The 57,671-nt window shown below is 46.9% G+C and carries 42 protein-coding genes, 2 tRNA genes and 1 pseudogene (2 of these 45 only partly in view); 15 read left to right on the forward strand and 30 right to left on the reverse strand.

The features are described from left to right. Together BMW79_RS12775 and BMW79_RS12780 are read right to left on the reverse strand one after the other, a co-directional pair. Positions 1–940, reverse strand: partial view of an ATP-grasp domain-containing protein gene (locus BMW79_RS12775; RefSeq protein ID WP_089895264.1) — the 5' portion only. 152 nt of this gene lie to the left of the window's left edge; the window shows 940 of its 1,092 coding nt (coding positions 1–940); it begins with the start codon at positions 938–940; the stop codon falls past the left edge of the window. A gap of 5 nt (positions 941–945) precedes the next feature. Beyond that, the gene (locus BMW79_RS12780) at positions 946–1,653 is read right to left on the reverse strand and encodes an esterase family protein (RefSeq protein ID WP_089895267.1); all 708 of its coding nucleotides are present in this window, start codon (positions 1,651–1,653) and stop codon (positions 946–948) included. Between the two features lie 57 nt (positions 1,654–1,710). On the opposite strand from BMW79_RS12780, the gene BMW79_RS12785 reads away from it, so the two are divergent. Beyond that, positions 1,711–2,454, forward strand: coding sequence for an alpha/beta hydrolase (locus BMW79_RS12785; RefSeq protein ID WP_245752478.1), 744 nt, complete (start codon positions 1,711–1,713; stop codon positions 2,452–2,454). A 50-nt stretch (positions 2,455–2,504) separates the two neighbouring features. Here the strand turns inward: BMW79_RS12785 and BMW79_RS12790 are convergent, their stop codons facing one another. Beyond that, positions 2,505–3,962 (reverse strand): OmpA family protein, encoded by a 1,458-nt coding sequence (locus BMW79_RS12790; RefSeq protein WP_089895269.1) that lies wholly within the window; start codon positions 3,960–3,962, stop codon positions 2,505–2,507. Positions 3,963–4,081: 119 nt separating this feature from the next. Next, positions 4,082–7,330: a TonB-dependent receptor gene (locus BMW79_RS12795; protein ID WP_089895271.1), complete on the reverse strand. Its 3,249-nt coding sequence runs from the start codon at positions 7,328–7,330 to the stop codon at positions 4,082–4,084. 427 nt (positions 7,331–7,757) lie between these two features. Here BMW79_RS12795 and BMW79_RS12800 point away from each other — a divergent pair, with 427 nt between their 5' ends. Next, the gene (locus BMW79_RS12800; protein ID WP_089895273.1) at positions 7,758–8,960 is read left to right on the forward strand and encodes a bifunctional 3,4-dihydroxy-2-butanone-4-phosphate synthase/GTP cyclohydrolase II; all 1,203 of its coding nucleotides are present in this window, start codon (positions 7,758–7,760) and stop codon (positions 8,958–8,960) included. Positions 8,961–9,071: 111 nt separating this feature from the next. On the opposite strand, the gene BMW79_RS12805 is transcribed toward BMW79_RS12800, so the two are convergent. After that, positions 9,072–13,862 (reverse strand): translocation/assembly module TamB domain-containing protein, encoded by a 4,791-nt coding sequence (locus BMW79_RS12805; RefSeq protein WP_143059144.1) that lies wholly within the window; start codon positions 13,860–13,862, stop codon positions 9,072–9,074. Between the two features lie 687 nt (positions 13,863–14,549). Between BMW79_RS12805 and BMW79_RS12810 the strand changes: the two genes are divergently transcribed. The 4 genes from BMW79_RS12810 to BMW79_RS12825 are packed head-to-tail and all read left to right on the forward strand — an operon-like array spanning position 14,550 to position 20,992. Further along, a complete protein-coding gene (locus tag BMW79_RS12810; RefSeq protein ID WP_089895277.1) occupies positions 14,550–17,705 on the forward strand; it encodes a SusC/RagA family TonB-linked outer membrane protein in 3,156 nt (1,051 codons plus the stop codon). A gap of 18 nt (positions 17,706–17,723) precedes the next feature. Further along, the gene (locus BMW79_RS12815) at positions 17,724–19,283 is read left to right on the forward strand and encodes a RagB/SusD family nutrient uptake outer membrane protein (protein ID WP_089895279.1); all 1,560 of its coding nucleotides are present in this window, start codon (positions 17,724–17,726) and stop codon (positions 19,281–19,283) included. A 28-nt stretch (positions 19,284–19,311) separates the two neighbouring features. Then, on the forward strand, positions 19,312–19,980 hold the full coding sequence (locus BMW79_RS12820; RefSeq protein WP_089895281.1) for a hypothetical protein: 669 nt from the start codon (positions 19,312–19,314) through the stop codon (positions 19,978–19,980). A gap of 22 nt (positions 19,981–20,002) precedes the next feature. Then, entirely contained in the window at positions 20,003–20,992 is a 990-nt protein-coding gene (locus BMW79_RS12825) for a DUF5007 domain-containing protein (RefSeq protein ID WP_177192148.1), read from the forward strand. A 50-nt stretch (positions 20,993–21,042) separates the two neighbouring features. Here the strand turns inward: BMW79_RS12825 and BMW79_RS12830 are convergent, their stop codons facing one another. The 4 genes from BMW79_RS12830 to ggt are packed head-to-tail and all read right to left on the reverse strand — an operon-like array spanning position 21,043 to position 24,771. Next, positions 21,043–22,089: an aminotransferase class I/II-fold pyridoxal phosphate-dependent enzyme gene (locus BMW79_RS12830; protein ID WP_089895286.1), complete on the reverse strand. Its 1,047-nt coding sequence runs from the start codon at positions 22,087–22,089 to the stop codon at positions 21,043–21,045. 4 nt (positions 22,090–22,093) lie between these two features. Beyond that, positions 22,094–22,516: a hypothetical protein gene (locus BMW79_RS12835; protein WP_089895291.1), complete on the reverse strand. Its 423-nt coding sequence runs from the start codon at positions 22,514–22,516 to the stop codon at positions 22,094–22,096. A gap of 5 nt (positions 22,517–22,521) precedes the next feature. Continuing rightward, complete coding sequence (locus BMW79_RS12840) at positions 22,522–23,049, reverse strand: DUF1572 family protein (protein WP_089895293.1); 528 nt, start codon at positions 23,047–23,049, stop codon at positions 22,522–22,524. A 15-nt stretch (positions 23,050–23,064) separates the two neighbouring features. Beyond that, positions 23,065–24,771 (reverse strand): gamma-glutamyltransferase, encoded by a 1,707-nt coding sequence (gene ggt / locus BMW79_RS12845; protein WP_089895295.1) that lies wholly within the window; start codon positions 24,769–24,771, stop codon positions 23,065–23,067. Positions 24,772–25,004: 233 nt separating this feature from the next. On the opposite strand from ggt, the gene BMW79_RS12850 reads away from it, so the two are divergent. Next, a complete protein-coding gene (locus BMW79_RS12850) occupies positions 25,005–27,533 on the forward strand; it encodes a M14 family metallopeptidase (RefSeq protein ID WP_089895297.1) in 2,529 nt (842 codons plus the stop codon). Between the two features lie 74 nt (positions 27,534–27,607). On the opposite strand, the gene BMW79_RS12855 is transcribed toward BMW79_RS12850, so the two are convergent. The 10 genes and pseudogenes from BMW79_RS12855 to BMW79_RS12900 form a co-directional block, all read right to left on the reverse strand. Beyond that, the gene (locus BMW79_RS12855) at positions 27,608–28,216 is read right to left on the reverse strand and encodes a redoxin domain-containing protein (protein ID WP_089895299.1); all 609 of its coding nucleotides are present in this window, start codon (positions 28,214–28,216) and stop codon (positions 27,608–27,610) included. 136 nt (positions 28,217–28,352) lie between these two features. Next, positions 28,353–29,312 carry a YihY/virulence factor BrkB family protein gene (locus BMW79_RS12860; protein WP_177192149.1) on the reverse strand — a complete coding sequence of 320 codons (960 nt, stop codon included), beginning with the start codon at positions 29,310–29,312 and terminating at the stop codon, positions 28,353–28,355. A 14-nt stretch (positions 29,313–29,326) separates the two neighbouring features. Continuing rightward, the gene (gene mltG, locus BMW79_RS12865) at positions 29,327–30,379 is read right to left on the reverse strand and encodes an endolytic transglycosylase MltG (RefSeq protein WP_089895303.1); all 1,053 of its coding nucleotides are present in this window, start codon (positions 30,377–30,379) and stop codon (positions 29,327–29,329) included. A gap of 133 nt (positions 30,380–30,512) precedes the next feature. Further along, entirely contained in the window at positions 30,513–30,866 is a 354-nt protein-coding gene (gene secG, locus BMW79_RS12870) for a preprotein translocase subunit SecG (protein WP_089895304.1), read from the reverse strand. Between the two features lie 5 nt (positions 30,867–30,871). After that, positions 30,872–32,149 carry a hypothetical protein gene (locus BMW79_RS12875; protein ID WP_143059145.1) on the reverse strand — a complete coding sequence of 426 codons (1,278 nt, stop codon included), beginning with the start codon at positions 32,147–32,149 and terminating at the stop codon, positions 30,872–30,874. A 63-nt stretch (positions 32,150–32,212) separates the two neighbouring features. Beyond that, positions 32,213–32,704: pseudogene (gene lptE / locus BMW79_RS12880) on the reverse strand (LPS assembly lipoprotein LptE); the annotation flags it as partial. Between the two features lie 23 nt (positions 32,705–32,727). Beyond that, positions 32,728–33,963 carry a sigma-54 interaction domain-containing protein gene (locus BMW79_RS12885; RefSeq protein WP_089895310.1) on the reverse strand — a complete coding sequence of 412 codons (1,236 nt, stop codon included), beginning with the start codon at positions 33,961–33,963 and terminating at the stop codon, positions 32,728–32,730. Between the two features lie 41 nt (positions 33,964–34,004). Then, complete coding sequence (gene miaB / locus BMW79_RS12890) at positions 34,005–35,417, reverse strand: tRNA (N6-isopentenyl adenosine(37)-C2)-methylthiotransferase MiaB (protein ID WP_089895312.1); 1,413 nt, start codon at positions 35,415–35,417, stop codon at positions 34,005–34,007. A 173-nt stretch (positions 35,418–35,590) separates the two neighbouring features. After that, on the reverse strand, positions 35,591–36,097 hold the full coding sequence (locus BMW79_RS12895) for a hypothetical protein (protein ID WP_089895314.1): 507 nt from the start codon (positions 36,095–36,097) through the stop codon (positions 35,591–35,593). Positions 36,098–36,120: 23 nt separating this feature from the next. Continuing rightward, entirely contained in the window at positions 36,121–36,900 is a 780-nt protein-coding gene (locus tag BMW79_RS12900) for a (Fe-S)-binding protein (RefSeq protein WP_089895316.1), read from the reverse strand. 362 nt (positions 36,901–37,262) lie between these two features. Here BMW79_RS12900 and BMW79_RS12905 point away from each other — a divergent pair, with 362 nt between their 5' ends. The 3 genes from BMW79_RS12905 (at position 37,263) to BMW79_RS12915 (ending at position 40,594) form a co-directional block, all read left to right on the forward strand. Beyond that, on the forward strand, positions 37,263–37,595 hold the full coding sequence (locus BMW79_RS12905; protein ID WP_089895317.1) for a hypothetical protein: 333 nt from the start codon (positions 37,263–37,265) through the stop codon (positions 37,593–37,595). 88 nt (positions 37,596–37,683) lie between these two features. Beyond that, positions 37,684–38,400 (forward strand): GlxA family transcriptional regulator, encoded by a 717-nt coding sequence (locus BMW79_RS12910; protein WP_089895319.1) that lies wholly within the window; start codon positions 37,684–37,686, stop codon positions 38,398–38,400. A gap of 16 nt (positions 38,401–38,416) precedes the next feature. Further along, a complete protein-coding gene (locus tag BMW79_RS12915; protein WP_089895321.1) occupies positions 38,417–40,594 on the forward strand; it encodes a TonB-dependent siderophore receptor in 2,178 nt (725 codons plus the stop codon). A 70-nt stretch (positions 40,595–40,664) separates the two neighbouring features. On the opposite strand, the gene BMW79_RS12920 is transcribed toward BMW79_RS12915, so the two are convergent. After that, positions 40,665–41,978 (reverse strand): (Fe-S)-binding protein, encoded by a 1,314-nt coding sequence (locus tag BMW79_RS12920; RefSeq protein WP_089895323.1) that lies wholly within the window; start codon positions 41,976–41,978, stop codon positions 40,665–40,667. A gap of 126 nt (positions 41,979–42,104) precedes the next feature. Here BMW79_RS12920 and BMW79_RS12925 point away from each other — a divergent pair, with 126 nt between their 5' ends. After that, on the forward strand, positions 42,105–42,602 hold the full coding sequence (locus BMW79_RS12925; RefSeq protein ID WP_089895325.1) for a phosphoribosyltransferase family protein: 498 nt from the start codon (positions 42,105–42,107) through the stop codon (positions 42,600–42,602). Positions 42,603–42,608: 6 nt separating this feature from the next. Here the strand turns inward: BMW79_RS12925 and BMW79_RS12930 are convergent, their stop codons facing one another. Then, positions 42,609–43,547 carry a DUF2279 domain-containing protein gene (locus BMW79_RS12930; RefSeq protein WP_089895327.1) on the reverse strand — a complete coding sequence of 313 codons (939 nt, stop codon included), beginning with the start codon at positions 43,545–43,547 and terminating at the stop codon, positions 42,609–42,611. Positions 43,548–43,641: 94 nt separating this feature from the next. Next, positions 43,642–45,366, reverse strand: coding sequence for a phospho-sugar mutase (locus BMW79_RS12935; RefSeq protein ID WP_089896881.1), 1,725 nt, complete (start codon positions 45,364–45,366; stop codon positions 43,642–43,644). A gap of 124 nt (positions 45,367–45,490) precedes the next feature. Between BMW79_RS12935 and BMW79_RS12940 the strand changes: the two genes are divergently transcribed. Beyond that, a complete protein-coding gene (locus BMW79_RS12940) occupies positions 45,491–46,144 on the forward strand; it encodes a protein-L-isoaspartate(D-aspartate) O-methyltransferase (RefSeq protein ID WP_089896882.1) in 654 nt (217 codons plus the stop codon). 30 nt (positions 46,145–46,174) lie between these two features. On the opposite strand, the gene BMW79_RS12945 is transcribed toward BMW79_RS12940, so the two are convergent. The 7 genes from BMW79_RS12945 to BMW79_RS12975 form a co-directional block, all read right to left on the reverse strand. Further along, positions 46,175–48,646, reverse strand: a complete 2,472-nt coding sequence (locus BMW79_RS12945; protein WP_089895329.1) for an outer membrane beta-barrel family protein — start codon at positions 48,644–48,646, stop codon at positions 46,175–46,177. Positions 48,647–48,814: 168 nt separating this feature from the next. Then, complete coding sequence (locus BMW79_RS12950) at positions 48,815–51,385, reverse strand: outer membrane beta-barrel family protein (protein WP_089895332.1); 2,571 nt, start codon at positions 51,383–51,385, stop codon at positions 48,815–48,817. Positions 51,386–51,544: 159 nt separating this feature from the next. Then, a complete protein-coding gene (locus BMW79_RS12955; RefSeq protein ID WP_089895334.1) occupies positions 51,545–52,138 on the reverse strand; it encodes a DUF445 domain-containing protein in 594 nt (197 codons plus the stop codon). A gap of 67 nt (positions 52,139–52,205) precedes the next feature. After that, the gene (locus BMW79_RS12960) at positions 52,206–52,847 is read right to left on the reverse strand and encodes a zeta toxin family protein (protein ID WP_177192150.1); all 642 of its coding nucleotides are present in this window, start codon (positions 52,845–52,847) and stop codon (positions 52,206–52,208) included. Positions 52,848–52,852: 5 nt separating this feature from the next. Continuing rightward, positions 52,853–53,104, reverse strand: a complete 252-nt coding sequence (locus BMW79_RS33875) for a hypothetical protein (protein ID WP_089895337.1) — start codon at positions 53,102–53,104, stop codon at positions 52,853–52,855. Between the two features lie 102 nt (positions 53,105–53,206). Next, a tRNA-His gene (locus BMW79_RS12970) sits at positions 53,207–53,280 on the reverse strand. Between the two features lie 179 nt (positions 53,281–53,459). Continuing rightward, positions 53,460–53,533, reverse strand: a tRNA-His gene (locus tag BMW79_RS12975). A gap of 442 nt (positions 53,534–53,975) precedes the next feature. Here BMW79_RS12975 and BMW79_RS12980 point away from each other — a divergent pair. Together BMW79_RS12980 and BMW79_RS12985 are read left to right on the forward strand one after the other, a co-directional pair. After that, positions 53,976–55,181: a hypothetical protein gene (locus BMW79_RS12980; protein WP_089895339.1), complete on the forward strand. Its 1,206-nt coding sequence runs from the start codon at positions 53,976–53,978 to the stop codon at positions 55,179–55,181. A gap of 99 nt (positions 55,182–55,280) precedes the next feature. Continuing rightward, the gene (locus BMW79_RS12985; protein ID WP_089895340.1) at positions 55,281–55,823 is read left to right on the forward strand and encodes a hypothetical protein; all 543 of its coding nucleotides are present in this window, start codon (positions 55,281–55,283) and stop codon (positions 55,821–55,823) included. Here the strand turns inward: BMW79_RS12985 and BMW79_RS12990 are convergent. After that, positions 55,820–56,920 (reverse strand): lipase family protein, encoded by a 1,101-nt coding sequence (locus BMW79_RS12990; RefSeq protein WP_089895342.1) that lies wholly within the window; start codon positions 56,918–56,920, stop codon positions 55,820–55,822. The genes BMW79_RS12985 and BMW79_RS12990 overlap by 4 nt on opposite strands. 136 nt (positions 56,921–57,056) lie before the next feature. On the opposite strand from BMW79_RS12990, the gene aspA reads away from it, so the two are divergent. Then, positions 57,057–57,671, forward strand: the beginning of a protein-coding gene (aspA, locus tag BMW79_RS12995; protein WP_089895345.1) for an aspartate ammonia-lyase. It continues 789 nt past the right edge of the window; only the first 615 of its 1,404 coding nucleotides appear in the window; its start codon is at positions 57,057–57,059; its stop codon lies off the right edge, out of view.

A 57,671-nucleotide genomic window follows, 5' to 3' on the forward strand; every position in this document is an offset into this window, starting at 1 on the left:
CTTTTGTACGACCTGGCTGCACAAATTTTCCCCAGGTGAGATTATCTTTTCCCGGTTTCTGCGCAATAGCCCTTTCAATGGCATAGCGGGCGCTGGTTTCCACCACCCATTCAAAATGTTCCGCACCAATAGAATGAATATCCGCATCAGGGGCGGGGTTGCAGAAGTCGATCGCATAAGGTACTTCGCTTCTTACCGCTATTTCTACGGTATTGAAATCATACCCGAGATGTTCATGCAGGGCCAGCACCTGTTCTGTGATCTGTGCGGCGAGCGCTTCGCTGGGCTCATAATCGGCCTGGTAACGGAGATGATGCGGATGCTTTGGATTGTAGGGCATAATGCGCACATGCTTACCACCAATACAGAAGCAGCGGTAGTATTGGCTGAAATCAATTTCCTCCTGCAGCATCATCACCAGCTGACCGGTTTCACTGTGTTTCTGGAAGAAATCCTCTTTATCCTCAACGCGGTATACATGCTTCCAGCCGCCACCGGCATAAGGTTTCATATAGGCCGGGAAGCTCACATATTCGAAGATACTGTTCCAGTCGAACGGATAAATGAGATTCCGGAACGATTTATCCGTGGTCTCATCCGGTAATTTATTGGAAGGCAGCAGTACAGTGCGCGGTACATTTACACCGATCTTTTCTGCCAGGGCATTATTGAAAAATTTATCATCAGCGCTCCACCAGAAAGGGTTGTTGATGACCGCTGCTCCTGCTGCTGCTGCATTTTTGAGATAGGAGCGGTAGAAGGGGACGTCCTGCGAAATGCGGTCTACAATAACGGCGTAGCCGGCGTCTTCTCCCTGCATCACTTTATCGATGGTGACAAATTCCGCGAAGATACCCGGAGGGTTGATACGGTTTACCCGGTCTACAAAAGCCTGCGGAAATGTGTTTTCCTGTCCGAAGAGAATTCCGATTTTTTTCATACTACTTACTTGATAAGTGAAACATAATGCGGCAGCATTTCCCGCCAAACGGGCCAGTCGTGCGTAGTTTGTGGCCTGATATCCAGCCAGTGTGTTATTTTTTTACCGGCAAGAATCCCCGACAGCTGTTCATTCTGCGGCCTGGTCACATCCCTGTCGGCTACGCCCAGCACAATGCCCATGCGCCAGAGGTCTGCATGCTGATTATCCGGTATAAAGTCGGCCGGGTTATTATAATATACGTTGTCGTCGTAGTGGCCATCCATGCGGAAGCGGATATCAAATACACCGCTTAAACTGAACAGGTAAGATACCCGTTCGGGATGGCGGAAGGCGAAGTTGGTGGCATGGTATCCGCCAAAACTGCATCCAGCGGCTACAATCCGCTCATGACCCGTTTCTTCGGTGATGCGGGGCAATATTTCTTCCATGAGCAGTTTGTCATAACAGGTATGATTATACGCTCTTTGATCCGGGGGAATATTTTTGTTATACCAGCTTACGGCATCAATGCTATCGGGACAATACACCTTGATTCTGCCTTCTTCAATAAACCAGCGGAGGGCCTCTATCAGGCCAAAGTCCTTGCTTTCATAATAGCGTCCCATGGAGGTGGGAAAGAGGAGTAAAGGATAGCCACTATCGCCGTAAACCAACATCTCAAATTCCTTTCCCAGGTTAGGAGAATGCCACTTCAAATAGTTTTCAGTCATGGGAAAGTGTTTAGTTAAATTTAAAAAAGATTATTGGTTTATTGGTAAATTGTTCCGGTGCAAACACATCAACATTATATCAATTCTGCATACCTGGGGCGGGAAGTGGTGCTGGACAGCTATTTTGCGGGTACGTCTCCTCATATACTTTTACTGGTAAATGACGGGCAGGAACTTTCCGGGTTATTACCTGCACTTCCTGATACGCTGATGGTAGCGGGTATTCATGCCGGTGCAGAACGGAAAGCGGAATATGGTACCGCCGGTGTACCGGATTATATGGGACAGGGACAGAAAGCGGGCGACTATACCCATTTTATTATAACGGAACTGTTGCCATTCCTGCAACAGCAGTATCCCGGTATTACGTTTACCAAACGGGCTTTTGCCGGTTTTTCGCTGGGCGGGCTGTCCGCATTGGACATTACCTGGCATCACCCCGCACTTTTCCAACTGGCTGGTGTTTTCTCCGGTGCTTTATGGTGGCGTAGTAAGCCGCTGGGCGCGGAATACCACGACGACCGCGACCGGATCATGCATCAGCTGATCCGTGCGGGCAGCTATCATCCGGGGCAGCAGTTTTTCTTTGAATGTGGTACAGCCGATGAAACGGCCGACCGGAACAACAACGGGGTGATCGATAGTATTGACGATACGCGGGATCTTATCCGGGAGTTGCTGCAAAAGGGGTACCGGCCCGACAAGGATATTTTTTCGCTGGAAATTCCCGGTGGCCGGCATGATGTAGCCACCTGGAAAAAAGCGATGGAGTTGTTCTTACAATTGCCTTTCTTTTATTGAAGATGATAAGGCAGGATTGTCATTTTTACCCGGACCATTAATCGTGTGCTTTATTGTATTGTCAGGTAATAAAGCACAATTTCCACCCTTCTGTTTTTTCTTCTGCCTGCGGGCGTATTGTTGTCTGCTATGGGCATGGTTTCTCCCATCCCCGTTTTATCGGTGATCTGGCTTCGCGGTTTTACCCGTTTGATGTAATCTGCTACGGTGAGCGCTCTGCGTAGTGATAATTCCTGGTTGTATTCACCGGTGCCGGTATTGTCCGTGTGCCCGGTAACGGTAATGGTTACACTATCGCTGTCCGGTATTTTACGGATCAGGCTGTCCATGGCTTGCAGCATGGTATTTTCAAGCCGGTGGCTGTTTACCTGGAAAAGAATATCCGGGATAAGCAGTGTATCAGTACGGGTAACCGATACCGTTAGTTCTTCCGCTGGTTGGCAGTTGATCACTTCCACTCTTTCGGTGGAGTCCTGAGAAGATGACCGCCGGCCTACGCCTGTGATGATAAAGTCGTCGAAACTGAATCCCCGTTGATAAACGAAGTAGCTGACAATGGCCTTAGCTTTGTCCTGTGCTACGATTTCATTGAATTTTGCATTGTCTTTTCTTAAAAACGAATACCCGGTTACCCTGATTTTATGAAGCGCGTAATTGTCGGTTTGTTTCAGCAGGTTTTCCATTTGTGCAATATAAGCGGGGTCAATATCCCTGCTTTTGGGCAGGTAGAAATCACCTTTCAGCAATAAGGTATCGCAGGATCCTTTGGTATAGAAAACGGTACGTACTACCGGGCGGAGGATATCATCCCTGGTATTGGCATGTTTCAGGGGGGAGAGATAGTCGTGCCGGTTGTGTATGGCGTACATGCCTGCAAGGCGTTCTGCGGCATCAGCGCAATTATTTCCGGAAAGTGGTGTCAGAGAAAGTTTGTCGAGCGACAGGTAGTAATTGATCTTTTCCGGGTAATGCGCCAGTGTGGAGTCGAAGTTGCCGATGATGATGTAATCGGCGTCCCTGCTGGCGGTGAATACTTTTTCGAGTGTGATCCATCCGTTGCGGCTATCGATGCTGTCGGCCGCAGAAAAGACCAGGCTGGCCGGCACTTCCAGTGCTTTTGCCTGCCAGGTGAAAGTCATGGCGGTATCAAAGTAGACACCGGGTGTGGGGAATTCATGTCCATTGGTGGCAACATTCATTTTCAGCCGGTATTGTTGTCCTTTTCTGATGGGGCAGATCAGTTGGGCCTGGCAATAGTTCCGCACAGCCGGATCAATTTCGCTGTACATCGTCAGCGAGAGATAGCGGTTATTTTTCTGGCTGGTATAAATAAAGCGTGCGGAGGAAGGCGCCACCGGGTGCCAGGCGCTGGGAGCGCAGGGGTAGTTGCGTTCGGTACAGATATTTACATCCGTAAAATCGGGATTGGGAATCAGGTTCTGGGCCTGTATACCGGAGAAAGCCAGCAGGCAGGCGATGAAAAAGGTGAGGTAACGAGTACAGGACAAGGGTAAAGGATTTGCCGTATAACGTGGAGGGGCAGTGGAATATTGCCAATAAGGAGATGTGTAAAAAAAAGCGGGGCCGACCCAAAGGTCAGCCCCGCTAAGTATAAGGTGTCTGCTTTTTAGAAGCTGTAACGAAGACCAAGTTGTCCTCTCCAGCGAGCAGTGAAGTTGTTGATGTAGTATGGTTTTTCATCACCGAAACCATTGATCTCTCTTCTTCTGTCGTATTGGAAAGTAGAAACGCCGGTAGTAGCGTTACGGCTGGAATACGTCAGCGGAGTAGAGGCGTTGTTGGAGATGAAGTAAGTTCTACCCCAGTCTTTGTTCAACAGGTTGCCCACGTTCAGGATATCGAAGGTGATTTCCACTTTGTGTGACTTGATGATAGGAATAACCTGTGCAATTTTGAAATCGAAGATGTTTTCAAACGGCGTACGGGAAGCATTCTTCTTGGCATTTTCGCCGCGGTGTTTGCTCAGGTAGCTGTCGTTGCTGATCAGGCGTTCCAGGTCAGCTCTCTGTTCTGCTTCAGAACGGGTGTAGGTGGAAGTAGCAGAAGCAGTGATTGGTCTGAATGTCATGTTCTGTACTTCAGAAGCAGTAGGGATGTAGATCAGGTCGTTGTTACCGCTGGAACCCAGGTCGTCACCGGTTGGATCAACAGAGTTGAAGTAAACCCATGAGTAAGGGATACCGGACTGACCGTTGTAGAACAGGGTCAGGGTAGTGCTGAATTTGTTGTCCTTACCATATCTGAACTGTTTTGAAACCAGTGCCAGTACGCGGTTGCCCATGCTATAGTTGGAACGTGCCATTTCCAGGTTGTTCAAACCATTGATGTTCGGGCCAAAGCGCCAGTTGGAGCTGGCAGTAGAAGAGGTACCGTCGTTCAGGGCGTAAGAATCGCCGTAAGAGTAACCTACTTTAAAGAAGAAACCGTTGTTGGTAGACTTGGACAATTCACCGGAGATGTTATAGGTATAACCGTCGCTGGTATTTTTCATCAGGAGCACCTGTGGACCGAAGTCGGTGGTAACTCTTTTCCAGGTTGGTCTTTTTACCGGACCGCCCATGGAGATGCTGTCGCCGGTTGGAGTAACGTTCAGGTTCGTCCAGTAAGCGTTGTTGAGCGTTTTCGCGAAGTTACCTTCTATGGATGCTCTCATTCCCCATGGTAATTGTCTTTCAACAGCGAGGTTGGTTTTGAATACCTGTGGGAATTTGAAGTTTTTGTCTGTCAGGTTGATGTTGGATGCAGCGGGGTTGAAGTTCGCACCAGCAGCAATTACACCAGCGGCAGAGTATTGACCGTAGAACGGATCATTCGGATCGTATTTCAGTGTCAGGCCGGCAGGTACGGGTGTGTTACCCGGAGCGGAGCTGAGGTTGATGTTGGTATAGATGTTACCGGTATTGTTATACTGGTTGGAGATCCATACAAATGGTACGCGACCGGTGAAGATACCTACACCACCACGGATGGTAGTTTTACCATCATTGGTAACATCCCAGCTGAAACCAACGCGTGGAGCGATCAGCAGTTTTTGTTTAGGGATGGTAGAGGTAGAATAACCTGCAAATGCCGGGTTCTTTTCGAAGTTCTCGTTGTTAGGAGGGGTAGTCGGGAAGAACGGCATGTCTACTCTAACACCATAAGTCAGGGTAAAGTTTCTGCGGATATTCCACTCATCCTGTGCGTAAACGCCTACCTGTGCTGCTTTGAAACCGATACCGTCTCTGTTCAGGGAGTCGGCAGTGGTGTAGTTGATAGAGTAAGCAGTTGGTTTACCACCGGCGATGAAGCTGGCGATAGAGTTATAGGTATAAGCACCGAATGCGTTCTGGATAAAGGTGTTCTTTATTTTATAGAACTCGGCGTTTGCACCTACTGTGATGGTATGTTTACCGTGGTACATGGTCAGGTTATCTGTGAATGTCCAGATGTTCTGATCCAGTGCGTTGGCACCTGAGGATGGTTCAGTACCTACATAAATGGTGTTACCATTATCGTTGATAGTGATAGCCGGGAACGGATCGCCCAGGTATTTTCTTCTGTCTTTCACCACGTTGTATCCAACCCTGAATTCGTTACTCAGTCTGTTGGAGAAGTTGGAGTTTAATTCCAGTACGGTGGAATTGCTCTTGGAAGGGAAAGTATAGTTCGCGTTACCAAAAGTAGCAGTAGCTGGTGCTCTGCTGGCGATCATGTCGCTGGCATCCAGGTAGTTGTTACGGATGGTGAGTTTATGTACGCTGTTGATGTTCCAGTCGATACGTGCAAACAGGGTAGTAGATGGCTTTTCGCGTTCCTGATCGGTAAAGCTGCCCGGGTTGTAGGTCGGGAAGGATTTTTTCAGGTAGTCGGCGATGCTCTGCATTTCCGCGAGGGAAACTTTGTTAGCGCCTGCAGCGGGGTTATAATCGATCGGGTTGTTTCTTTTGGATCTTTCAGCGTTTACATAGAAGAACAGTTTGTTCTTGATGATCGCACCGCCTAAGCTGGCGCCGAAGATCTTGTTGCTGAAAGAACCGTATTTGGAGCGGGTAGAATCCGGAGCTTTACCAACTAAACCCTGATCCTGGTAAAATACATATGCAGCACCGTGGAGTTCGTTAGTACCACTTTTGGTAATGGCGTTGATTCCACCACCGGTGAAACCACTTTGCTTCACGTCATAAGGGTTCAGAACGATCTGCAGCTGATCGATGGTTTCCATGGAGATAGGGTTTGCACCTGCCTGGCCACCATTGGTACCGGAAGCAGACAAACCGAATACGTCGTTGGTAACCGCACCATCTACCGCAAACTGGTTGTATTTGTTACTCATACCTCCAAAGGAGATACCCATTGGAGAACCGTCTTTACCATTGGTAGAAACAGCGGCCTGTGGGCTCAGTCGTACGAAGTCCTGTACACTTCTGTTTACAGTAGGGATGTTGTCCATCTGTGAACGGGAAATGTTCATGGCAGTACCACCGTTGCCTTTCGTGGTATTTTTAGTAGCAGTGATGCTGATTTCTTTCAGGCTGGTAGAGCCTTCAGACAGTTTTGCATTTAATTTCAACGGCTCACCCAGTTTCAGGAAGATGTCGTTGTAAGTTTCGGTACCGAAGCTGATGAAAGATACTTCAACTTTGTACGGTCCGCCAACACGCATGTTGGGGATGGTGAACTCTCCACCGTTGCGGGTGGTTGTTCCATAAATTGTTCCGGTAGGTGTGTGGGTGGCTTTTACAGTAGCCCCGATGAGGCCCTGGCCTTTTGAGTCAGTTACTACACCGGAGATGCTGGAGGTGGTCACCTGCGCATAGGTTACAAAAACCGAGAGTAGTAATGAAAATGTAAAGAGTAATTTTTTTAACCCCATAAAGCAAAGAAATTGTTGTTTCAGCCGCAAAGTTGGTTAATTTTCTTGTTATAACTTTAACTTGAAATTAACAAATTGTTAAGTACACTGTGAATATCTCAAGTGGACTATAAAATATTGGATGGGATCTAGGGGAAAGCCTTTAAACAGTAGGATTTTACAATAAAATGCCTAAAAATTATGATTCCTCAAATGTGCAATATTAATAATGGGAAAAATCCTTTACCAGACTGAACTTTATGGGGTTTTCCGTGTTGCAGGGATTTGGAATTGTTGATATTTTTTATATGTTAAAATCACACTGTGTAATTAACATTACTGCAACATTATTTTAACACAATTCCAGTTGTCATCCGTGATTACTTTTCACATGTATATGTCGTAACTTTGCGCAATTCAACATTACTGACCCGGAGGGAGTATATATATGTTAGATAAAATAGAAGCAGCAATAGAAGATATAAAAAACGGTAAACTGGTGATCGTAGTAGATGACGAGGACCGTGAAAATGAAGGTGATTTTATTACGGCAGCACGAAATGTAACACCGGAAATCATCAATTTTATGAGTACCCACGGCCGTGGGCTTATCTGTGCACCGCTGGTAGAAGAGCGTTGCGAAGAACTGGGACTGGAACTCATGGTGCGTGACAACACCGCCCTGCACCAAACCCCGTTCACCGTTTCTGTAGATCTGCTGGGACATGGTTGCACTACCGGTATCTCTGCACACGACAGAGCCAAAACCATACAGGCGCTTATTGATCCCAACACCAAACCGGAACATCTGGGTAAACCCGGTCACATATTTCCGCTGAAAGCTAAAACCGGCGGCGTATTACGTCGTTCCGGCCATACGGAAGCCACCATCGATCTGGCCCGTCTCGCAGGATTCGAACCTGCCGGCGTACTGGTAGAGATTATGAATGAAGACGGTTCCATGGCCCGTTTGCCGGAACTGCGCGAAATAGCCACGAAGTTCGACCTGAAACTGATCTCCATCAAAGACCTCATCGCTTATCTCCTCAGCACTGAAACGCTGATCGAGGAAGGGGTGAAAGTACAGATGCCTACCAAATATGGTAACTTCGAACTGATCGCCTTTAAACAGATCAATTCCGGTGAAATTCACATGGCATTGAAAAAAGGCCACTGGGAAAAGGATGAACCGGTACTGGTAAGGGTACATTCATCCTGCGTGACAGGAGACATTCTCCATTCTTTGCGTTGCGACTGTGGCGAACAACTGCATGCCGCCATGCAGATGGTAGAAAAAGAAGGAAAGGGACTCATATTATATATGAACCAGGAAGGAAGAGGTATCGGTCTCATGAACAAACTGAAAGCCTACAAGCTGCAGGAAGAAGGCATGGATACCGTAGAAGCCAACCTGGAACTGGGTTTTAAAATGGATGAACGTGATTATGGCGTTGGCGCCCAGATCCTCCGTCACCTCGGTATCTGCAAATTGCGGCTGATCACCAACAACCCGCGTAAACGCGCAGGTTTGAATGGATACGGCCTGGAAGTGGTGGAAAATGTGCCGATCGAGATTCACCCGAACCCGCACAACGAAAACTACTTAAGAACCAAGAGAGATAAATTGGGTCACGATATTTTGAAAGGATAATTCGGCGTCTATACAGAGCCCGCGTAAGGCAGGAATGGATAGAACTTCCTGTAAAATAAACCACACAAGGGAGTAAGTCTGCTTAACAGCAGATTTGCTCCCTTTGCTGTTTTAGTGAATGGCTGTTGTATCAGTTTTTACTTTGGTAGAATCTTCCTGCTCCTGTTTGAGTGCTGCTGCCCTGCGGAGAGAATCCATCAGCGGGGTACGCCTGCGGCGGCTGTCGTTGAACAATTCACTGAAACGGTTATATTCCCTGATATAAGAAATACCCACCCCTGATTTCGTACGGTTGTTGAGGTTATATACGTCGTAATCTGTTTTACTGAATGCATTGATACGGAAGCGTCCATCCGGCGTCAGGAGGTATTCAATGCGGAAGTCGCCCGCAAAACGGTTGGTATTGGCAGAGGTGGCTGTTTTACCCCAGTCGTAATCGCCTCCGGCATACAGGCGGAAACGGTTATTAAACAGGTTGCTGGTGATACCGGCACTTACCTGGTTACGGTCTACCGAAGAGTTGTCCTGTGGTCCGCCCACGTTATAGGCGCGGTAGTTCACATTCACACCGATCCCGCTTCCTTTCAGCAGTACACCGGTAATATTGTTCAGAATGGCCTGGGCCTGGGCGGATAACGCTTGTCCCACACTGTTTTTACCGGTGATACCTACATTGGCGGCTGCTGTGGTGGTAGCATCATCCGGCAGGAACTGGTTGGAGAACAGCAGTCCCCATACCTGAAACAGTGCCTTGTTCTGGTCGTTGTTGATTTCTTTCAGGTGAGCGGCTACACCACTTTCATATGCGAGGCTGCCCACTTCGGGCAACTGGATCGAGTAGGTAATATCCGGTTTCAGCAGGGCGCCACGGAGATTGATCTCTACATCCACTTTTTCGGTACGGGTGGCGAGTTTATCCGTGCTGATATTGGTACCCTGGCCTACCAGGTTATATAAACTCACCTTTGGCAGGGAGTATTTGGCCATAATATTTACCCGGGCTTCCGACGGATCGCCGTTCCAGGTAATGGTACTGTTCTTTTCTATATCGAATTTCCAGCTGGTAAGCCGCTGGAAAGTGAAATTATAGGATCCGTTGTTGATTTCATAGTTACCAAACATGGTAAAGTCGCCTTCCGTATTCACGGTTATCTGGAGGTTACCGGTACCATTGGCGGAAATAATATCGCCGGTGGTGGCATCCAGGATCACATCGATCTGCGCATCCGGGTTGGCGGCGATATCCAGCTTTACGGTCAGTTTGGTATTATCCTTTTTCTTCTTCTTCTCAGCGATTTCAGTACCATATGTTTTGAAAGTGATGTAATCGTATTTACCGATATCCTTACTGTCGGACATGGGCAGGTAGAAGTGGGTGCCTTTGATGGGGCGGGCCAGGATATGCATCTGCATATCATTGATGGGGCCGGAGAAGTACACTTTACCATCGGCGAGCACGTCGCCATAGAAGAGATCATTGTCGGTGGCGGCGGTATTGAGGAAAAGGAACCCACGGCCGGTAACGTCGAAGTCGAAGTTCATTTTATCGAAGTGATCGTGGCTGATATAGCCGCTGGCAGTGCCTTTGGTGTTGTATTTATCTATCAGCACAAAGTTGCCGAATTCGATCAGGTTGTCATCTACATTGATGTTCAGTTTGGGAATCCGGTAGTGGGTACCCAGGTAATCGACGGTAACGCCCACCGTATCGAGTGATAGCGTACCCTTCACAGAAGGTTGCTGCGTGCTGCCTACTACATTTAAAGTACCGGTAACGGTACCGGTTAGATTGGATACATAACCGGCCAGGTATTTATTCAGCAGGCTGATAGAGGTGCCATTCAGTTTCACGCTGGCATCAATGCCGTTATCGGCTGCTGAAAACCCGATTCTGCCCTGTGCAAGGAATGCTTTCCCTTCGTTGTCGGATTGCACATTGAAGGTAGCGATACCGGTGCGGTGGTGATAGGTGCCATCTACATTTAAGATGCCGATAGAGTCATTGTCGATACGCAGCTGTCTTGTTCTCAGGGCGGTATTGATATCCAGGTTCTGGGTAGGATCTGCAATATTGATGGTGCCGTCTGTAATCCCTTCAATGCGTGTGGTAATGAGCTGGGAAGGAATAACATCCGCCAGGTTGAGGTTCTTGAGTGTAACAATGAACTTCGATTCGTCCGGATTATATTCATTGGTTTCTACGGTAATGCTCTGGTCGTTGCGGGTAACCCTGAAATTTTTTACCGTGAGAAAGTGTTTGCTCCAGTAGATTTCATTGCCGGGAGTTACATTCCATTGCCGTTCGTTTACCGTGAAGGCGCTGTTGAGGAAGTTGATCTTCAAACCATCTGCCACCGTGATGATGCGGGCATAAAAGCCATCCAGGGAAGAGGTGTCTTCTGCTGCGAGGTCTACTTTTACGAACGAGGTATCATGTCCGGAACTGGCCAGTATCAGTGGATTTTCGAGCATTACATTTTTGCCGGACAGGACTTTGCCGATGCTCGTACTGATATTGACTTTATTGAAGTTACCATCTCCCTTAATCTGTAAATCCTGTACATGGTATTGCTGATAGCCGGCTTCGGGTACCTGGATGTTCAGGGCCAGGTTGCCGCCATTCATCGTATTCAGGGCGCCGGTTACTTTACTTTCATCGAAGCCGGAGAACTGGTTGGTAAAGCCTTTCAGCAGTTTATCCACTTCACCGAGATTGAAGGCAAAGGTAAAGTCCTGGTTAATGACGCTGTTCTGTGGCGCCGGGAAAAAGCTCGGATAATATTTATTCAGGAGCAGTTGAAATGCATCCGGCAGTTGCAGGAAGCTGTACTGACCTTTTACAAAACCGGCGATTTCACTGCCGGTAAATTCCAGTAGTTTCTGGTTATCCACCATGTGTGACGATACATAGAGGGAGTCGAATTCCAGGCGGCGGTTGTCTTTGAAAACAGACACTTCATACATCCTGGCGGTACCGTCGAAGTTATCGATATTGCTGCCCACGAAGTTCAGGTCCAGTTTGGCTTGCAGGGTTACAGAATCTTCTGTGATATGCAGTGCTTTCAGGTCGCCTTTACGGATTTCGGAGTTGAATTTAAACTCCGGAAGGGCGGCGTTAAAGTCGATGGTACCGGCGAAATCCATATCCAGGTTAGGATCATTGGCGGTGAGGGAGCCGTTGAAAAATTTCCGGCTCATTTCCCCTTTGGTTTTGATGTGCTGGTAATTGTAACCTAAAAGGGAGATCTCCTGTATATCGGCATCTACACTGGCTTTCAGCGTCTTGAAATTAAAGCCGGCGCCGTCTACCTTGGCATCCATGGAGATGGTGGACAGGTTGGTGTTGTCGAAAAGACTGCCGATATCGAAGTTGGTGGCCTTGAGACTTCCGGAGTACACCGGTATATCGCGGCTGGTTTTAAAGTTAAGATCCGAATTCAGTTTACCGAGGTTGGTCTGGAACTGGCCATAGGCCACAAAGTCGTTAATGAACCCGGTATAGCTTCCCTGGAAGCGGATCGCGCTCAGCCGATCGATGCGCACGGTGCTCACAATATCCTTTACGATGGGCATGATCTGCATTACATCTTTACCGGTGGTGACTAGTTCTTCGGTATGGAAGTCGATGAATGTTTCGAAGATATCGGGCAAACCGCGCATCTCCAGGCTTCCTTTGAGACGGGTAGTGCTGCCGGCGGTAAGGTCTATTTCGGATGCTTTCAGGTTGCTTACCGGTCCTCTGGCTTTACCGCTCAGGGTAATTTCCTTTTTCCAGGAGGCCAGGGGCGGGGCAAAGAAGGCGATATCGTCTGAAGAAAGGCGGCAGTTTTTGAACCGGGCCTGCATGAACACATCATTGATATAATCGCTCATATCACTGATGTCGCTGTATTGCATGGTATAGTAATCGCCGATATGACTGCGGTTTGTTTCGAGGTCGAGTTGCGAGAACTCCATCTCCACGGGCGACATTTTAAACCGGCTGGTTAATTTTTTTACTTCAAAGCCGCTGCGTTCTTTGGTGCGCAGGGTCAGGTCTCCGATCACGCTGTCCTTTACCAGGCTGGTATTGGTGAGGGAGAGATTGATTTCATTGAAACGGATATGATGGGGGGCAAAGTAGCCGTCTTCTATTTTCGTGGTGTCGTCGGGGTTATCTACCCCGAAAATGCCGTTTTTGATATTGAGTTCCTTTACGATCAGTTTCCAGTTGGCATTATTCCATCGCAGCTGCTGTAACTGCCCCGTGTCCGGTACGGGGTGGTTGGTACTGGCTACCCGGCGCCGACGCAGGGGAGAAGAGGCATAACTGCTGATAATAAAATTCGGCTCGGTCAGGGTAAGTTCCTGAATATCGATGTTATGTTTCTGGAGGTCCAGGTTTTTGGCATCCAGGTAGATGCGTTTGGCGTATGCCCGCATATCTTCACCCACCCAGGCGTCTACCTGGTTGAGCCGGATGTTTTTCAGATCAATTTTTTTCAGATCCAGCGAGATGCCGGAAGAAGGCTTATGGCTGGTATCAGGGGCCGAAGAGCCAAAGGCGGCCTCAATAAATGCGTAGTTCCACACGGAATCTTTGCGGGAGCGCAGCAGGTTTACCTGTGCATTTTCCAGTCCTACAAACTTGATCACCGGTTTGTCCTGAAAAAAGAACCAGTCGGTAATACGCACCTGCAGCTTACCTGCATAGAGCAGGGTATCTTTATGCTGGTCTTCTATGAGTGTTCCCTGCAGCTCCATGCTGTTGAACAGCCGGAAGGTCACGTGGTCAATTTCCACGCGTGTTTTCAGCTGCTGCGAGAGCCGGCTGGTTACCTCATGTACGAGGAAATTCTGCACCACGGGGATGTTTACCAGTATTCCAATCAGAATGACAAGGCCTAACAAACATAGTAACACGACAGATGATATTTTCCGTACTTTTTTCAGGCGGCAAAGTTTATCCGGCAAAAATAATTAATAGTTGGCAGTCAATGCCATTTAGCCGATAAATAAGATAGATTTCCGGTTCAACCGTCGATAGACGTGGATGAAATGATTTCGTATATAGGTGGCCGTGAGTGATATGTTATAAGCACCGCATTGGTAAAACAGGTTTACTATGATTATCATGATATTGTCGGGAGAGTAATAATATAGTGATGCTATATTGTTATTTTATGGTGTTATTTTAAGTAGTGTGGCTGATGTAAAGATCGTATTATGCTGATTTTCAAATATATGCACAAGAAAAATTGGCAAGGTCAGACATGGAAAAATCAGTCATGAAATTGTCATGAATTGAGCCGGCGCTATTAGGAAAACTTTAACATTTCTAAATTTCGTTCAGAACAATGAAAAAGTAGCACGGGGTAGCATTACCGTGAAGAGCAAGTGAGTAGCATTTTCAGTGAACCAATTTCTTTCAACCAAACAGATTAGTCAACCAAACAGGAACAATTTATTTATTCAACCGAACAACGAAGTATCATCAATTATCAATTCATCAAATAACAGGAACAACGATTAAATCACAGTGAACCAATTTTATTAGGCATTCAGTCTATCAGCCTGATCATTCCAGAATAATTTATTAAACCAGAATCTATGCACAAAAAGTTGCTATTATTAGCGCTAATGGGATTCCTATGCCTGCAGGTATGGGCCCAGGAGCGAAAAATTTCAGGTACCGTTACGGATGACAAGGGAGGGGCGCTACCCGGTGTATCTGTAAAAGAGGTAGGTACCAACAATGGCGCGGCAACATCGCCGGACGGCCAGTTTACCCTCACCCTCAAAGGCAATTCCAATAAGTTATCTATTTCATTTATAGGCTTTGAAACGCAAACAGTAGCGTTATCGGGCAAAACATCCTACACCATTTCTCTGAAACCGGATGCCAAAAGTCTGAAAGACGTAGTGGTGATCGGTTACCAGGAAGTAAGGCGTAAAACCGTTACTGCTGCCGTTTCCAGCGTAAAGGGAAAAGAAATCGAGAACCTGCCTTCCCCAAGTTTTGATCAGCTGTTGCAAGGACGTGCAGCCGGTTTGAACGTACAGAACTTTACCGGTGAGCCAGGCGTAAGAGGATCATTCGTAGTGAGAGGAAATACCGCTATCAGCCGGGATGCCAGTGCCGCCCGTACTTTGAGCTCCCCGCTCTTTGTAATCGACGATATCCCGGTATCCATGGATGATGCGGCCGCATTTGACAATACCGGTACCAACTATATTGCCGGTCTTAATCCCAACGACATTGAATCGATCGACATCCTGAAAGACGCGTCCGCTGCTGCTATTTATGGCTCCCGTGGCGCCAATGGCGTAGTGATCGTGAAAACCAAACGTGGTAAGCTGGGAAAGCCACAGGTGAATTTATCAACCTATGCAGGTTTGACCCAACAGCCAAAGTTTGAAAAAGTATATGGAGGCGCAGAAGAAAGATGGTTCAAGATGGATTATCTCAAGAAAAATTTAACAGACGAGCAATGGCACACCATACTGCCCATCATGTTAACAGATAGTCTGAATCCATCTTTCAACGGAGCTACCGACTGGCAGGATCTCTTTTACCGCAACGGTATAATCCAGAACTATGATATGTCTGTTTCCGGTGCTACTGAAACTACCAACTACCGCATCAGCGGCAACTACTACGATGAAGACGGAACCATCCGTGGTACCGGCTTTAAGCGCTACACCGTATCTGCGGCCATGGGGGTGAAAATGTCTTCCCGTCTGAATGTGTCTTCCCTGTTCCGTTTGAGCCGTGGCGACAGATCACGTGGCAGAGGTGTGGCGCCTGGTGAAGATGTTATCCCCTTACAACAGGGACAATACCTTTCTTCCCTGTTTAATATCGGAGACATAGACCGGAAGAACTTTACCGGTGATCTGGAATCAGGCCGCGACAGGAATATCAATGATGACATTACGGCCAGTCTTACCCTCAACTATGAGATCAGTAAAAAGCTGCGTTTTGCTTCCATCGGCTCTATCCAGTCCAGCGTAAACAGCCGCGATATTTTTCGGCCGGGAGAACTGAACCTCGCCGGCCTGTCGTATGCACAGAGCAGTAAATCGCGCTATGAAAATGTGAACCTCGACAATACCCTGAGTTATAATACGGATGTGGTTACCAAAGATCATCACTTAAACGTGCTGTTAGGTAATACGATCAACAATATCCGCAACGAATATACCGGCATCGGTAGTGGCGCGTTGAGCAACGATAACGTAAAAGTGGTACAGGGCTACGATCTGAACTATTTGCAGTACAGAGATGTTTATGGCAACCTGGTATCCGGTTCTGATTATCAGTCGGCCGGTATGTTGTCTTTCTTCTCCCGTGTGAACTATGACTACAAGGAAAAATACCTCCTGTCCTTTGCTTACCGCGCAGATGCTTCTTCCCGCTTCGGCCGCAACAGCAGATGGGGTTACTTCCCTTCTGTATCCGCCGGATGGAATATTTCAGAAGAGCCTTTCATGGCGCCGCTGAAACAATGGGTGGAATATTTCAAGATCCGTGGAAGTTATGGTGTAACCGGAAGCTTGCCGTCTCAATACTATCTGCAGTTTAATACCTACAGCATTAACCAGGGCGGTTATGGCGGCTCCGTTGCCGGTACCTATAATGGTGTGAATGCCGTAACGCCCAACTTCAAAGACGGCGTGGCACAGGACGGACTTACCTGGGAACAGGCGATCCAGTCGAACATCGGTGTGGACGCGAGTTTCTTCAAAGGCCGGCTGAATGTGACCGTAGACGCGTTTAACAGGGGTACTTCCAAGATGTTATTCAACCTGTTGCTGCCTTCTACTTCAGGATATGAAAAAGTAAATACCAATGCGGTAGATGTACGTAATACCGGTATGGAATTTACTATCCAGGGCCGTATCACACCGCCTAACAGCAAGTTCCAGTGGAACTCTTCCCTGATCCTGTCTTTTATCAAAAACCAGATCGTGGCATTGCCCAATGGCAACCGCGACCTGATTGTGCCGGATAATACTACGCAAATGACTTACGTGTTGACCAAAGGGCGTTCGATCAATGAGTTTTACCTGATCAAAAATGAAGGTGTTTACTCCTCTGCCAAGGATATTCCTTTTAACCCTTACACCGGTGAAAAGCTGACCTACTGGAATGGTAACCACACGGTACAACCAGGTGATTTTATCTGGAAAGACCAGAACGGAGATTATGATGTATGGGACTGGAATGACAAGGTACGCGCCGGTAATCCCAATCCTGCCTGCACCGGTGGCTTCTCTAACTCCTTCTCTTATGGTCCGTGGAGCTTACAGGTGTATACTACGTTTACCCTTAAACGTGATATCTACAATAAATACATGTCCGACAGGCTGGCTGCTATCACCAACGACTATGCTACCATTGCCGCCGTGGATCCCAACTCCATCGATAGCTGGCATAAAGAGGGCGATAATGCCAAGTATGCAGAAGTAATTCCTTACAGCACCAAATACTACTACCAGTTCCTGCCGTTTTCTTCTGCGTTTGTAGACAATGGTTCTTATCTGCGTATCAAGTATATCAACCTGGCCTATACCTTCTCCCCGAAAATTCTCGAACATTTAAAACTCTCCAAACTCCAGATCTATGGCGTGTGTGATAATGTGAAGATGTTCCAGAAGTCCAGTGTGCCGGATGCAGAAGCAGTGGATGAAAAAGGTACGTATACCGGTGGTGGTTATCCCATTCCACGGAAGTTTACCCTGGGTATAAATGTTGGTTTTTAATTTAAAAAAGAAGTCGCTATGAATTGTCTGAAAAATATATTCACGGTACTCGGTGCAGGACTGTTGTTATCACCGTTTGTATCCTGTAAAAAACTCCTTGACCAGGACCCGATCAACTCTCCCTACAATTCTGTTTTCTGGCAGAACCAGCGGGATGCAGAGCAGGGAGTGGCCGGCGGTTATGCCCTGTTACGTAAAGCGCTTACCTCCAATACAGAGTACAACGAGAATATGTCGCACTTTGCCTATGGATCGTTGCCTGCTTTTGAGTTTTCTGATTACAACCAGTATGATGTAAGGTTCCTTATAAAAGGCGGTGATGGTTTGAACACGGCCGATTTTCTGGGCTCTTATCTGGAGACATATCACGACTGGACGCCCTACTATAAAGTAATCACCCAGGCGAATATCATGTTACATAATATTCCCAATATTCCGGATGCGCAGTTCACTGATGCACCTGGTAAAACACGTAACCGTTACCTGGGAGAAGCCTATTTTATGCGTGCTTTCAGTTACCTGTACATGGTGCGTATCTGGGGTGATGTGCCGCTGGTCACCAAATATGATCCTGATCCGGTGAATGCGCCAAACCTGCCAAGAATCAGTGAGAAGGCAGTACTGGACACCTGTATCGCAGATCTGAAAAATGCGATCCGACTGTTGCCATGGGAATATAAAAATGGTAGTGAAAGAGCCGTGCGGGCAAACAGGGGCGCTGCTTTTGGCTTGCTGGCGCACGCCTACATGTGGCGCAACTTCCTGAACAAGGGTCAGGTGGTATCTGATGTGAGCAATGCTATTGCAGCAGTTGATTCTGTAGAGAAAAGCGGTCAGTACCAGTTGCTGGACGCCACCATGTACCCAAAGATCTTCCACGGTAAATCACAGGAAGGGGTATTTGAAATCAATATGCAGGTGGCTAACGGTGAACAGCAGATTGAAAAAGGGTTCTATTACAATATCCTGAAAACGCCTTTTATCACCAACAAGAACAGCAAGATAGACGCTCCCAATACAGACCTGATCAATATGCTGTATGATGAGGAGTCGACAGATGTTCGCCGCCAGTATTACTTTACCAACCTGGATGCTGATGATCAGTACAGTGTAATGATGTGCAAGTTCGCAGGGCCTAACCGCGAAAACATCAACTATAAAAATCCGGGGAACTTCACCGATGCAGCAGTAGATGCCAACATCATCCTGATGCGGTATGCAGACTTACTCTTACTGCGTGCAGAAGGCTATGCAGACCAGGGAAACATAGGCGCCGCGCTGAAAGATATCAACCTGGTAAGAGTACGTGCACACGCCGATCCTATTCTGCCGGAAGATGTTTCCGATATCAAAGAAGAAGCTTTCCTGGAGCGTTCACGTGAATTGTATGGAGAAGGACAACGCTGGTATGATCTCGTTCGCACCGGGTTCCTCACCAACCAGGACATGAATGCCGGTGGTATTTTTCCACAGGACCGTTTCAATGCGGGTGGCTGGAAATGGCCGGTAGGGCGTGTTCTGTTCCTGAACAACAGCGTGGTGACCCAGAACGCTTTCTGGCTCGGTAAAGTGAAATAGCATTCTGAATTTTTAAAAAGTATTCGACATGAACAAACTCAAAATATTTACACGCGCAGGATGGGGCATCTTACTGCTCACCGTATTACTGGCTGCCTGCAAAAAGGATGATCATTTCATTGGTGGCAGCGTAGCCAATGACCACACCGATCTCACTACTTACGACTACCTGAAGGCCAATCCTGATTTCGATACCCTGATCCTGCTGATAGATAAAGCAGGGTTAAAGGAAACCATCAACAGCGATGTCACTTTTGCTGCGCCAACAGACTATTCTATCAAGCTGTTCCTGGCCAGTCGTACAAAGGCGTTGCAGGCGGCTACCAACAATGAAAACATCAAGTATACCATCGATAGCCTTAAAGCGCCTGAGCTGCGGGATTCGCTGCTGGCGTATGTTTTCCAGGGGAAGATTGTGAGAACAGATCTCTCCATGGATGCGCAGGTATACAAAAACAAAGTGGGCGAAGACTTTGCCTTCAAACTGGTGAACGGTGGCTTTGGGGGCATATTTGCCGCAGGTGTAAAATTAATGGCGATTGTAAAAGTGATTCACGGACTCGATCCTGTTCCACGTCCGGATGAATTCCCGGATGAAGACAAGGACAAGGAGTACACGTTGCAGACGACCGGTATTATTACTAAAACAGGTGTGCTGCACGTAGTACAAAACAACCATGTATTCTACTGGAAATAATCACTTTCAAAAAACGAACACTATGTCAGTTAAATATAATGTAAAGAAATACCTGGGAGCGGCGGTACTGCTTGGTCTGCTGATCACCGGTTGTAAAAAAATAGAAGAAGGTTTTTTGAGTGATGGTTTGTACATTCCTGATACGCCGATCAAGGTGCAACGTGGTAATGCTTTCCAGAAAACCAGTGCAATTCTTGCGGATGGCACTACCCAACCAATGACTGTGAAGTTGCTGGACATCCGGAGAATAGACAACAAGAAACATGCGGATGAATTCTTTAAGGAATATCCTGTTTACGTGTATACGGCGGCGGTAGATCCGGCTACAGATACCACCATTGAACTGGTAAATAAGAAAAGGGAGCTGAAAAAGCTGCAGCCGTTTGTATTCCTGACCAGTGGCCAGTTTGTATTTAACGGTGCTACCGACAGTTTACCACTCGGTATCGACTATGAATATGATATTGAAGTATCCAACGTGGCGGGTTCGAAGGTGTACAAAAACATCGGGATGCTTACCACCATTGATCCGCCACTGGTAACGGAAATGACTACCGGTTGCAACTTCTTCCCGGACGATGGTTCTGCTACTGTTCCCATGGGAGCTGCTTCAATGACTGTTACACGTGTCAGTGAAAGCGGTGCTTCTGTAATCCTGAAGATTACGGATAAAGATGGTAAACCATTTAATCCGAAGAAAGGAGAGATCATTAAACGTGGCGACCGCCCTATTTTTGAGAACTACGCCAGGTTCCATCCAATTGAATACACGGATACAGCGATGATCTGTAATTTTGAAATTGCGCCGTTTCCGTTGAGCCGCTATTCCAGCGGTGGTACCAACTGGAACTACCTGATGTATTATCGTATTCCTTCGAGCTTCCTGTCGGTAGATAAGAACCTGACCAGTAAGATCGGCAGCGTGAATCCGCTGTTTGCTTTCCGCCTGATGAAAGCGGGTGTGTATGTAGTGGAACTGAGATTACCGAAAACAATTAAAACTACTCCATAAGAAAGAGTATATCACTATAGGGGGGATGGTCCGCAATGGGCCATCCTTTTTTATTTTATGCCATATTCCCGGAGAAACTGGTGCAGGGTGGTCACGTCTTCCTGCAGATGCAGCGCGGATACCACGGCCCTGTTTATCGGTTCGCTGTGCGGGAGCGGGTAGGGGAAGCTGGAAATGACGAGGTCCCTGTCTTGCAGGTACTGCACAAGTGCTGTACCGGAAGGCAGAATAAACATGGGTAGTCCATGCGGATTATGTACCCCGGTATTGGCGGTTAAATGTAACAGATACGCGATATTCTGCTGGAGGATGCGCTGCATTTTCTGTATCAGTTCACCGGATTGCAGCCATGCGTAAGCCGCAGCAGGCATCATGGGCGTGCTGCCGGAAAAAAGGGGCGATCGTTTCAATGCCATAATATCTGCGGCATGACCGGCCACTACACCGCCTTGCAGGCTGTATGCCTTTGCGAGGGAGGCGGTGAGCAGGTAACGGACAGTGGGAGCTTCCGGCAGGAAATGAATGGCGCCCTGCCCGGTGGGGCCCAGTATCCCGATACCATGCGAATCGTCTGCTACTACCAATACTTTACGCTGTAGTTCCTGTAGCCAATGAAAAGGGTGAATGGTGCTGGTCAGCGGATTCACGGTATCCGTGATAATCACGAAATGATCATCCGGATGGGTATTTACTTTTTCGATGGTCTGCGTGATCCACTCTTCCCGGCTGATGGCCGGCAACACGGGCTGCTGGTACCACAGAGAAGGATGCGCGTCGGGTGCGTATAGTGGTTGCCGCGTAGCGAGTGCATACTGTACTGCCGCCTGTGCCGCCATGTAACCTGAGGAGAAAACCGCGGCGGCCTGTTGCTGTAAATGCTTGCCAAGGGCATGCTCTATCTCTTCGTAGATAGATAAACGTAAGTTAGCCGCCCTGGACGAAGGGAAAAGCAGGCCATACTTCTCCATACCGGTTGTCAGCGTAGCTTTGAATACGGGATGATGATGAAGTCCGAGGTAAGCAAACCCCGAAAAGAACAGGCAGCTGCGCCCATCCAGCGTTACTGTTCTTCCAGGTGTATGATCGGTGTACAACATAAGTTTATTCTTTCTTAGTACATAAGATAAACTGGAAATCGGTGGAAGTAACCTGCATGTCGAAATAATCTTCTGTTAACCGGGTGATGGTGACGAGGTTTTCCACTTTCCGGTCGCCGTTTTTAGCGGTCACAGAAATCATGGCGCCGTTGCTCAGGATAAAGTATTTCCCGGTGTCGGATCTGCCGGCAATGGTAGCTACAAAAACGTTCTTGTCCAGGAACTGGTAATAGGCATCGCGGTAGTAGCCTTTTTTCAGGTCCTGTGCCTGTATGTACTGTGTGTTGCTGATGGGAGATTCCGGTGGAATTTTCACATCATACACCCGCCATTTTTTATTCATCAGCAGTTCATTGTTCTTTTTGCCCTGACAAGCGGTGATCAGGAGCAAGGCTGCGATAACGGGAAAGAGAGGTCGTATTTTCATGAATATTAGTTCCCTGTTTTTGCTTTATTGTAGGCTGCCGATCCTCCTTTCGGGATGGACAGGCTTTCCCAGTTGTCTTTCAGGATCATTTTCCCGAGGAACACAATTTGTCCCACGTGATAAGGCACATGTGCCAGTTGCCGGTTAATGGCATCGATCACAATATGTGGTTCATTACGGATAAAAACGGTGCGGTCCAGGTCTGTTTCCTGCAGGCTGCGGATGGCGTTCAGCATACAATCCCAGCCGGCATCCCAGAGTTGCAGCAGCTGTTCGGCGGAGATGTCGCTTTCTTCAAATTCGAGGTCCCTGTCGCGGCCCGGCTTTTCTCCGTCGGTGGTGAGGAAGTCGGTCCACCTCGACAACATATTTCCATGCAGGTGTTTTACAATCATAGCAATGCTGTTGGGGGCTCCTTCCGGATTCCAGTTTAATTGCGCGATGTTAAGACGTTGCATTGTTTTAAGTCCGAGTTCCCGGTGTATTTCCAGCCGTTTTAAGGCGCTTTGTAAATAAATGGATTGAATAGCCATGTCAATATGTTTAAATTAATATCCTGCGGCGCTGTCGTCTCCGCGTTTGTCCCCGGATGCTTCCAGGAAGCGGCTTTCAGGCGCTCTTTTAATAATTTCCGTGTGGCCGATGGAGCCGCGTTTCACTACTTTATAACCCATTCCTTCGATGGCTTGTATGGTGCTGTCGGGGAAATCTTTTTCCACGGCAATTTCATCGGGCAGCCATTGGTGGTGGAATTTAGGTTTGTTGATGGCTTCTGAAGGAGAGAGGCCAAATTCGAGTGTATTGATCAATGTCTGGAATACAGAAGTAATGATGGTGGCGCCGCCCGGCGTACCGAGCGAATAGAGCACCTGGTTTTGCTGCAACACCAGTGTAGGTGTCATGGAGCTGAGCATCCGTTTGGCAGGTGCAATGGAATTGGCTTCGGTGCCTACCAGGCCGTACATATTGGGTACGCCGGGTTTCACGCTGAAGTCGTCCATTTCGTTATTGAGCAGGAATCCTGCTTTGCCCACCACTGTTTTGCTGCCGTAATGGCCATTGAGGGTAGTGGTGACTGCTACTGCGTTCCCATCTGCATCAATGATGCTGAGGTGGGTAGTTTCTTCGCTTTCCGGTAAGGTACCGGCTTTGGTAATTTCGCTGGAACCTGCTTTACCGGGTGTAAAATCCTGCATGCGGGCAGCCAGGTATTTTTTATCTGTCAGTTGGGAGATGGGTACCTTAACGAAGTCAGGATCGCCCAGGAATTTTGCGCGGTCGGCATAGGCCCGTCTTTCAGCTTCTACCATCAGTTGTACGGCTTGTGGCGACTGGAAGCCCCATTGTGAAATGGGATAGGGTTCAACCATTCCCATCAGCTGTTGCAGGCAGATTCCGCCGCTGGAGGGCAGGGGCATGGTAACAATCGTATAGCCTTTATAGTTAAACGCTACGGCGGTCCTTTCTTTTGCTTTGTAGTTTTTAAGATCCTGGAGGGTCATGATGCCATTACCGCGTTTCATTTCAGCCACGATGTTGTTGGCGGTTTCTCCCTGGTAAAACCCGGCTGCTCCCTTATTACGTATAAGCGTGAGGGTATGTGCCAGTTCTTTCTGCACCAGGGTATCACCCGCTTTCCAGGGTTGGTCACGGATAAAGGCTGTTTTAGCGGTATTGAGCCGTTCGAAATCCGCTTTGTCCCTGTTGAGGTTTTCGGCTTCAGAGGCGGTGATCACGAATCCTTTGTCTGCCAGCAGGATAGCTGGATCTATGAGTTTGGTGAAGGGAAGCTTCGCATATTTCATCGAAGCAAACAAACCGGCTACGGTACCGGGTACACCGGCAGCGAGGTGGCCATCCAGGCTTAGCTGCGTGATGGGATTGCCGAGTGAATCGAGATACATATCGCGGTGAGCTTTGGCGGGAGCAGTTTCGCGGTAGTCGATTGCGATATTGCGGCCATTTTTCAGGTGCGCTACCAGGAATCCGCCGCCACCCAGGTTGCCTGCGCCGGGATATACCACGGCCAGTGCCAGCTGTGTGGCAATGGCGGCATCTACAGCGTTACCACCCTGCGACAGGATGATAGTGCCCACACGGCTGGCCAGCGGATGGGCAGATACCACGGCGCCATGAAGGACTTTAATATCTTTCTCAATACTATAGTCGTAGGGATGTAAATCATTTATCGTTTGTTGGGCACAGGCGGTCTGTAAAGTGCATACCGTCAACCCCAGCATAATCAGGAAACGCATGGGTATCTGTTTGGATCGAAATTAAGATATGCCGGGAATTATAGGAAATTTAATAATTTAAGGAAATTATAATTTCCGTTTCCCTATGAAATACCTATGCCGGCCCGTAGTGGCCATTTTGCTCGTAACGGGCTGTTTAACAGTGAAAAGCCGGTTTACTCACCTACCTGTACCGGCAGTACGATAAACCGGAAAACAATTCCTAACTTACCGTATCAAATTGCAGGCTTTCTATGCGCAGAATTGTATTAATGGCTTTGGTTATGCTGGGTTTTCTCGCCGCCAACGCCCAGGTACCTACACCTGATCAGTTTCTCGGTTATCCCCTGGGAACACAGTTTACGCCACATTACAGGGTGGTAGATTATTTTAAACAGGTAGCTGCTACCGCAAAAAATGTGAAGCTGGAGCAGTATGGCGCTACTTATGAAGGCCGGCCGCTGCTTATGGCAATTGTTGGTTCTCCTGAAAATATGGCCCGTATAGAAGAGATCCGCCAGCATAGCCTGGATATGTCCAATGCAAAAGGCGGCGCCAACGGGAGCCAGCCGGTGATTGTATGGTTGAGTTATAATGTACATGGTAATGAGGCCGTTTCCACAGAAGCAGCCATGCAGGCGCTGTATGAACTGGTGAATAACGGCAATGCACAAACGCAGCAATGGTTAAAGAATACGGTCGTTATTATCGATCCCTGTCTGAATCCCGATGGCCGCGAAAGATATGTGAACTTCTACAACAATACCCGTGGTGTAAAGCCTAATGTAAACCGCTGGTCCAGGGAACATAACGAACCATGGCCGGGCGGAAGGGCGAACCATTATTACTTTGATCTGAACCGCGACTGGGCCTGGCAAACGCAAAAGGAATCACAGCAACGCGTAGCGAAATACAATCAGTGGATGCCACAGCTGCACGTAGATTTCCATGAACAGGAAATAGAGGCGCCTTATTATTTTGCGCCCGCAGCAGAACCTTTTCATGATGCTATTACGCCCTGGCAGCGCCAGCTGCAGGTGCTGATCGGCAGGAATAACGCAAAATATTTTGATCAGCAGGGATGGTTGTATTTCACCAAAGAAAGGTTTGACCTGTTTTATCCGAGTTATGGTGATACTTACCCGATGTACAACGGTGCTATCGGCATGACTTACGAGCAAGGCGGCAGCGGACGTGCCGGCGTGGCCGTATTGAAGAAAGATGGTGATACGCTCACGCTCACAGATCGTATTGCGCATCACTTTACTACCAGTATGTCTACCATAGAAGTGGCATCTCAACAGGCGGAAAAGATCATCAGCGAATACACGCAATATTTTGAAGCAGCAAAGAAAAATCCACAGGGCGGGTATAAGTCTTATGTGGTAAAAGCGGGTGGTAACACAGAGAAACTCAATTCCCTGGCAGAGCTGTTGCGTAAAAACAATATTGCCTTTGGCTTTGGCTCCAATGCTGCCAGTGCCAGTGGTTTCAATTACTTCACCGGCAAAACAGAAACGTTTACTATTGATAAAGAAGACCTGGTGATCAATGCATTTCAGCCGCATTCCAATATGCTGCGGGTATTGTTTGAGCCGGTATCTCACTTAACAGATTCGGTTACTTACGATATTACCGCATGGGCATTGCCTTACGCTTATGGTTTAACCTCCTTTGCTGTAAAGGCGCCGCTCACACCTGCGGCAGATGCTCCGGCAGTGCGGAACAATACACCTTTGTCTGCACAGAAGCCATATGCTTATCTGGCGCAATGGAATAGTTTACGCGACGTAAAGTTCCTGTCCTCTTTATTACAGAATGATATTAAAGTGCGCTTTACGGAAACGCCGTTCAGCGTGGGCGGAAAAGACTTTCCCGCAGGTACACTGATTATTACCCGTGCAGGTAATACTGCGAAAGGCGATCAGTTCGACCGCTTCATTACGAGTCAGGCAAATCAGTTTAAAATTTCTCTCGATGCAGTTGCGAGCGGCTTTGTAGATAAGGGTATGGACTTTGGCTCCGACAAGATCCGGTTCATTAAAAAGCCTCATGTTACCTTGTTGGGCGGAAGGGGTATTTCTTCGCTCGGCATGGGAGAAATATGGCACTTCTTTGAGCAGCAGCTGGATTTTCCGATAACGGTGGTGGATGAACGAAATACAGATGATATCGATTGGGATCAGACAGATGTGCTGATCTTACCGGATGGCGATTATAAAATGCTGGCAGATAAAGCGGCTTCCGATAAATTAAAGGAATGGGTGAAGAATGGTGGCCGGCTGATTGCGCTGGAAAGTGCGGCTGCTGAACTGGCTGGTGGCGAGTGGGGCATTAAGTTGAAGAAGGAAGAGGAGGATAAGGAAGCCAAAGAAAAAGCAGTTTCCACGCGTCCTTACGAAGCATTGAAACCATATGCCAACCGGGAGCGGGAGAGCATCAAACAATTTATTCCAGGCGCGATTTACAAAGTACAGCTGGATACCACACATCCGCTGGCCTTTGGCTATGCAGGTATTTATTACACCCTGAAACAGGACGCCAATCTGTACGAGTTTATGGAGAATGGCGGCTGGAATGTAGGTGTGTTAAAGAAAGATAGTTATCTGAGTGGCTTTGTAGGTGCAGATACCCGTCAGCAATTAAAAGATGGGTTGTTGTTTGGGGTGAAAGAGATGGGCGACGGAGAAATTGTTATCCTGGCGGATAATCCTTTATTCAGAAGTTTCTGGGAGAATGGCAAGCTGTTGTTCAGTAATGCTGTTTTCCTGGTAGGACAATAGGGGCATTGATTTTTATCCGGATATTTTGTGTCGGTACATATCTCCCGGAACAAAATATCCGGATAAAAAAGCGGTTATAAATTACGTTTTATATTACAACCCAGGCTGCTGGAAGTGTTGGTCGTAACTGTTTTCCCGGCCAGCATTTCATTGATGGCATTTCTCAGGTGTTGTATTTTTACTGTTTCCATGTTCCCCGGACTATCATCAATTCCTCCCTTATAGGTCAGCTTACTGTTTTTATCAAACAGGTAGCATTCCGGTGTGTGATTAGCATCGAATGCGTTGGCCAGTACAGAATTTTTATCGTAAATGTAGTACCAGCTGAAATGCTGATCGGCAGCGTACTTTTTCATCTCGTCGTATGAATCGGCGTCGTTACGGTGGGCTTCATTTGAATTGACCATTACAGTGCCGATATTATTCTTGACAGCGTAGGTGCATATATCCCGTAATCTTTCCTGGTTGCGGATCATATAAGGACAAACATTGCTGCCAAAGATGACCAGTAATCCGTTGGCTCCTTTTGCGGCGTTGAGGGTGATGTTTTTTCCGGAAACATCTTTACATACAACATCTGATTTAGGTAAGAGTGATCCGGGTTCCAGCGGTGTTTCGCGGATGGGTTGAAACGAAGAAAACAATGCAGTACAGCAGGATAAATAAAAAATGGACTTAATCATAGCAGACGGTTTTCAGGTCCTGACTAAATATAGTAAATGCGACAGTAGTATTTGCTTTTTTGGGAGCAAATAATTGTTGAAGATATATAGAAAAATTATAAAATAAAAATATTTAACAAGTGATTTCCGGTCCGCATCAGGCAGATAAAAGTGCGGCTTTTTCTTCCTGCCTGGCATCGCTGACGGTACGGATGCTGGCATTGAGTTCAAATCCTACGAGGAGGATAAACGAGTTGAGGAAAATCCAGAGCATAAGTACCAGGATGGTTCCGATAGAACCATAGATCTTGTTATAGTTACCGAAATTATTGACAAACCAGGAGAACCCGATGGTCACCAGGATCATACAAACGGTGGCCACGGTGGCTCCGGCAGTAATGAATTTCCACCGGCGGGTGGTGGCGGCGCCGATGCGGTATAAAACGGCATTGACAGAATAGAAAAGCATGATGATCAATACCCAGCGGGCCATGTCGATCACGTTTCTCAGCAGGGTGCTCTGGATGCCGATCAGGTTAAACAGCCAGCGCAGGGTGGCGCCCTGTGCAATGATCAGGGACACGGTGATCAGCAGGAGCAGCACCAGTATGGCGGTTAGTTGCAGCGCAATGAGCCGGTTCTGCCACCATTTCCTTTTACGGAAGCCGGCGCCCTGTATTTTGCTAAAAGAGCGCAGGATGCCCATAACCCCGTTGGAGGAATAGAAAAAGCCCATCAGGAACGCGATAGAAAGCAACCCGTTGCGATGGGTGTAAAGAAAGTCGTGGATCATTCCCCGTACAATCATATAGGTATTGTAGTTCGGGGTAAGGTCCTGTGCCAGGTCGTAGAGGGTAGGCTCTATGTTTTTTACCGGGATGTAAGGCACGAGGGTGAACAGGAAGATAAAAAAGGGGGGGATAGCCAGGAGGAAGTTGAAGGAGATGGCCCTTGCACGGTCTCCCAGTCCCCGGTTTTTGGTTTCCTGTCCGAATTGTTTCAGTACATCGTATAAAGGCAGGCCTTCAAACCCGGGCAGGATCAGTGTTTTTGTCCTTTCCACCAGGCGGCGGTAAGGTTTTGAGCGGAAAATGATGTTTTCGGGTCTGAAGGCCAAATCTGTTATTTTATTTAGAATCCTCTTTTATTCAGTTCTGCCTGGTATTTCCTGGCGTTTGTGAGATGCTCGGCATAGGTGGCTGCGAAAGCATGATAGCCGGAGAAATCGGCCCTGGCACAGAAATAAAGGTAATCTGTTTCCGGAGTATTCAGCACTGCATTTAAAGTTTTTTCTGATGGCGTACAGATGGGTCCCGGCGGGAAACCTTCGTAGCGGTAGGTGTTATACGGTGAATCGAACAAGGTATGATTTTCCCGGATGCGTTTCAATCCGAAGTCCTGCAACGCGAATTTCACAGTAGGATCGGCCTGGAGGCGCATTCCTTTGCGGTAGCGGTTGAGGTATACGCTGGCGATGAGTGGTTTCTCATCGTTTTTATTGCTTTCTTCTTCCACGATGGAACCGAGTATGGATACCTGGTTGATAGAGAGCCCCAGTTTTGAAGCTTTTTCCTTTCTTTCCGGTGTCCAGAATTCTTCCCTTTCCTTTTCCAGTTTTTTAAAGACGGCTTCTGCGCCGGTGTTCCAGTAAAACTCGAACGTATTCGGGATGATAGCGCACATAACGGTGTTGCTATCCAGGCCAAACTGGCGGAGATACACCTGATCTTTCATGAGGGAGCGGAGCACATTGGAGTCCGCTTCCAGGTTGTTGGATATTTTTCTGACGAAATCGTCTTTGGTGCGCAGTTTATTGATCACCAGCACTACGGGTGTTTGTTTTCCGGAGCGCAGCATCCTGGCAATATCGAAGTTGCTCATTCCACGGGAGATCTTGTAACGGCCGGCTTTTACGCGGTTGGGATAGTCGAGTTGCTGTGCTACCCAGTTGAAGCTGTTCCGGTTGCGGATGATTCCCTGTTCTTCCAATCCGTCCAGTACATTGGAATAGGTGCTGTTGGTGTGTACATAAAAGTACTTACTGTCCCCGAATGCCTTGGTATTGGGGCCAAATACGCGGTAAGAGGTATATACCAGTGCTCCTGCGGCCAGACAACCGGCCATGACCAGTATCCGTCTTATCCAGACCGATTTTGTGCTGGAAGTTTTGCTTTTTTTAGCCATAGATAGTATTGGAAGTGACGAGTGGGGCAAAAGCGGGATCTGTCTGGTTTTTCAATATAGTCCGCTGGTTGCCATTAAAAAAAACCTCGCTTTTAACGGCGAGGTTTCAAATATTATTATTCCGATAATGTTATTACTTAGCCGGAGCTGGAGGCGGTGTGTTGCCTGCTGGTACGTTTACCGGAGTTGCAGGAGGCGCTATTGGCTGACCCGCAGAAGCTTTTTCTACAGCGCTGGGAGCAATCTGCTGTACTTTGCTGCCTTTACCGATAAAGAAAGGAGCAGTGAGGCATAATATTGCAATCAGAGCGGCCAGTATCCAGGTACCTTTTTCTAATACGTCAGTTGTCTGACGCACCCCAATCACCTGATTTCCAACACCACCGAGGTTGCCGGAGAGTCCGCCACCTTTAGGGTTCTGGATCAGCACGAAGAAGCCTAACAACACACAGGCTAATATGATCAGGATACCAAAAATTATCAACATAGAAATTACTGTTTATTTTTGTCTGTTTTTGACTTTAGTTCTAATATCTTTTGCGCAAAATAAGCGTTTTTGTCGGGATTAAGCAAACTTAATTTTTGATATATCTTAATCGCGTTTCCATACTGTTGCTGACGTACCCAGATTTCTGCGAGGGTTTCAGAAACAATATCATTGTTGAAAACGATGGAGTCCATGGCCATCTTCTCTACGGTTTCAGATACTTCCGGTTCCTCGTCTTCCTCATAGATCCGGTGTAGCTGCTGGTGATACCAGTCTTTATTGGTTCTGCCGGCGAAGTTATCCTTCATTTGCCGCAGCCAGGAGGTAAAGCTTTTCATTTCCGCCGCGCCCTGCTCGTTCAGATCATCTGCTTCTTCGGGATTTTTCAGTCTTTTGTAAGCAAAATAATCATCGGTAAACAGGGGCTGGAACACCAGTTCCGTTTCCTCGTCAGCAGTAGCCATCGGGAATATTTTGATAGGCCCGGAGGTTTGTTCGGCATCTTCTGCCGGCGATGGCATTTCCACTGGTGGCGGCAGTACTTCTGCCGGTGTGGCCGGGGTAGTGTCCTCCGGTTCAAAATCCGCTACGGGCGCGGGTGCCACAGCTGTTTCTATTTCAGGGGGAGCCGGTAATTCTTCCGGTGCCAACTTCGTTTCGGGTGTGTAGTCCGCCACTATATCTGCTGCTGTGGCTTCTTCCAATACAGATTCCGTTTCCGGTGCTGCTATAATGGCGTCCAATGCTATTGTTTCGGATTCCGTTGCTGTATGTATTACTTCCAATGCTATATTTTCTGCTTCCGGAGCGCTGGCTTCGGAAACGTTGTGATGGGCTGTTGTTGTGTGAGCCGGTATATCCGGGGCGAACGCCGCTTCCGGTGTATCCGGAATGACAGGTGCCGGTATGATTTCCGGCGCCACAGGAGTTTCTTCTTCTGTGAGAACTGCTGCCGGGCTGCCGTTTTGCGGCAATCCGTTGTGTGCATCTACCGGAAGGGTATCTTCCGGAATAATGGCAGCCACCCGGTTTTCTACCACCTGCAATACCTGTTCTTCTGTGATCAGCTGCCAGGCGTAATGATGCTGATCTGCATAGAGCAGGGCTTTCTTTACTGCAGGATGTTGAAGATTCCCTGTTTGCTGGTATACTTTCCTTGCCAGCAACAGGCGGGCTGCAGAAAAATAGGGATGATCCGCCACCAGCTGCTCCATTGCCGCTTCATTTACCAACTGAAGGGAAGGTTGTAGAAACACATGTGCTATAATCCTGTTTGCCGTCATAGGTTGCTAATGTAATAAAAAATGAATTACGCATTACCAGTTCGCAAAGGCCCTGTTGAAGATATCATCTGTGATACCCGGGATAATATTGGATTCCAACAGATTGTTTTCAACGGTACTGGGCAATTGGGAAGCCGGAAACTCCGCAGAACGGGAGAAAGATTGCGTAAATCCTTTTTTATCACCGATCCTTTTAATGAAGGTCACGTTTACAGTTACATTCAGCCTGGAGGTAGCTGCCTGATCCACATTGGTAACGGCGGCATTCGAGAAAGAGTAGCCTGTAATCGTAGCTTTGAACTCATAATCTGCCCTTGGTTCGGTTTCAACTACCTGGGTCAGACGAGTCTGGGAGGTAATTTTATCGCGGAGTTTCTGGGTCAGTTTCTGGCTTAAGGTCGGGTTATTGATGGGCGCCCTGTTTTCGATAAAGCGTACATTCACTGTATTGGCGCCTTGTTCGATACTGGCCCCGGTAGTGGAATACTTTACAGAACAACCTGCCAATACTGCCATAACGGCGATGGCTATATATACTCTGATGTTGCTGATCATTGTGGTGCTGATATTAAATTCGTTTATTCGGCGATGTTATATTCCTTGAGTTTGCGGTAAAGCGTTCTTTCAGAAATACCCAGGTCCAGCGCGGCATCCTTACGTTTGCCCTTATGTTTTTTCAGCGCTTTTACAATGAGTTCTTTCTCTTTGTCGGCAATAGACAAGGTTTCTTCTACTTCTTCGTGATGATCAATTTTGTTGTCCGATAAGATAATAGGCTGTGCATTATTCAAACCAGGACTGGCGGGTGTATTCATTTCTGAGGCTGCAGGATAACTGTGCAGCACGTGATTATCGGCATGATACTCCGCCGTATGCGCCATCGTCGGATTTTGCAGGATATCGAAGAACATCTTTTTTACTTCTGTTACATCTTTCTTCATGTCAAAGAAAAGTTTGTACAGAATATCTCTTTCACTGTTAAAGTCATTGCTCTGTTGCGGCGCTGCCAGCATAGGCAGGCGGTTTACTTCCGGCTGATCCGGCAGGAAACGTTTCAGGTCATTGGCCGTTACCAGTTTATCTGAAGATAGAACGGAAATCTGTTCTGCAATATTTTTCAGTTCACGGATATTTCCTCTCCAGGGATAATTCACCAGGATATTACGGGCTTCTTCGTCCAGTTGTATCGAAGGTGTTTTATATTTTTCGGAGAAGTCTACCGAGAATTTTCTGAACAGCAAAGGAATATCTTCTTTACGGTCGCGCAGCGCCGGTACCCGGATAGGCACGGTGTTGAGACGGTAGTACAGATCTTCCCGGAACTTGCCCTGCTGGGTACGTTCCAGCAGATCGCGGTTGGTGGCCGCTACTACGCGTACATCTGTTTTCTGCACTTTGGAAGAACCTACGCGGATATATTCACCCGTTTCCAGTACACGCAGCAACCTTGCCTGCGTACCCATAGGCATCTCACCTATTTCATCCAGAAAAATGGTTCCTCCGTTCACCGTTTCAAAATATCCTTTCCGGCTGTCTACCGCGCCGGTGAAAGATCCTTTCTCATGACCGAATAATTCGGAGTCGATGGTGCCTTCAGGAATGGCGCCGCAGTTAACGGCTATAAATGGATTATGCTTACGGGCGCTCAGTGCATGAATGATCTGAGAAAATACTTCTTTACCAACACCGCTTTCCCCGTTAATGAGTACCGTGAGATCAGTATTGGCCACCTGAACAGCCACCTGCAATGCGTAATTGAGTGCGGGACTACTACCAATAATGCCAAACCTGTTTTTTATAGCCTGTATGTCCATAAGCGGTTATTCGAATGTTTGATGATTTAAATTAGTGGCTGTTATACCACTGCTTTTCCTATTAAAGTGCCCGATGTGCAACTTTCTATCTTCACCATAACGTAATCACCCTTTTTAAAGTTTTCTTTCGGAAAAACGATTACCTTATTCTGATCATTGCGGCCAAAGAGCTGTTCTTCGGAACGCTTGGAAGTACCTTCTACCAGTACTTTAAAGGTTTTACCTACTTCCAGCAACATGTTTTCCTGTACAATGTTACGGTGTTGTTCCACTATTTCCGCCAGCCTTCTTTTCTTCACGTCTTCCGGAATATCATCGGTGTAGCGGCGTTCCGCCAGCGTACCGGGACGCTCGGAATAGAAGTACATATAGGCCAGGTCGTAGCGGGTTTGTGCCATCAGGGTCATTGTTTCCTGGTGATCTTCTTCCGTTTCCGTACAGAAACCGGTGATGATATCAGTAGACAAGCCACAGTCGGGGAGCAGCTCACGGATACGCGCTACCTTTTTAATATACCATTCGCGGGTATAGGTGCGGTTCATGAGTTGTAAGATCCTGGAACTGCCGCTTTGTACGGGCAGGTGAATATAGTTACAGATGTTATCGTACTTCATCATAATGAAAAGTACCTCATCTGTGATATCTTTTGGATGGGAGGTGCTGAAACGTACTCTCAGCAAAGGATTGATAAGGGCTACTTTTTCAAGCAGCATCGCAAAAGTGATGGTTTCACTGCCATCGTCGCTGGTCCAGTAGTAAGAGTCTACGTTCTGGCCCAGGAGGGTCACTTCGCGGTAGCCGTTGGTAAACAGCTCGGCGGCTTCCCTGACAACAGAATATGCATCGCGGCTGCGTTCACGGCCACGGGTAAACGGTACTACGCAGAAGGAACACATATTATTACATCCCCGCATAATGGATACAAAGGACGTAACACCGTTGTTATCCAGTCGCACCGGACTGATATCGCCATAGGTTTCTTCGCGGCTCAGCAATACATTCACCGATTTCTGTCCGCCGCCGGCTTCTGCTATCAGTGCTGGAAGACTGCGGTAAGCATCCGGACCCACTACCAGGTCCACCAATTTTTCTTCTTCCAGCAGTTTGCCTTTAATACGCTCGGCCATACAGCCTAAAACGCCCACCAGCATACCAGGGGTCTGCTGTTTTATTTTTCTGAATTCAGTTAAACGTTTACGGACGGTCTGCTCTGCTTTTTCGCGGATAGAGCAGGTATTCAGGAGGATCAGACTGGCTTCTTCGGCATTGCGGGTAGGGCCGTAGCCTTCTTCTCCGAGGATAGAAGCTACGATTTCACTATCGTTGAAATTCATGGCGCAGCCATAACTTTCGATGTAGAATTTTTTAGTATATGTTTGGGTGCCAGTCGTTTCAGGAGCAAAAGCTTCTCCCTGGCGACTTTCATCATGCACTTTGGTATCCAGATCAAGCATCCTGACAAAAATTTTGGAAGGCAAAAATAGGTAATAAAAACAACAAAATGACAGAATGGCAGAAAATAGTATTTCCGGATCCTTAATGTTCATTTACAGCATTTGTTTTAGCACAATGCTATATGAAAGAACATTAAAAACCCGGAAATAAACCGGAAAGGCCGGCTAAAGATTTATGCTGTCTTTACACCCAGCTTTTTCGCAATCCAGCTATCTTTCAGCGGTTGCAGCCATTGGGTATCCAGTTCCTGCCTGGTTAACACCGTATTATTCAGGTAAACCGTATTTTCATCGATGTAGCCTTTTTCAAGGGCATAGGCCACCTGGGCCATGGGTAATAGTTGTACTTTATCTTTTACAATAAAGCCCAGCAGGAGGCGATCAAACATATTTACCTCATACTGTTTTTCGATACTCTTGATAATCCGAACGGAACTATCTGTGCTGCAGCCACTTACAGTCGTCTGCGATTCATCGGCCATCAAAACAATTACCTGGTTCAGCACTACCTGTCCCCAGCCTTTTACCGGTGCGCCGTGGGCGTTCCATTGTGCTGTGAACTGGTGCAGTTGTTCATTGATTTCCAGTATCTCCTGTTCATTGAATGGTCTGTTGCTCTGGTATATCCAAACCCTGGAGGCGGGAGAAAAGCCTGAAGGGAAGATGTTGCTGGTATTCATGTCACAAATTTAGGTAAATGGATTCATTTCATACTCGCCGCAATTAATTCTGCCAGATCCAGCACCTGTACGGAGTCTTCTTTCCCGGCTTCTTTTACGCCGTCTGTAAGCATGGTCATACAGAACGGGCAATTAGAGGCAATCACAGCGGCCCCGGTAGCCACGGCTTCATGGCCGCGTTCGAAATTGATCCGGGTGCTGCCCTTTTCTTCTTCCTTAAACATCTGCGCGCCACCGGCGCCACAGCAAAGCCCCTTACTTTTACAACGCTTCATTTCCACCAGCTCCGCATCGAGGGTTTCCAGTACTTTGCGGGGAGCTTCATATATATTATTGGCACGACCAAGGTAGCAGGAATCGTGGTAAGTGATCTTTTTACCTTTGAAAGAGCCGCCTTCCTGCATTTTTATCTTGCCTTCATCTATCAGCGATTGCAGGAAAGTGGTATGATGGATCACTTCATAGTTACCACCCAATGCAGGGTATTCGTTTTTCAACGTATTAAAACAATGCGGGCAGGCAGTAACAATCTTCTGTACGGCGTACATATTCATTAACTGTATGTTGTTCTGTGCCATCATCTGGAAGATGAACTCATTACCAGCTCTCCTCGCAGGATCTCCGGTGCAGCTTTCCTCTTTTCCCAGTATCGCAAAACGGACACCCACTTTATCCAGGATAGTCGCAAAGGCCCGGGTGATCTTCTGGGCACGCTGATCAAAACTCCCTGCACATCCTACCCAGAAAAGTACTTCCGGGGTTTCACCGTTTGCGGCATATTCTGCCATTGTCTTAATATGCATCTTTGATTTTTTAATTAATACCTAAAATGATTGCATGCAATCAAATGAAAAGCCGAAAAGTTATGCAACTGTCTAATATTCCGGGTGTATCCTTTGAATTCCGACACCTGCCTGTTTCTTATATCTTTAAGACGAATTCAATATAAAGATAAAAAACAGAACTGCACAAATTTTAAATCATTCATCGCCCCGTCCCGCAACGTGATTTTTCACCCTGACGCTCAAACGTAATTGTCCCGATAAATGAAACTATTATCACGATCATCATTTTAACTTCCCCCTTATTAATAATAATTTTGACCTCAAAAAAAAGGGTGTCATTTCTTAAATCAATAACAGTACTTTTTCTAATGATAGCGTTGATGACGCAATCATTCAGCCGGGTATTTATTGTTGTTGATTACTACGCCAATACCAGCGCTTTTGCAGAGAAATGTGAGAATAAAGCCCGTCCGTCTATGCATTGCAACGGAAAATGCCAGATGATGAAAAGGCTGAAACAGGAAGACAACAGAGATAATAAATCTCCCGATAAAAAAAGTGATAACAGGTATGAACTGATTACCTGTAACGATGCTTCTTTTAAATTAAATATACCCATACCCGTTATTACCACTAAAATACATTTTGTGGAGAATAACAGCGCTGTCTTTAAAATGCCCCGCACCTGCTTCCATCCTCCTTCCTGTAGCTAACTATTCCGCTGATGCTGACCTGAAAAAATAATTGCTGGTATTCTTTATTAAGATACCTGTCGTCTTTTCCATTTCATAATTGTAAATAATGAGAACAATCATTTTATCCGCCTTATTTCTATGCTTCACAGGTATCCTTCACGCACAGACAACACCGGTTGTAAAGGTAGCTGTACTGCTTTATCCGGGCGTAGAACTGCAGGATTTTGCCGGCCCGGCCGATGTATTTGTAAAAGCTGCCGGTGTTACCCGTGGACAGTATGATGTTTACACCGTATCGCTTCAACCCGGAATGATCTATACGGAATCAGATAAGGTGGCCATCAAACCGGCATATCAGCTCACCAATATGCCGAAGCCGGATATACTGGTGATCCCCGGTGCAAGTATGACGGTGATAGAGACGCTGCGGACAGATAGCGCGATGTATTCCTTTATCAGGAAATACAAGGACAGCGCGGCCGTAACAATGTCTGTTTGTACAGGCGCCTATTTACTTGGCAGAACAGGTGCGCTTGATCAGATCAGGTCTACCACCCACTTTTTTGTGGCAGATGATTTCCAGGAGACTTTCCCCCATACTACTTTAATAAAAGATGTGAGATATGTGGATGAAGGACATATTATTACTACTTCAGGCGTTACATCGGGCATAGATGGGGCACTCCACCTGGTAGAACGCTACAGTGGCGAAAAAATAGCTGCGATGGTAGCACGCGGTATGCAATACAATACACACAGGGAAGAGGCCTGGCCGGTAGCTCCTGCGGGCATGAAGTTTCAGCGCTCAAAAAAGAAAGACTAGCCCACAAAACAGGATCATGAGATATTTACCGCTTATTTTTTTGTTTTTGGGAACAATGCCGGTTTGGGGGCAGTCGGCCGATACCTTGAAAAATGTACCATCACATCGCTATACGCAGCAACTGAGTGAAGTGAATATAAGTACGCAGTTGCTCCGTTCAAAGGACAGGGCCAGTAACTATAGCGCCAGGCTGCCATTGCGTTACCTGGAAAATCCGCAGGTGGTAGCTTCTATATCAGGACAGCTTATCAGGGAACAGGGCCTGACGGATCTCAACAGTATCATTACCCGGAATGCACCCGGTGTCAGTAAAGGTTGGGCGGCTGCAGCTTCTTATTACACCGTCCGGGGATTTAATACCCGGAACTATATCCGTAATGGCGTAGCTGCCTATGTGACCGGTGATATCGATATTGCCAACCTGGAGCAGTTGTCTGTTATCAAAGGCCCTTCCGGTACTTTATTCGGAAGTTCACTTGTATCCTTTGGAGGTGTGCTGAACCGGATTACCAAAAAGCCTTTCGACAGTACCCTGGTGGAGATTGGCTACCAGGGCGGCAGCTATGGACTGAGCAGATTTACTGCGGATGTGAATACGCCGTTGAATAAAGATAATACCGCCCTGATGCGTTTAAATGCTTCCTATCATTACGAAGGCAGCTTCCAGGACGCGGGCTTCCTGCGCAGCACTTTTATTGCGCCGGGATTTATATATAAGGCCAGCAACAGGCTGACCTTCCTGCTGGACGCAGAAATATACCTGCGGGAAAGTACTTCTATGCCTCAGTTTATACCAACAGGTCCTAAGCAAACCGGTTCAACACGCACCTGGGCGGCTACTCCGGGCGAACTGGGGCTGGACTATAAAAAGTCTTACAGCAATAACAGCATCACATTGAAAAATCCGAATACCGGTTTTTATGGTCAGATAAATTATAAAATTTCCGACCAATGGATGTCCCAGACAAACCTGATCAGTACAAGAGCAGGAAACACCGGGAACTACCTGACCTTTAGCGTAGCTAAAGGTGATAGCTTACTCGCCAGGAATGTGACGCAATACCCTACAGGTACATACGTGACGAACCAGGTGCAGCAAAACTTTACAGGTGATTTTAAAATCGGAATGTTACGTAACCGGATAGTGGCAGGACTCGAATTTTATCAGCAAACTGCCAATGTTTCGTCGAATGCCTTGAATGGGAGAGGAGGCCGTGCTTCCTTTGACACGTTGAACCTGAACAGCGCAATGCCGGCTTACAGCGCCATCAGTACTTCAGCTATTGATACAAAACTGAGTAAATATAGTGCTGCCTATACTTCCAGCGCCAACTATACTTATGCGGTATATATATCTGATGTGCTGGATGTTACCGACCGTTTGAATGTGATGGCCAGTCTTCGTGCAGATTATTTTGACAACAAGGGAACGACCAATACTACCACGGGTATTCCAACAGGGAATTACAGGCAGACCGCCTTTTCGCCAAAGTTTGGATTGGTATATCAGTTGTTGAAAAACAGGCTTTCTTTGTTTGCCAACTATACGAATGGTTTCCAGAACGTAGCGCCAACAACCCAGCCGGATGGAACGATAACGACCTTTAAACCCCAGTATGCCAGTCAGCTGGAAGGCGGCATAAAAGCGGAGCTGGCCACAGATTTACTTAGCGCTACCATCAGTTATTACAACATCAGCCTGAAAAACACGGTTAGGCCGGATCCTGCAAATCCCACCTATAGTATCCAGGAAGGTATGCAATACAGCAACGGTGTGGAAGCAGACCTGCAATCGCGGCCGGCAAAGGGTTTGTTTTTGAATGCAGGTTTTGGGTACAATAACAGTAAACTGACTTCGGCAGACAGCACCGTGCAGGGGCGCAGGCCTGTAAATTCAGGGCCGGTTACACAATTGAACGGCTATGTGAGTTACGAGGTGGCTGGTGGCCTTGGTATTGGCGTGGGCGCAAATTATGCCGCGAAAAATTTTATCATCAACAACACCACCAACGGACAGTTTTACCTGGATGGCTATACGCTGGTGAATGCCTCGCTTTTTTACAGCCATGCCCGTTACAGATTTTCTATAACAGCAGATAATACAGGTAATACACGATATTATACCGGTGGATTTGGAACTTTTACTCCTGGTGCATTGCGCAGGTTTACCGGAAGTTTGACAGTACAGTTGTAACAGACTGTTTTAAAAAAGAGAGCGGACATTTCAATTTCCTGAAATGTCCGCTCTCTTTTATGTTGATAATTTATTCCCCGGTCCATTTATCCCGGTCATCCATACTGAATTTCCAGGGGGCCATGTTGTTTTCAATATTACTGAACATTCCTGTCCATTCTGCGGGTGCACTTGATTCTTCCATTACCAGCTGGCGGCGGAGTTGCAGGATAATATCCAGTGGATTGATACTTACGGGACATTCCTGTACACAGGCGTTGCAGGTTGTGCAGGCACGTAATTCTTCTTCTGAGATATAATCGCGTAACAGTGATTTTTTATCATCAGTAAAGGCGCCGTTAGCTTTGATATTGCGGCCTACTTCTTCGAGGCGGTCGCGGGTATCCATCATGATCTTGCGGGGCGACAGCAATTTGCCGGTGATATTGGCCGGGCAGGCAGCGCTACAGCGGCCACACTCCGTACAGCTGTAGGCGTCCAGGAGGTTTTTCCAGGTAAGATCCATGACATCTTTTGCGCCAAATTTGGGCATGGTATCAGATGCAGGGGCGTTGGCCGCAAGTTCCGGTTGCAGCATCAGCTGTACTTCGTGTTGTACAGCAGGCATGTTTTCCATTTCTCCTTTAGGTTCCAGGCTGGCATAGTAGGCATTGGGAAATGCCAGGATAATATGCAGGTGCTTGGAATAAGGCAGATAATTCAGGAAAGCAAGTACGCCTGCTATGTGCAGCCACCAGCAGCCGCGTTCAAGCGCTTCCAGGGAACCGTCGGACATACTGCTGAAGAAGTGAGCAAACATACCGGATACCCAGAAGTTGCCCGTAGGAATATAATGTGCAGCGCCTTTGGCCTGCAATGCCTGATCAGCGGAGTTCATTGTCAGGAACAGGAGCATCAGCACTATTTCTGTGATCAGGATATAATTGGCGTCGGATCTTGGCCACCCGTCGAGGTCTTTGCTGATAAAGCGTTTTAGTTTGAGGATATTTCTACGGATGAGGAAGATGGCGCATCCCACCGTTACGAGCACCGCCAGCACTTCAAATAAACTGATCAGCACCGGGTACAGGCTACCTAGTACGGGAACGAATAAACGATGTGTGCCCAGGATACCATCCAGGATAATTTCCAGTATTTCAATATTGATGATCAGAAATCCGGCGTATACAAAAAAGTGGAGTACGGCCACGAGGGGATTACGGAACATTTTCTTCTGGCCAAAAGCCAGCAGCAGGAGGTTTTTCCATCGTTGATCCGGATGATCGTTCAGGTCCTTGTCCCGTCCCAGTAGGATGCTTTTCCGTATCCGGCCTGCCTTTTGGGCAAATAACCAGACCGCAGTCCCGAACAGGATCACAAATAATAATTCTTGTACAATTCGCATTAGCTCAGATTTGACTCTCTAATTTATGTCTTTTTTAGCTATCAGCCGTTAGCGGTTAAGCATTAGTGTATTTGATTTTTTTGCTAAGTGCTAGCTGCTAATGGCGAATTGCTTATTTTTGCACCCATGGAAAGCAGGAACATCATTCTAACACAGGATATCATTCAAAAGAAAATTGAACGTATCGCTTACGAAATCTATGAGCTCAACAGCGATGGAACAGATATCATTTTAGCCGGTATCTGGGACCGTGGCGTTATCATTGCCCATAAACTGGCTGCTATCCTGGAACAGATCTCCCCCCTGAAAATCCATATCATAGAACTGCGTCTGGATAAGCAAAATCCGGGTGAAGTCCTTGTTTCGGAAGAAATCGACTTTAATAATAAAGTGATTGTAGTGGTAGATGATGTGGCCAACTCCGGTCGCACCATGCTCTATGCTTTGAAGCCACTGCTCAAATACCTCCCTAAAAAGATCCAGACGGCTGTGCTGGTAGATCGTAAGCACAAATCTTTCCCGCTGTCTGTCGACTTCGTCGGTTATTCCCTGGCCACTACCTTGCAGGACATGGTGCTGGTGGAAATGAACGGAGACGAGATTGTTTCAGCGTATTTCGAATAAAATTTCCTAGAAATAAAGCGGATGTAGTTTTACGCGTCCCTGGGAATTGATTTCCAGGGTGGGCGCGGGAATTTTCAGCATATTCAATACCTGGAAGATCACTTTAACTCCTTTTTTGCGCGTGGGTATTTTGGTGAAGTCCACATCCGGTGAGAGATAGAATTGCCTGATACGCTGTAAATGGCTGTAATCGCGGTCAATACCATGCTCGTCTGTCCAGGTATTATCCCGGCCACCGATCATATTTTGTGCACCATATCCAACGGCCACATTCAGCCATTTGGGAAAATGACTTTCTTTCCGGAACGAATACAGGTTTACCGACAACCAATAGGTTTGCCCGTTATAATCTTTCAGGGTTCTTTCCCAGAAGGAGCTGCCAAAAAGCTGGTTGGTTTTGTTGTGCAATACCGGGTCAGGATAACGTTCGGGATGTGCAGAGAACTTTAACTGGATCCGTTGTTCATTCCAGACCAGTTCCTGGCTGATAAGCAGGGCGGATCCGATGGCATTGGCGCCCATATCGCCCCAGGAAAAACCCCATTCCGACGAGTAACCATCCAGTACTTCTATTACCGACTGGTAAGCAAACCCGCTCAATCCGCCGATCCAGATCTGCTTCTTCCTCGGTAACCCTGACCAGCGCCACATTTCCCGGCTATACTTTCCGATGAAATAGGCACTGAAAATATGACCGGCTTTGTCCATCTGTTGCCACTCGGGCATGTCGTTGAAAAAATGGAACCCGGACCTGGGGTAACCTTTATACCAGGCGGTATTGAGCGCTGCCAGTCCGGCGCCATAAGTAGCTACGGTTACGCCGCTCAGGATCCATACACGTGATTTGATGGTGGTATCAGGAATAGTGGAGAAGGACACTTTCTTTTGTGCCATACTGCCCAGGTGAGGCAGCAACAGGATCAGGATAAGGTATAACTTCTTCATGCGGGTATATAAACAATACCGGGAATGCCGAAAGAGGAGATTTCAGATTCTTTCAACATTCCCGGTTTTTATCATCTTATGCAGATGACAGGGCTTATTTCAGTTTCAGATCCTGAATAATGCCATTTATTTTCTGATCCAGTTCAGCGGTCACGTTATCAAACTCGCCGGCATTAGCCAGTGGAGCATTTACGCTGAAATAGAATTTGATCTTAGGTTCGGTACCGGAAGGGCGTGCAGATATTTTGCTGCCATCAGCCAGTACAAACTGCAGTACATTGGATTTCGGAAGATCCAGTGCGGTAATATCACCGGTTTTGATATCCCTGATCTGTTGTAACTGGTAATCGTATAAGGTGACTACGGGTGAGCCATTGATGGTTACCGGTGGATTTTCGCGGTATCCGCGCATCATTTCGGCAATTTCTTCGGCGCCTCTCATTCCCTTCTTGGTGATAGAGATCAGGCTTTCTTTGTAATAACCGTAGCGTACATAGATATCGATCAGTTCCTCAAAGAGGGTTTTGCCGTTGCTACGGGCTACCGCAGCCATTTCGCAGATCATCACTACAGATGCAACGGCATCTTTATCGCGTACGTTCTGGCCAATCATGTAACCGTAAGACTCTTCCCCTCCGCAGATAAAGTTTTCCTGCGGCTCTTTGCGGCGGATCAGGTCAGCGATCCATTTGAACCCGGTGAGTACGTTATAGCAGGTGATATTGTTCTTAGCCGCGAATACATCGATCAGATCGGAAGTAACCACTGTTTTGGCGATATAATCGTTTGGTTTGGCCCATCCTTTGCGTTTGCGTCCTTCCACGATGTAGTTGAACAGCAGTACGCCGGTCTGGTTACCATTCAGCAGGATCCATTCTCCTTTGAGGTCTTTTACGGCAATGCCTACACGATCTGCATCCGGGTCGGTACCCAGGAGGATGTCTGCATCCAGTTCTTTGGCTTTTTTCAGGCCAAGGTTCATGGCTTCGGATTCTTCCGGGTTCGGATATACGACGGTAGGGAAATTACCATCCGGGGTAGCCTGCTCCTGTACAACGTTTACATTAGTAAAGCCGTACTGTTCCAGTAACTGTGGTACCTGGGTGATACCGGTACCATGGATGGGGGTATATACTATTTTAAGATCGTGCTGTTGTTTGATGATATCCGGGTTGATGGATAAACTGAGCAATTCCTTGCGGTACGCCTCGTCCACTTCCTGGCCGATGAGGGTGATATTGGCTTCGCCACCGGTCCATTTTACGTCGTCCGGAGAAACGATGTTTTCTACTTCACGGATCACGTTATTGTCGTGCGGAGGTACCAGCTGTGCCCCGTCGTTCCAATAGGCTTTATAGCCATTGTATTCTTTAGGGTTGTGGGAAGCGGTAAGTACCACGCCGCCCTGGCATTGCAGGTGACGGATGGTGAAAGACAGTTCCGGTGTAGGGCGCAGGCTTTCAAAAAGAAATACTTTGATCCCGTTGGCGGCAAAAACGTTGGCTACGGTTTCAGCAAAAAAGCGGGCATTGTTGCGGCTATCGTGTGCAATGGCCACCTTAATTTCCCCGGTAAAGGTTTTTTTAAGATAATTGGCAAAGCCCTGTGTGGCCATTCCCAGGGTATATTTATTCATGCGGTTGGTACCAACGCCCATGATGCCCCGGAGGCCGCCGGTGCCAAATTCGAGGTTACGGTAAAAGGCGTCGTTGAGATCATCGGGGTTACCTTCCTGCATTTTCTTCAATGTGGCAACGGTTTCAGCGTCATAATTCCCGTTGAGCCATTGCGCTACTTTGTTTTGAATATTTATATCCATGGTCTTTTTTTTGTGAGCCGTAAATGCTAAAATGGATTGTAAAGTAAAAATAAAAAAATGAATGTGGGAAATTACACCTTCCAAAAAACATTGAAAATCGTCTGTAATGGTTAATTTTGCGGCCATGAGGCGGTATGAAGATACTTATAAACAAAAAGGATTACGCAAACAGTTAGTTGATAGTATCCGTCAGAAAGGCATCACCGATGAAAACGTACTGGCGGCTATTGGTAATATTCCCCGGCATTTCTTCCTGGACACGGCTTTTGAAAGTATAGCGTACGACGACCGGGCTTTTCCTATCGGGGAGGGCCAAACCATTTCACAACCTTATACGGTGGCTTACCAGACCCAGCTGCTGGAAATAAAACCTTATGAGAAAGTGTTGGAAATTGGTACTGGTAGCGCCTATCAGGCCTGCGTGCTGGCCGAACTGAAAGCCAATGTATTTACCATAGAAAGACAACGCAAGCTGTTTGACCAGGTAAAAACCTTTCCTTTTAAAGCCCAGTACCCTAATCTCCGGTTCTTTTATGGAGATGGCTATGAGGGCCTGTCTACCTATGCGCCTTTCGACAAGGTGCTGGTAACTGCCGCAGCGCCGCATATCCCTGAAAAGCTGCTGCAGCAGATGAAAATCGGGGGTAAAATGGTAATTCCTGTTGGCGGACAGGATGTGCAGCGTATGTTGCGCATCACCAAAATCAGTGAAACAGAGAACGAGCAGGAACTGTTCGACAACTTCTCCTTTGTGCCGATGCTGGCCGGGAAAAAATAAAACAGGGGCCCTGGAGCCCCTGTACTTCTTTTATAACCTTCCGCCTCCTTCTTTAGGCTTTTCTTCTTCGGGTTTCTCTTCTTCTTCCTGCGGTTTCTTTTTCTTGAAGAGGTTAGGATCCATTTTGCCAAAGCGGTACCGTATATTCAGACGGATAAAGCGCGTGGCCCTTTTCCGGTCGTAGTCCTGGATAAAGGTAGCTGTTTCGTAGTGGGAACTGAACTGTTGTGTATTCAGCAGATCCGATACGTTCAGCGCTACTACCAGTGCTTTGGTTTTCAGGAACTCCTTGCGTATTCCCAGATCCATGCCGTTCATGGCCTTAAACGTTCCCTGCGGCTGGATGCGTGGTGAGCGGAAATGCCCGCCTAATTCAATACTAAACTTGCCGGGTAAACGAAATTGGGTGTTTCCGTTCAGGCCATAGCTGAAGTTTTCGTTATTTACCGCAATACTCGTCAGTTTGCTGTATTCTATGTTCAGGTTCGCCCAGATCTTCCACCATTTAGTGAGATTCAGGCTATACGACACATTACCGCCCATATTCTGCTGGGTGGCCAGGTTCATGGGTTTGGTGGTGGTAACGCCGGAAATAGTGTCCAGGGTACTGATACGATCGATGTTGTCGTTTGTTTGCGCGTAGTAGGTACTGGTACTCAGGTAATTATTGGATTTGGGATAATACACGGAGTAGCTCAGTTCAAACTTATTCGACAGCGCCGGTTGCAGTTCCGGGTTACCTACCCGGATGTTTTGCGGATCGGAGTTATTGATATACGGTAGTAACTGATCAAAATTAGGCCGGTCTATACGCGTGGAATAGTTGAATACCAGGCTCTGGTTCTGGTTCTTCGGCATGTTGTATTTCAGGAACACGCTGGGAAACAGGTTAAAGAAGCGGTTATTCACCGTGGTGTCTTTCGTGAAGGAATAGCCTTTTAACTGCGACTGCTCGGCACGGACGCCCACCTGGTAGCCAAGGTTACCGAGTGCGTTGGCGTAATTCACATATCCTGCATAAATATCTTCTTCATAGTTATACTGGTTGGAGAGATCCGGACTGATCATGTAATCCTTTTGGTTCCAGTCGTACAGCGTGGCAATATAGTCGTTGTCGATATGGCGCAGCGTGGCTTTCACACCGGCTTCCAGCTTACCTTTCTTCCCCATGGGAGAAGTATAGTCGGATTGTATATTCCAGAAGCGGTTACCATTATTCCCTTTGTTGCTTTGCCTGTCGGCATTCGGTAGGGTATCTACCCCGGCGTAGTGGTATTGGGTATTATAGTCGCTTCCGCTGTTGCTGCCATTTTTGCTGTAGCTGGCGTAAGCGGTCAGCTCCTGGTTGGGCTTGTCGAAAGTGCGTTTGTAGCTGATGTTGGTGTTATTGTTATTGCTGTTATTGAAACTGCTGTTGTTCCGGTCGCCATGGCGTAGCGACTCCCTTTTCTGATCCATGTAATCCAGCAGGATGTTGTCTCCATTATGGTTGTTATTGAAATTCAGCCCCTGGGAGATGGTGAAGGTATTGTGATCATCCAGGAAGTAATCAAATCCCAGGCGTGCACCGTTGTTGGTATTCCTGTTTTCGTTTTTACTTTTCTGGGAGAAGAACCAGGTATTGCTGCTATCTGCGATGAGGTTCTGGCGTGTGCTGTTACCACTGCCATTTACCTGTTCGTAACGGCCATTATAGTTACCGAAGAAATTAAAGCGTTTCAGGCGGAGGCTGGCATTGGCGCTGCCGAAGCCTTCTCCACGGGTGGCACCGCCTACATTGAACATCACGTTGTAACCGATGGCTTTGTCTTTTTTCAGTACGATGTTGATAATACCACCGCTACCGTTTGCTTCAAATTTGGCAGAGGGATTATTGATCACTTCCACCCGGTCGATGCTTTCTGCGGGAATCATCTGCAGCGCTGTTTTGGCATCTCCGAAGGGAGAGGGCTTACCATCCACATAAATGGTCACGCTTTTACCACGTAGCGTGATGTTATCATCGATATCCACATCTACACTTGGAATATTTTTCAGTATATCCGTTCCCGTACCACCTTCCGCATTGATCATGTTGCCGGCGTCAAATACCTGCCGGTCTATCTGCATGGAGAAGGCGGGTTTTTCTGCTTTGATTTCTACCGCGTTTAATACTTTTCCTGCCGACTGGAGGCCGAGTACGCCGGCGAAGGTATTTTTCCCTTCGGTTACGCGTACTGCTTTTTCCAGCTTCTCATAACCCATGAAGGTAATGCGTACTACATAGATGCCGGGAATAATATTATTGAGTGAAAAAAGTCCTGCCGGTGTGGTATACGCACCTGTTACCATAGAAGAATCTTCCTGTTTCAGTAATACAACAGAAGCATATTCGATAGGTTTATGAGTAACAATATCTGTTACCTTACCTGTAACTTTCAGAGAAGTGGGGATGGGCGTTTGTGCGTTGACGTTATATGACGCAACAAACAACACGACCATGAGTGAGAAAAAATTTCGCATGCGTGGATTTAGCAACTTTAATAATGATACAACAACACTATAAAAGTAATAGGCGTATGCTTAAACGTTCACGAAATATGATGAGTGGTAGCTAAAAAAACATGGCCGGCAGAGTGCTGTAGCACTACTAACCGGCCTGTGGTTTGCATTCACCTTCTTTAGTATCGTTTAGAAACTCTGCATGGGATCACCCATCTGCTGGTCGTTTCCGCTATCTCTCTTTTTCTTTTTAAACAGGGAAGCATCGAATTTTCCGAAGCGGTAGCTGAAGTTAAGTTTCAGTACTCTCGACTCACGTTTACGGATATAGTCCTGCGCAAACTCCGGAGATGCCTGGTTTAACTCATACTGGCGGGTATTGAAGATATCCGATAGGCTGAGTGTAACCGACGCGGCCTTGCTTTTCAGGAAGTCTTTTTTTACTGCCACATCTACCGTACTGAAGCCTTTGATAGTGCCGAGTGCGGAAGAAGGGATCTGGTTGAATCCGCCGCCGCCACCACCACGGCCGCCACCACCGCTGGAGGCTGGCAGTGCAATCGTAGGCGCCTGGTAAGTGGCATTTACCTGCACGGTGAAGTTGGCTGGCAATTTTGTTTCTGAATTTATTTTAGCAAACCAGCTGAAACCATTGTTATCATAGTTTTGACCATTAGCGTTTACTTTCATATCTGTCTGATAGAAGTTCACGTTACTGGTAAGATCCCATCCTTTCACGATCTGGTTTTTCATGGTCAGTTCCGCGCCATAGGAATTGCTTCTGTTGGCGTTGATAAACTGTGTCAGCAGTGTATCTGCACCGATGGGCGTGCTGATGGTGGAAATCATGTTATTGGTATTCCTGAAATATACACTACCGAGGAAGTTATTGTTGCCCCAGTTTTTTACATAGGAAAACTCAAAGCTGTTGGTGTATTCCGGTTTCAGGTTAGGATTCCCTTCGCGCTGATTCTGCGGATCACTGTAATCGCGGTAAGGAATCAGCTGGAAGAAGTTAGGCCGGTTTACCCTGCGTGAATAGTTCAGCTGCAGTTCCTGGTCGTGTTTTAATTTCTGGGAGAGGAAGAGGCTGGGATATAATCCTGGTACCGCTTTCGTCGGCTTGTACTTTGTTCCTCCATTTTCTCCTGCATACACATATTGTTCTACGCGTAATCCTGCCTGATAGCCGAAGTTACCGATGGTATTGGCGAAGTTGGCGTAGCCGGCGTATATTTCTTCGTTGTATTTGTAGTTGTTCGACAGCAGCGGGTTGTTGACAAACGCACCACTGATGGTATCTTTATCGTACACGTTATACAAGCTGGTATAATCCCGCAAAGTGGCTTTGGCGCCTACTTCCAGCTTACCGTTCTTTCCGATGGGATTGGTGTAATCTGTCTGGAAAGTGACGAAAGTGGTTTTGCCGGAAGTGGTATTGTTTTGCAGCAGCGATTGTCCCAAAGGCTGTCCCAGTGCGTTTTGCGCCTGGGTGATATAATCACCGTTGCGGCTGTTGTTGCTCTTGTTATAGTTTACATCAGCTGTCCATTCCTGGTTGGGTTTGGCAAAGGTATGTTTGAAACTGAGTGCTGTGGTGTAGTTACGGAAGCTGAAATCGTTATTGTTCAAACGATTACTGAGGCCGGTCACTGCATGTGTTTTATCGGAGAAGGTGCTGAGCAGGTCTTCGTTATTTTTGAAATCTCCGGCCACGATATTTTGTGAGAGGGAGATGGTATTGCGGTTGTCGAGCATGTAATCAAGGCCGAAGCGTCCGAACTGGAACAGTGGTTTACTGGTACTGTTACTGTTCTGGAAGAGGTAGCTGGTATCTGATTTGGTACCGTTGCGGAAATTGCTTCTGCTGGTGGTACCATCTGCCCAGTTTTGGTTGGCGTTGATGTTATAGTTGGCAAATACGTTGAACTTACCCTGACGGATATTGATGTTACCGCCGCCATTGTATTTGTTGCCGGTACCGATACCCGCGTTTACGGCGCCATTGAAGCCGGCTTTGCGGTTTTTCTTCAACACAATATTCAGAATGCCGGACATTCCTTCTGCGTCATATTTCGCAGATGGATTGGTGACCAGTTCAATACTTTCAATGGCATCTGCCGGAATCTGATCCAGGGTGAGGGTAGAAGGTTTTCCATCTACAAAAATGTTGGGAGAAGCATTACGTACGGTCACGTTACCATCGAGGTCCACATTTACAGATGGTACGCTTTTCAGTACGTCCTGTGCGGTACCGCCAACGCTGCTGAGATTTCTGTCTACGTTAAATATTTTCTTATCGATACCCATGGCAAAAGCACTTTTCTGCCCGGTGATCTCTACGCTTTGCAGGGTTTTTACATTCTGCTGCATTTTGATGTTACCAAGATCCTGATCGGTTGTTTGCGGGGTAATCAATACCTTCTTTTGCATGGAGGTATAGCCCATAAAATTGACCCGTAATATCACCGGGCCAAAGGGGAGGTTTTCCAGGCTGAAATCACCGTTGGATTTGGTGAGCATGCCGGTTACCAGTGAAGAATCTTTTTGTCTTAATAAGGTAACGGAGGCATATTCAATACCCTTTCCGGTTTTGGCATCCACCAGTTTGCCGTATAGATGGCCGATCTGGGGCATGTTTGGCCTTCCGTTTTGTCCTTGTCCCTGTCCCTGCCTGGGAGCCGTTGATCCGGGCGCCTGTGCGGAGGTGTGTACCTGCCACAGGAGTATACCAGCAAGTACTGCGTAGCATTTCTTCATCCTTATTGTTTTTTATCCGGACTTTCTTCTCAGATAAGGACAAATGTATCGGGGTACTGGTATGAATGGTTTGAGATTGTGATGAGTGGAATGATTCCCCGCAGGAAATCGCAAAAATGAGCGCTAAGAGGTCTTAACAGTAGTTAACAGAGTTGACTTTTAACCGTTTAAGAGGGAGATGCCCATACAAATTAATCCGGTAATCAATCCGCTGATGGCGCCGAGTAATTTGAAACTGCGTAGTTCTTTCCGGAGCAGGTCCTGGGTAATGGTTTCCAGTTGTGCTGCGGAGATGCCGGTAATTTTTTGTGCCACCAGGTGCTCCAGGTTCAGGTCCTGTGCTACATTATCGAGGTATTGACGGATCAGGACGGGGAACAGGGTATCCAATTCCGCCACCAGGTGTGTTTTGATCTGGTTCACGATGCTATCGCCGATAAACATGGAGAGTACCGGCATCGCTTTGGGAAGTCTCTCCCGTAAAAAACTATCCAGGTGCGTTTCTACCAATGGAATGATCTTTTGCACCTGTGCCGGATCAGCGAGTTTGTTTTTAATATCTTCCAGGGAGAATTGTTTTGCTACCAGTGTACCGATGCTGCGGGCGAGTTGCGGTTGTTTTTTGGGGAATAGTCCCTGTAAAGTGATAAAACCGAGTTTTACGGGTTGATAGGGGCGGAACAGCAGGTTAACAGCGAGGCTATTGAGTAGCCATCCAATGACAGCAGCAATGAGGGGGAGAAAAAATATCATGGAATGAATTGATTTTCACAAATGTAGAAATTCGGGGCGCAAAAATTAAATGGTTTTTTGAAAGTGTTTACATCTCTGTGAACGTTCCTTGCTTAAATAAATCGGGGAGTCCTTTGCTGAACCATTGCGGTATTTCTGTAGGGGAGATGTGAAAGACCAGCGTATTTCCTTTTTTTGTTGCAAGATGTAATACCAGCTCTTCAGAAGAATCAAGAATAATTAGTTCATCTATCAGATCAAAATGTTGATTTAGTTTATAAAGATTGCCATAGTAATTTTTTTCAATTTCGTATATAGGTACGTTATGCCCTCCATTCATTGCGCGTTTAAAAACTCTATCCTGGGAAACTTCGAGAGTTGCTAATCCCATAAACAGCATATTTACCTGGTAACCTGCTTTTTTAAACAGACCAATTAATGTCCAGCTTTCTTCTTCTGTGAAATGTCCCTCGTATACAAAATCCTCATTTTGTGCAAGGGCTGATTTATATTGTGTTTCGAATGTTTTATCCACGAATTCATCTGCCAACTTCCCGGCTTCCTTATAAGAGCAACGTAGTTGGTTACGGAATTCCAGTTGTTTGACTGATTTTAGTTTATCGCCGTCAAAAGGTGCATGTTTATCAATTAATGCCGTGGGTAACAAATCGGGGCCTGCAGAGGATTTACCTGCTCCATTGGAGCCAGCAATGATATATAGCGTTGGCACTTGCTTTATTTGGAGTTAAGTCTGCTTCTGATCTGATCTGCCTGTTGTTTTGTCAATTCGCTTTCAATAACGAAATCATTCAGCTTTCGGGAAACGGATACAATTTTGATCTTTCCATCAGGATATTCCATATAATATTTACCGACTGGAAGATTTTTATTATAAATCATAAAGGGATTACCCTGTTGTAGGGTTTCGTTTCGAAGCTTCTTAACAGCTGTCTGCGCTCTTTTTTCTATGTCTGTCAATGGCCTCATAGACTGAAATTTTTTATGTATTCAAATTTAAATAAAAGAAGCGAGACGTTCTGCTTACAAATAAAAAAGGCTTCCTTTTACAGAAGCCTTTTCCCTTTTTAGGGTGATTGAGGGGTCTCGAACCCCCGACCCTCAGAACCACAATCTGATGCTCTAACCAACTGAGCTACAACCACCATGTTCAACGGTTACCCCGTTTTTGGGAGTGCAAATATAAGAGAATCTTTTATTCCACCAAGAAATTTTTTGCGGGGTGGAAAAATCAGTTTAAACAGACGGGTGGGTATACCGAAATAATCCACACTTCCGGAAATAAAAAAAGGCTTCTTTTTACAGAAGCCTTTTTTACTTTTTGGGTGATTGAAGGGTTTCGAACCCTCGACCCTCAGAACCACAATCTGATGCTCTAACCAACTGAGCTACAACCACCGTTTTATCTTTATTTGTGTGTTATTCCGTTGTTGGGAGTGCAAAGATAAGCGAAACTATTTTTAAATTCCAAATACTTTGAATAAAAAAATTTCAACAGGTTATATATGGCACTTAGTATTCAAATGAATTGACAATCTGTTCATATTATCATCGGCTTCATTTGTTAATGTTCCGGGCAGTCATCATTAACAAGCACCTCTATTGTTACTTCCGGAAAAGGTGTATCTTTGCGCACTTTCCCATTCCATTCCCATTTTTATAATTGACTGATAATCAGTAGGATGTTATTTTATGGCATCACAGAGACCCCTGCTTTCAGGTGGTTTAATGCCGTTTAGTCCGGATTAGTTAACCAAGACAGGAAATATTTAACAGATTCCTTATTTCTACTATCTATCAGGAGAAAACTAAGTATTTAATATTTAATTGTATATACATTATGGATCAGCTAAAACTGAAGTTACAGGAGTACTATCAGCGTTACCAGCAAATGGACCAACGGGTGAAGCCTGGAAAGGAGGAGCCTGGTTTTGAGGACGTGCTGGACATGGAAAATGATATTCTTTCACAATTCGGATTGCCTACATCCCGGCGTTTTGTGCAGATACTGCATGATTTTGTGCACCATGGCCATGTAAGTGACCAGTTGCTGGATTATGTGAGCAAGAAACTACGTACTGCTGCACGTAAATACCTACTGGCCCCCGTGATGTCGGATATTGATCTGCTCGAAGGCGCCCGGGAACAGAAACGGAGCGCATACGATGTGTTGCCCGAAATCGGGTACCCTGCCCAGGAATACGCGCTGTTTCTCATCAGCGAGCTGTTTTACCGTCGCAATATGGCCGCCGGTGATATCCTCGATGAACTGAAAAAGATGCAGCATTTCGACAGCTGGAACGACCTGATGCTGCTTAGTAAAATACACAATCACACTACCCACGAACTGTACGCCAAACTGAAAAAACAGGAGTTACGCTTCATCGACGAATTTATCCAGTTTACCCGCCGCCAGGAACCGTCCAGGCTGGTGAATAAACGCGCCACCCCACTGGAAGATGGTTATACCCCCAACTATAAAACCATCACTAAAGTACAGGTGGAAGATATCATTTTCGATGAACAAACCACCCCCAGCCTGTTTGGTAAAATAAAAAGCGGCAGGGGATATGCCCGCATCACTATCAGCCTGGAGTTTTCAGAGCTAAACCAGATCCTCATGAGCAGCGACGAACTGGGCGTAGAAATCAGCAATCATATCAAAAAACGATTAGCTAATCCGGCCGCAGAAAAACCTACGGTCATAGATATACGCGCCGAATTCGGAGATGTGCTGAAACTGGATAATTGCTATCTCGAAGTATATAAACCTCAGCACAGGGAAGGAAATAAATGGGTGGAAGATAAAGATCACTTCTACTTCGTGGATAAAATCCTTACCAAAAAAGAATTTGAAAAAAGAACCAAGGAAGCAGAAGTAAAACGTAAAATCCAGGAATGCCTGGAACTGATAGGTGGCTCTTATGTATACTACCAGCGCCTCCGTCGTTTAGGCATTACCGATGAGGAAGCCAAACTGCGCGCAGGCCTGCAGGATGAGCTGCTGTTCAAGTTGTCTTACTTCCTGAATAAAGTAAAAGAATAGGATCAGGTTAGATGTAATTAAAGGGAGATAGAAGTGAGTACATCACTTTTATCTCCCTTTCTCTTTTAAGAGAGAATTATTAAGTTTGAGGAAAAAGAGATGGAAGAACTTACGCTCGGTGTTGGCTCCAGGGTACAGCACGCACATTTTGGCCCCGGTGTTATTGTGGCTGTTAAGTACGCCCAGTACCGCGTTACCTTCATGGATCATGGTATTAAAATGATCGATAAAACTGATCCCCTGTTTGAGGTACTGGTAGCGGAAAACGCAACAGCAGAAGTGGAAACAGCGTCTGATGTGGAAACTTCGCTGCTAAAGATCCTGCGCCTCTGGGGCGGTATCACAGAGGTAGTGCCATTGGGCGACCGCTGGAAAGGCGGTACCCTCGTACTCCAGCCGGGCGATACTACCCTCAAGGCAAAAGAACTGCCGATTGATACTTTCTTTCATAAAATAGTGATGCTGCGCGACCGCCTGCGGGTACTGGAACAAAACATCAACAGCCATAAAGTACTCACCGATGAAGAGAAGGTGAACATGCAGCAATACATCACGCGTATCTATGGTTCCCTGACTACTTTCAACGTATTATTCAGAGACAAGGAACACTGGTTCACCGGGGAGAAAAGCGGTAACGATTAATTGGTATCTATATGATAGATCTGTTCCAGCTCCCATCTGTAAGGTTCCAGCATATGATGCAGGAAAACATTTTTGCTGGTGGACGGAAATAATTGATCATAGCCTTTCACCGGGTATAAAATAACCGGCGTTCCTGCCGGGGTATAATTGTGACTGGTTACAAAATCAGGCCGCTTATACTCCGGCAGTATCTTTTTTACCCGCTTGTAAGCCAGGTTCCCCAATATCCGTTGCATACGCCTGGACGCCCTTTTGGAGGGCCGATCCAGGCGACCGTAGATATATTTCAGCGCTCCCCGCAGCGGCCATTTCTGTTCTTTAAATGCACCTTTTATATTTGTAAAAGGACTCAGCGTATTGAAATCCCTGGATGTCTGCAGGGAGAAAGGCGTTTCCGGCACCCAGTCGCGCGCGTTCACCACACGTAGCCCCCAGCCACCGCGACTGATAAAATCAAAGTCGTATGCATAATACAGGTTACCCGGTTTCGGCGCTGCACTGGCATAGGTTTTAAAAACAATGTCCTTGGGTAATGCTGTTTCATACGCCAGCCAGGAGCGCAGCAAAAAGCAGATGGCGCCACCCTGACTATGCCCGAAAATGATGTATTCGTGTATACCTTGCTGATAGTATTCGTTAATGGTCCTGATGATCTCCGGTCCCATGGCTGCTACTGCCAGCATCCAGCCGGCATGTACATAGGCCCGGGGATCTTCCGCCACTTTATAGGGAACACTGGTGCTGTCGTTTAACTTCACGGTACCCTGCGCAGGTATCATACCGGCATAGAAATTTTCCAGCCAGGAAGTGGCGGTACCATTGGTGCCACGGATCACAATAATACCTACATTGTCTTTTCTTTTCCAGAGATCCCAACGGTTTTCCAGTCCCGCTACTGCGCCCCGGTACACCAATTCCATATCCCTGGGAGGATTGCTTTTTACTTTGGTCCAGGGGGTATCGCCCATCCGCTCTGCCAGTTTCAGCAGCTCACTGTATTCTGAAGGGTTAAATTCCGGTAAAAGATGCTGGGCACCACATTGATTACTTCCCCAAAATAAAAATAGACAACAGAACAGTGAAATACGGAACCCCATAGAGAAATACAAATTATAGATGACCAATTACAAATGAATAGTAATAAAACTGCCGCACTTTAAGATAAAACAAAACAATTCATCTGGTTTCATTGTTGTAAATGCGTTTAACTTTCAAGCCTAAATTAGTTTAAATATGGCAAAGAGAATTGAGCACGATTTCCTCGGTGAAAAAGAAATACCACATGACGTCTATTACGGTATTCAAACCCTGCGTGCAATAGAAAACTTTCATATTACCGGTATTCCGCTGAAGGTGGAACCTATCTTTGTTCAGGCGCTTGGCTATGTGAAAAAAGGCGCCGCCATGGCCAACCGTGACCTGGGCGTACTGGACAAAAACATCGCGGAATACATCATCAAAGCATCTGATCGCGTAATTGCAGGAGAATTCGATGATCAGTTCCTCAGCGACCTGATTCAGGGCGGTGCAGGTACTTCCGTGAATATGAATGCCAATGAAGTAATTGCCAACGTGGCGTTGGAAATGATGGGCAAACAAAAAGGAGAATACGAATTTTGCCATCCCAACAATCATGTCAACTGCTCGCAGTCGACCAATGATGCCTATCCTACCGCTTTCCGCATTGCGCTGATCAATAAACTCACCGGCTACAAACAAACCCTGAATGAACTGGGGAATGCTTTTGCGGCAAAAGGAGAGGAGTTCAAGAATGTATTGAAAATGGGCCGCACCCAGTTACAGGATGCCGTGCCCATGAGCATGGGAGATGAGTTTAAAGCTTTCGCC

The sequence above is a fragment of the Chitinophaga arvensicola genome, from assembly GCF_900110835.1.
In the GTDB taxonomy this organism is placed as follows: Bacteria; Bacteroidota; Bacteroidia; order Chitinophagales; family Chitinophagaceae; genus Chitinophaga; species Chitinophaga arvensicola.

Excerpts from the sequence above, each read along its gene's own strand:
- BMW79_RS12780 (WP_089895267.1), bottom strand. The coding sequence starts at position 1,653 with ATGACTGAAAACTATTTGAAGTGGCATTCTCCTAACCTGGGAAAGGAA.
- BMW79_RS12795 (WP_089895271.1), bottom strand. The coding sequence starts at position 7,330 with ATGGGGTTAAAAAAATTACTCTTTACATTTTCATTACTACTCTCGGTT.
- BMW79_RS12800 (WP_089895273.1), top strand. The coding sequence starts at position 7,758 with ATGTTAGATAAAATAGAAGCAGCAATAGAAGATATAAAAAACGGTAAA.
- BMW79_RS12810 (WP_089895277.1), top strand. The coding sequence starts at position 14,550 with ATGCACAAAAAGTTGCTATTATTAGCGCTAATGGGATTCCTATGCCTG.
- BMW79_RS12815 (WP_089895279.1), top strand. The coding sequence starts at position 17,724 with ATGAATTGTCTGAAAAATATATTCACGGTACTCGGTGCAGGACTGTTG.
- BMW79_RS12820 (WP_089895281.1), top strand. The coding sequence starts at position 19,312 with ATGAACAAACTCAAAATATTTACACGCGCAGGATGGGGCATCTTACTG.
- BMW79_RS12825 (WP_177192148.1), top strand. The coding sequence starts at position 20,003 with ATGTCAGTTAAATATAATGTAAAGAAATACCTGGGAGCGGCGGTACTG.
- BMW79_RS12830 (WP_089895286.1), bottom strand. The coding sequence starts at position 22,089 with ATGTTGTACACCGATCATACACCTGGAAGAACAGTAACGCTGGATGGG.
- BMW79_RS12835 (WP_089895291.1), bottom strand. The coding sequence starts at position 22,516 with ATGAAAATACGACCTCTCTTTCCCGTTATCGCAGCCTTGCTCCTGATC.
- BMW79_RS12840 (WP_089895293.1), bottom strand. The coding sequence starts at position 23,049 with ATGGCTATTCAATCCATTTATTTACAAAGCGCCTTAAAACGGCTGGAA.
- ggt (WP_089895295.1), bottom strand. The coding sequence starts at position 24,771 with ATGCGTTTCCTGATTATGCTGGGGTTGACGGTATGCACTTTACAGACC.
- BMW79_RS12850 (WP_089895297.1), top strand. The coding sequence starts at position 25,005 with ATGCGCAGAATTGTATTAATGGCTTTGGTTATGCTGGGTTTTCTCGCC.
- BMW79_RS12855 (WP_089895299.1), bottom strand. The coding sequence starts at position 28,216 with ATGATTAAGTCCATTTTTTATTTATCCTGCTGTACTGCATTGTTTTCT.
- mltG (WP_089895303.1), bottom strand. The coding sequence starts at position 30,379 with ATGGCTAAAAAAAGCAAAACTTCCAGCACAAAATCGGTCTGGATAAGA.
- secG (WP_089895304.1), bottom strand. The coding sequence starts at position 30,866 with ATGTTGATAATTTTTGGTATCCTGATCATATTAGCCTGTGTGTTGTTA.
- BMW79_RS12875 (WP_143059145.1), bottom strand. The coding sequence starts at position 32,149 with ATGACGGCAAACAGGATTATAGCACATGTGTTTCTACAACCTTCCCTT.
- BMW79_RS12885 (WP_089895310.1), bottom strand. The coding sequence starts at position 33,963 with ATGGACATACAGGCTATAAAAAACAGGTTTGGCATTATTGGTAGTAGT.
- miaB (WP_089895312.1), bottom strand. The coding sequence starts at position 35,417 with ATGCTTGATCTGGATACCAAAGTGCATGATGAAAGTCGCCAGGGAGAA.
- BMW79_RS12895 (WP_089895314.1), bottom strand. The coding sequence starts at position 36,097 with ATGAATACCAGCAACATCTTCCCTTCAGGCTTTTCTCCCGCCTCCAGG.
- BMW79_RS12900 (WP_089895316.1), bottom strand. The coding sequence starts at position 36,900 with ATGCATATTAAGACAATGGCAGAATATGCCGCAAACGGTGAAACCCCG.
- BMW79_RS12905 (WP_089895317.1), top strand. The coding sequence starts at position 37,263 with ATGACGCAATCATTCAGCCGGGTATTTATTGTTGTTGATTACTACGCC.
- BMW79_RS12910 (WP_089895319.1), top strand. The coding sequence starts at position 37,684 with ATGAGAACAATCATTTTATCCGCCTTATTTCTATGCTTCACAGGTATC.
- BMW79_RS12915 (WP_089895321.1), top strand. The coding sequence starts at position 38,417 with ATGAGATATTTACCGCTTATTTTTTTGTTTTTGGGAACAATGCCGGTT.
- BMW79_RS12920 (WP_089895323.1), bottom strand. The coding sequence starts at position 41,978 with ATGCGAATTGTACAAGAATTATTATTTGTGATCCTGTTCGGGACTGCG.
- BMW79_RS12925 (WP_089895325.1), top strand. The coding sequence starts at position 42,105 with ATGGAAAGCAGGAACATCATTCTAACACAGGATATCATTCAAAAGAAA.
- BMW79_RS12930 (WP_089895327.1), bottom strand. The coding sequence starts at position 43,547 with ATGAAGAAGTTATACCTTATCCTGATCCTGTTGCTGCCTCACCTGGGC.
- BMW79_RS12935 (WP_089896881.1), bottom strand. The coding sequence starts at position 45,366 with ATGGATATAAATATTCAAAACAAAGTAGCGCAATGGCTCAACGGGAAT.
- BMW79_RS12940 (WP_089896882.1), top strand. The coding sequence starts at position 45,491 with ATGAGGCGGTATGAAGATACTTATAAACAAAAAGGATTACGCAAACAG.
- BMW79_RS12945 (WP_089895329.1), bottom strand. The coding sequence starts at position 48,646 with ATGCGAAATTTTTTCTCACTCATGGTCGTGTTGTTTGTTGCGTCATAT.
- BMW79_RS12950 (WP_089895332.1), bottom strand. The coding sequence starts at position 51,385 with ATGAAGAAATGCTACGCAGTACTTGCTGGTATACTCCTGTGGCAGGTA.
- BMW79_RS12955 (WP_089895334.1), bottom strand. The coding sequence starts at position 52,138 with ATGATATTTTTTCTCCCCCTCATTGCTGCTGTCATTGGATGGCTACTC.
- BMW79_RS33875 (WP_089895337.1), bottom strand. The coding sequence starts at position 53,104 with ATGAGGCCATTGACAGACATAGAAAAAAGAGCGCAGACAGCTGTTAAG.
- BMW79_RS12980 (WP_089895339.1), top strand. The coding sequence starts at position 53,976 with ATGGATCAGCTAAAACTGAAGTTACAGGAGTACTATCAGCGTTACCAG.
- BMW79_RS12985 (WP_089895340.1), top strand. The coding sequence starts at position 55,281 with ATGGAAGAACTTACGCTCGGTGTTGGCTCCAGGGTACAGCACGCACAT.
- BMW79_RS12990 (WP_089895342.1), bottom strand. The coding sequence starts at position 56,920 with ATGGGGTTCCGTATTTCACTGTTCTGTTGTCTATTTTTATTTTGGGGA.